The sequence below is a fragment of the Microbacterium sp. CCNWLW134 genome (genome assembly GCF_037083565.1).
GTDB lineage: Bacteria > Actinomycetota > Actinomycetes > Actinomycetales > Microbacteriaceae > Microbacterium.
In genome coordinates this window covers 1-57,671 of record NZ_JBAOJU010000001.1, presented here as the reverse complement: position 1 = coordinate 57,671, position 57,671 = coordinate 1, and the positions used below count along the sequence as shown (strand labels likewise).

Below are 57,671 nucleotides of genomic sequence, written 5' to 3'. Positions count from 1 at the left end.
CGGGATGATCTCACCCTTCGGGTTGTTCACCAGGCCTCGCATACCGGCGATGTTCCGGATCTGCAGCCAGTTACCACGCGCGCCCGACGAGACCATCCGGTTGATGGTGTTGTCCTCGGGGAAGTTGTCGCGCATCGCCTTCTGGACCTCGTCGGTCGCTTCGGTCCAGATCTTGATGAGCTCCTGACGACGCTCGGCGTCGGTGGTGAGACCCTTCTCGAACTGCGACTGGACCTTCGCGGCCTGCTTCTCGTAGCGACCCACGATCTCCGCCTTGTTCGGCGGGGTGAGGATGTCGCTGAGCGCAACGGTCACACCCGAACGCGTGGCCCAGTAGAAGCCGGCGTCCTTGATGCGGTCGAGCGTCGCGGCGACCTCCACCTTGGGGTACTCCTCGGCGAGCTTGTTGACGATCTGCGAGAGCTTGCCCTTGTCGGCCTGCTCGCGCACGAACGGGTAGCCCTTGGGCAGCGCGTCGTTGAAGATCGCCTGGCCGAGCGAGGTGTCGACGAGGCCGTGGCGCTCGTAGCCCTCGGGAGCTTCGCCCTCGAGGAAGGCGAGCCCGGGGATGCGGATGCGAACCTTCGCCTGCAGGTCGAGGGTGCCCTCGTCCTTGGCCAGGATCGCCTCGGAGACCGAGCCGAACACGCGACCCTCGCCCGCGGCGCCCTCCTTCACCGTGGTGAGGTGGTGGAGGCCGATGATCATGTCCTGCGAGGGCAGGGTCACCGGGCGGCCGTCCGACGGCTTCAGGATGTTGTTCGAGGCGAGCATCAGGATGCGGGCCTCGGCCTGGGCCTCGACCGACAGCGGCAGGTGCACGGCCATCTGGTCACCGTCGAAGTCGGCGTTGAACGCCGCACACACGAGCGGGTGGAGCTGGATGGCCTTGCCCTCGACGAGCTGCGGCTCGAACGCCTGGATGCCCAGACGGTGCAGGGTGGGCGCGCGGTTCAGCAGCACCGGACGCTCGCGGATGATCTCCTCGAGCACATCCCAGACCTCGGGACGGGTGCGCTCGACGGCGCGCTTGGCGGCCTTGATGTTCTGCGAGTGACCGAGGTCGATCAGGCGCTTGATCACGAAGGGCTTGAACAGCTCGAGAGCCATCTGCTTGGGCAGACCGCACTGGTGCAGCTTCAGCTGCGGACCCACGACGATGACCGAACGGCCCGAGTAGTCCACACGCTTTCCGAGCAGGTTCTGGCGGAACCGGCCCTGCTTTCCCTTGAGCATGTCGCTCAGGGACTTGAGGGCGCGGTTGCCGGTGCCCGTGACGGGGCGACCACGACGGCCGTTGTCGAACAGCGCGTCGACGGCCTCCTGCAGCATCCGCTTCTCGTTGTTGACGATGATCTCGGGGGCACCGAGGTCGATCAGGCGACGGAGGCGGTTGTTGCGGTTGATCACGCGACGGTAGAGGTCGTTCAGGTCGGAGGTCGCGAAGCGGCCACCGTCGAGCTGCACCATCGGGCGCAGCTCCGGCGGGATGACCGGGACGACGTCGAGCACCATCGAGGCGGGGCTCATGCCGGTCTGGAGGAAGGAGTTGACCACCTTCAGGCGCTTGATCGCGCGGATCTTGCGCTGGCCCTTGCCCTCGGCGATCTGCAGGTGCAGGCTCTCCGCCTCAGCGGCAAGGTCGAACGCCTCCAGGCGGCGCTTGATCGACTCGGCGCCCATGTGGGCCTCGAAGTACTGACCGAAGCGGTCCTGCAGCTCCTGGAAGATCTCGTCCTCGCCCTTGAGCGAGCCGACCTCGAGGGTGCGGAAGTCCTCCCACACGCGCTCGAGCTTGGCGATGGCGTCATCGGCCTGCTTACGGGCCTGCGCCATGTCCTTCTCGGCGGCGTCCTTGACCTTCTTCTTCTGGTCGGCCTTGGCGCCCTCCGCCTCCAGGGCGGCGAGCTCCTCCTCCAGCTTGGAAAGGCGCGCGGCGATCTTGGCGTCCCGGCGGTCGCCGAGCGTCTTGATCTCCAGGCGGATGTTGTTCTCCTGCGTGGCGAGGTCGCGGTGGCGCGCCTCCTCGTCGACGGAGATCACCATGTAGGCGGCGAAGTAGATGACCTTCTCGAGGTCCTTCGGCGCCATGTCGAGCAGGTACCCCAGGCGCGAGGGCACGCCCTTGAAGTACCAGATGTGGGTGACCGGGGCGGCCAGCTCGATGTGACCCATCCGCTCGCGGCGGACGGAGGACTTGGTGACCTCCACGCCGCAGCGCTCGCAGACGATGCCCTTGAAGCGGACGCGCTTGTACTTGCCGCAGGCGCACTCCCAGTCGCGGCTGGGCCCGAAGATCTGCTCTCCGAAGAGGCCGTCCTTCTCGGGCTTGAGCGTGCGGTAGTTGATGGTCTCGGGCTTCTTGACCTCGCCGAACGACCAGCGGCGGATGTCGTCGGCCGTGGCGAGGCCGATGCGAAGCTCGTCAAACGTTGTTGCGTCGAGCACTAGTTCTCCTGTTGTCAAAAGTGGGTTGCGGTCGGCGTCGACGGATCAGATCTCGTCGATCGACGACGACTCGAAGCGGCTCGAGATGTTGATGCCGAGCTCCTCAGCGGCGCGGTACGCCTCGTCGGTGCTGTCGCGGAGGCTGACCACGGTGCCGTCGGCCGAGAGGACCTCGACGTTCAGGCACAGCGACTGCATCTCCTTCATGAGCACCTTGAACGACTCGGGGATGCCGGGCTCCTGCAGGTTCTCGCCCTTGACGATCGACTCGTACGCCTTGACGCGGCCGGGGATGTCGTCGGACTTGATCGTGAGGAGCTCCTGGAGCGCGTACGCCGCGCCGTAGGCCTCGAGTGCCCACACCTCCATCTCACCGAACCGCTGACCGCCGAACTGCGCCTTACCACCCAGCGGCTGCTGCGTGATCATCGAGTAGGGGCCGGTGGAACGGGCGTGGATCTTGTCGTCCACGAGGTGGTGCAGCTTCAGGATGTACATGTACCCGACGGAGATCGGTGCCGGGAACGGCTCACCCGACCGGCCGTCGAACAGCTGAGTCTTGCCCGACGAGTCGATCAGGCGCACACCGTCTCGGGTGAGCGTCGTCGAGTCGAGCAGACCCGCGATCTCCTCCTCGGCGGCACCGTCGAACACGGGGGTCGCGACCTTGGTGCCGGGGGCGGCCTCGCGAGCCTCCTCGGGCAGGCGCACAGCCCACTCGGGGGTGCCCTCGACCTTCCAGCCCTGCTTGGCGATCCACCCGAGGTGGGTCTCCAGCACCTGGCCGAAGTTCATGCGACCGGGGATTCCGAGGGGGTTCAGGACGACGTCGACCGGCGTTCCGTCGGCGAGGAACGGCATGTCCTCGACCGGCAGGATCTTGGCGATGACGCCCTTGTTGCCGTGGCGGCCGGCGAGCTTGTCGCCCTCGGTGATCTTGCGCTTCTGGGCGATGTAGACCACGACGCGGCGGTTGACGCCCGAGCCCAGCTCGTCGTCGCCGTCCTCGGCGTTGAACTCCTTGACGGCGATGATCGTGCCCTGCTCGCCGTGAGGAACCTTCAGCGAGGTGTCGCGCACCTCGCGGCTCTTCTCGTTGAAGATGGCACGCAGCAGCCGCTCCTCGGCGCTCAGCTCGGTCTCACCCTTGGGCGTGACCTTGCCGACGAGGATGTCGCCGGGGCGGACCTCGGCACCGATGCGGATGATGCCGCGCTCGTCGAGGTCCTTCAGCAGGTCGGGGCTGACGTTGGGGAGATCACGGGTGATCTCCTCCTTGCCGAGCTTGGTGTCGCGGGCGTCGACCTCGTACTCCTCGATGTGGATCGAGGAGAGGGTGTCGTCCTTCACCAGCTCCTGGCTGAGGATGATGGCGTCTTCGAAGTTGTGACCCTCCCAGGTCATGAACGCCACGAGCAGGTTCTTGCCGAGCGCGAGCTCGCCGTTCTCGGTCGCCGGGCCGTCGGCGATGACCTCGCCGGCCTCGATGCGGTCGCCCGCCGAGACGATCACGCGCTGGTTGTAGCTCGTGCCCTGGTTGGACCGGTCGAACTTGCGCAGGAAGTAGTCCTGCGTGCCGCCCTCGTCGAGCTGGACGGTGACGACGTCGGCCGACACCTCCATGACCACACCGCTCTTCTCGGCGGTGACGACGTCACCGGCGTCGACGGCGGCGTAGCCCTCCATACCGGTTCCGACCACGGGCGACTCGCTGCGCAGCAGCGGCACAGCCTGACGCTGCATGTTCGCACCCATGAGCGCGCGGTTGGCGTCGTCGTGCTCGAGGAAGGGGATGAGGGATGTCGCGACCGACACCATCTGGCGCGGCGAGACGTCCATGTAGCCGATCTCGTCGGCGGGGATGAGGTCGACCTCGCCGCCGATCTTCCGCGCGAGGACCCGGTCCTCCTGGAAGTGGCCGTCCGCCTTCAGGGGGGCGTTGGCCTGGGCGATGATGTAGTCGCTCTCCTCGCTGGCCGTGAGGTAGTCGATCTGGTCGGTGACCTTGCCGTCGACGACCTTGCGGTACGGGGTCTCGATGAAACCGAACGAGTTGATGCGGGCGAACGAGGCCAGCGACCCGATCAGACCGATGTTCGGGCCTTCCGGGGTCTCGATCGGGCACATGCGGCCGTAGTGCGAGGGGTGGACGTCACGGACCTCGACGCCGGCGCGCTCGCGCGACAGACCGCCGGGGCCCAGCGCCGAGAGGCGGCGCTTGTGGGTCAGACCCGCGAGCGGGTTGTTCTGGTCCATGAACTGCGACAGCTGAGAGGTGCCGAAGAACTCCTTGATCGCGGCCACCACGGGGCGGACATTGATCAGGGTCTGCGGGGTGATCGCCTCGATGTCCTGCGTGGTCATGCGCTCGCGGACGACGCGCTCCATGCGGGAGAGTCCCGTGCGGACCTGGTTCTGGATGAGCTCGCCCACCGCGCGGATGCGACGGTTGCCGAAGTTGTCGATGTCGTCGACGTCGAGACGGATCTCGACGTTCTTGCCACCGCGCACACCCTCGAAGGTCTCATCGCCGCGGTGCACGCGCACGAGGTACTTGATGGTGGCGACGATGTCGTCGACGGTCAGCACCGAGTCCGACAGCGGAGCATCCAGCCCCAGCTTCTGGTTGATCTTGTAGCGACCGACCTTCGCCAGGTCGTACCGCTTGGGGTTGAAGTAGAAGTTGTCCAGCAGCGCGCGGGCGGCCTCGGCGGCGACCTGCTCGCCCGGACGGAGCTTGCGGTAGATGTCGCGGAGCGCGTCCTCCTTGGACAGGATCGTGTCCTTGGAGAGGGTCTCCTCGATGGAGTCGAAGCCGCCGAACTCGTTCAGGATGTCTTCGCTCGACAGGCCGAGGGCCTTGAGGAACACCGTGACCGACTGCTTGCGCTTGCGGTCGATGCGGACGCCCACCTGGTCGCGCTTGTCGATCTCGAACTCCAGCCACGCACCGCGGCTGGGGATGATGCGCGCCGACACGATGTCCTTGTCGGAGGTCTTGTCGGGGGTCTTGTCGAAGTAGACGCCGGGCGAGCGCACGAGCTGCGAGACCACGACACGCTCGGTGCCGTTGATGATGAACGTGCCCTTGTCGGTCTGGAGCGGGAAGTCGCCCATGAAGACCGTCTGGGTCTTGATCTCACCGGTCTGGTGGTTCATGAACTCGGCCTCGACGTAGAGAGGGGCCGCGTAGGTCTTGCCGCGCTCCTTGCACTCTTCGATCGAGTACTTCTCGGGCTCGAGGTAGGGGTTGGTGAACGAGAGCTGCATGGTCTCGCTCAGGTCCTCGATCGGCGAGATCTCCTCGAAGATCTCCTCCAGTCCGCTCATCTCGGGCACATCGGTGCGACCGGCGGCCTTGGCCTCGGCCACCCGGGCTCGCCACTGCTCGTTGCCGACGAGCCAGTCGAAGGACTCGGTCTGCAGCGCGAGAAGGTCGGGAACCGTCAGCGTGTCGGAGATCTTCGCGAACGAGAGCCGCGATGCGCCGCGGCCGTTCTTCGGGGTGGTGGTGGGATTGGATGCGTTGGGCGCAGCAGCCAAGGGATAACCTCCGTGAGCCCGGATCGGGCTTCGTTTCCTTGTCGTCAGGTGGAGTGCTCAGTCCTCCCCGAAGCCTGCACGTCGCTCACCGCGGTGAAGCGGGGGCGTGCAGTCACAGCCGACCACCATATGAGGGCAGGGGGAAACCAAGAGCGCAACTACCAAGCATAGTCCGGATGACGCGCCGTGTCCAGCGCGATCCTTGACGAGTTGATGTTCCTCGGGTATAACCCCGCGAAAACCCCCGGCATTCCCCGACATCTGGCGGAGAACCCCTGGTGGGACGATGATGTCTGCATGACGGGGGGCGACGCCGCCACCGCCGGGCTCGTCGAGTCCGCGACCGTGACGGGGCACGAGCGGGTGATCCGCACGCCCGACCAGCGCCTGCGGATCTTCGTCAGCTCCACCCTCCGCGAACTCGCCGACGAGCGCGTCGCGGTGCGCAGCGCCATCGAGGCCCTGCGTCTGGCGCCGGTGATGTTCGAACTCGGCGCCCGGCCGCATCCGCCCCGCGCGCTCTACCGCTCGTACCTCGCGCAGAGCGACGTGTTCGTGGGGATCTACGGTGACAGCTACGGGTGGGTGGCGCCGGAGGAGGAGGTCTCGGGTCTGGAGGACGAGTACAACCTCGCTCCCCGCGAGATGCCGAAACTCATCTACATCCGCGCCTCCGAGCACCGCGACCCGCGCCTGGTCGCCCTCATCGACCGCATCCGCGAAGACGACACCGCGGCCTACCTCTCCTTCACGTCGATCGACGAGCTCCGCGACCACGTCCGCGACGACCTGGCCACCCTCCTCGCCGAGCGCTTCGATGCCTCTCGTCCCCTCGCCGATCGAGAGATCTCCGATGTCGTCCCCGCCGCGGCGCCGAAGGTGCCCGTCCCCTACACCTCGACGATCGGACGGGAGGAGGATGTCGCGGCGGTCCGCGACCTCCTCACCGGGTCCGCCCACGTGGTCAGCCTCATCGGCCCCGGCGGAGTCGGCAAGAGCCGGCTGGCGATCGAGGTCGCCCGCGCGAGCGAGGACCTCTTCCCCGACGGGGTGTACTTCGTCCTCCTGGAGGGCGTGCTCGAACCGGGACTCGTCGTGCCCACGATCGCCTACTCCCTCGGCGTGCGCGACAACGGCGAGGCCCCGCTGGAAGAACGCATCGCCCGAGCACTGTCCGGCCGTCGCGTGCTCGTCGCCCTCGACAACTTCGAGCAGGTGATCGAGGCCGCTCCGCTGCTGGTGCGCCTCTCGCACGCCTCGCCTATGGCGACCTTCCTCGTCACCAGTCGCATCGTGCTCCACATCCGCGGAGAGCAGGTCTACGACGTCTCGGGGCTGCCCGTGCCCGACTCGTGGACGCGCGCCACGAGGGAGCGGGTGCGCGACACCCCCGCGTGCCGCCTGTTCGCCGACCGCGCGAGCGCGGTGAGTCCCGACTTCACCCTCTCCGACGCCAATGCGCAGGATGTCGCCGACATCTGCCGTCGCCTGGAAGGCCTGCCGCTGGGCATCGAGCTGGCGGCGGCGAAGGTGCGGGTCCTCGGCACCCGCGGGATCGCCGAGCGTCTGGAGCAGAGCCTGCCGCTCCTGACCGCGGCGGTGCGCGACCTCCCCGACCGGCACCGCACGATGCGGGCCACCATCGAGTGGAGCGTGAGCCTCCTGCCGGCCTCGCAGCGCGCCATGCTCGAGGATCTCGGCGTCTTCGCCACCCGGTTCACGTTCGACGCGGTGGAGGCGATCGGACGGAGCCGATCCTGGGGCGCAGGGGCGATGGAGGATCTCGCGGCGCTCGTCGACTCCTCGCTGGTCAAACCCGTCGACGTCGACGGGCGTCCGGTGTTCTCGCTGCTGGCCCTGGTGCGCGAGTACGCGGTGGGGCGACTGAAGGAGCGGGGCGACGCCGCCGCGGTGCGGACCGCACATGCCGACCACTACCGCGAGCTCGTCGCGCGCATCGCCCCCCGGCTGGGCGGACCGGGGCAGGCGGACGCGGTCGCGGAACTGGGCCTGGATCTGCCGAACCTCCGCGCGGCGGTGCGTCACCTCATCCACACCGACCGGCTCGACGACGCCGGAGACTTCGCATGGTCGCTCCTCATCTACTGGTGGGTGGCCGGCTTCTTCGCCGAGGTGCGGGTGTGGATGCTGGAGCTTCTCGGCAAGGACCAGCCGATCACCCAGCACACGCGCGCGGTGGCGTGGTTCTTCGCCCTGTGGGGCGAGATGTGGCAGCGTCCGAGCGAAGAGGCGGTGGCCGGTCTCGGGGAGTGCATCCGGCTGTTCGAGGAGAGTGGCGACGAGGATGCCGCGGCGATGGCGCTCGCCGCGCGGGCGACGGCGCGGCTCCAGCTCGAGCTGCCCGACCTCGACACCGCCGACCGTGAGCTCACGACCGCGGTCGAGCGGCTCCACGACCTCGGCAACACCTGGGCCGAAGCCATCACCGAGGTCGCCCGCGGACGACTTGCGTGGCTCCGCGGGCTCACCGACGACGCGCTCGGACACTTCGACCGCGCCACCGCGGCGGCCGCCGCCGGCGGCGACCTCTTCACAACGTCGGTCGCCGGCAATCACCTCGCGCGACTGCAGCTCGTCCGCGGCGAGATCGACACCGCCGAAGCGCAGTGCGTGCGGACACTCCTGGTGTCGCTGCGCCTGCACTTCGAAGAGGGGATCGCCTACGGACTCGAGGGGCTGTGCGCCGTCGCCGCGGCCCGTGGGGACGGTGAGCGGGCGGGCGCGCTGTCGGCGGTGGCCGCCGTCATCCGCCACCGCATCGGCGTGTTCGATGCCGAGGCCTTCACCGTCCACACCCCTCAGCTGGACGCCATGCGCGCCGCCGAGCCCGATGCGGTCGCCGCCGGGGAACGTCGCGGCGCAGAACTCACTCTTGCCGAGGCGCTGGCGCTGGCCCTTCCGGCCGACGCACGGGCCGAGGCATCGTCGCTGGTCGCCCGCTGGTGACGACGAACGAGGGGGCAGCCCCCGGCTGCCCCCTCGTGCGCTCCGGCGTCGCTACCGTCGCGCGCCCCTCGCCCGCGCACGTGCGAACCACAGCAGGGTCGTCCCCACGACCACTGCCGCCAGCGCCGGAAGCGCGTCGATCGCACGTTCCCCGGTCGCGGCGAGGACGGGTGTGGATGTCTCGGCCCGCCCCGCGGAGGCGGTCACCGCGACCGGCGCCACCGCTGGCGGTGTCCTCCCGGCGGACTCCTCGGGCGATCCGGTCGGCGTGAAGCCGCCCTCGTTCGCGGGGGTGGCGCCTCCCTCCGCGGGCGTCGTCGGTGCCGGCGCAGGTTCGGGTGTCGGTACGGGCTCGGGCGTCTGTCCGGGCTCGGGCTCATCGGCGGTGACGATGATGGTCAGCACGCTCGTGACGGCCCCCGTGCCGTCGGCGATGTGCAGGAGGAACTGCCGCGTTCCGACGAAGTCCGGCGCCGGCCAGTAGCGCAGCTGCGCGACATCGACCGCCCAGTCCTCCCCCGGGATCGCACCGCCGAGGGGAGTGGCCCCCTGCACCGTCAGCACATCACCGTCGACATCGACGTCATTGACCAGCACGGCGGCGGCGGGAAGGACGAGCAGGGTGTTCCGCGCGGTGGTCGCGGTGTCATCGCCCGCGACCGGCAGGGTGTTCGTCGGCTCGGCCGGCGGCGGTCCCACGCTGATCAGCACGGTCGCCGGCGCCGCGCTGCGGATCGTCGCGTCGGCGCGGTCGAAGGCGTAGTAGGTGAACGACGCCGCCCCCGAGAAGCCGGGCTCGGGCACGAAGGTGAAGGTGCACAGCTGCCCGTTGGTGTTGGTGAAGAATCCCCCCGAGATGTTCTGGATGTCACCCGCCCCGATCGGGTTCTGCTCGGCATCGAGGTCGTTGCCGCACAGCGTGAGGTCGATCGCCGTCTCGAACGGCGTCGTGAACACGTCGTCCACGGCGACAGGCGGGGTGTTGACCGCCGCCGTGCCGTTCTCCTCCGGCGCGGCCGACGCGGCGGCCGGGGCAGCGGCGAGCGCGAGCCCCGCAGCGACGAGAGCTCCCGTCAGGCGGGCGACTCGGCGGACGGGGGGACGGACTGGTGTCCTCATGCGGGATCCTCTTCGCGATGTCGGGGAGCCGGAGCGACCCGGCCGACACCGAGGTTCTCGCGATCGACGGCGGACGCGGATGAGGGGCGCCTGCTCATCCCGGTCCGGCGTCATTACTCAGCGCGACGCCGACTACTCACGCAACGAGCCTGCGGAGCTCTACAATCGCGCTCAGCGTTCATCTCTCGCCGGATGATCAGGAGGCACGATGACGGATGTGCCGTGGGAACGGGTGCTCGCGCCGTGGCCCCTCACCGGGCGCGCCGCGATCACCGACCGGGCGGCCACCGCGCTGCGCGGCGACGTGCGCACCCTCGTCCTCTCTGGGGAGTCGGGAGTAGGGAAGAGTCGTGCGGTCGCGACCGTCGGAAGCCGTCTCGCCGCAGAGGGGTGGCTCGTTCTGCACGCCTCGGCCACGGCGATCATGTCTTCGGTGCCGCTCGGCGCGCTCCTTCCGCTCTTCTCCACCGACCGGACGCAGCTGATGGAGGCCGCCTCCGACCCCGGCACGCTCTTCCATCGGTCGGTGAGCGCCCTCGAGGCCCTCGGCTCGGCCCCCGCACTCCTGGTCCTCGACGACATCGGACTCCTGGACCCGTTGTCGACCACCCTCGTGGCCCAGCTCGTGACGACCGATCTGCTCCGCGTGGCGACCACCATCCGGACCGGGGATGCCCTGCCCGACCCCTTCCTCTCGGGCTGGTCGGCGGACCGATCGCTGCGCATCGAGCTGGATCCGCTGGATGTCGACGCCGTGCAAGAGGCTCTTGTCGCGGTCCTCGACGGAGCAGTGGCCCACCGCACCGCGAGCGAGTTCCACCGCGCCACGGGCGGGAACCCGCTGTACCTGCGCGAGCTCACCGTCGGCGCTCTGGACGCCGGACGGCTCTTGCGCGAGGCGGGCGTCTGGCATCTCACCGGTGAGCCCGTGGGAACGCCGGCGCTGCGGGATCTGATCCTGGCGCGGATGGCGCAACTGGATCCCGCGGAGCGCGACGTCGTCGAACGCCTGGCGGTCTGCGGGGAACTGCCGGTCGGCCAGCTCCGGCAGCCCGGCGCGCGGGCAGCGCTCGCGAGGCTGGAGTCCGCCGGGATCGTCGCGGTCGGCGAACAGCTGACGGGACGACTCGCCCACCCGCAGTACACCGGCATCATCGCCGCGTCGCTGTCGACGCTGCGCACGGCCGACCTGTTGCTCGAGCAGGCCGACATCCTCGACGAGTCCGCACCGACCGACGCGGCCGCGGCCCTGCGATCGGTCACCTGGCGTCTCGCCGCCGGTGGTGAGGCCGACCCCGACATCCTGACCGGTGCGGCGCTCCTGGCCCGTGAGGCCGGGGATCATCGCACCGTCGAACGGCTGGCGACCGCGGCGCTCGTCGGCGCCGGACCCCGGGCCGACCTCCACCTGCTGCGCGGGGAGGCGATGCTGCGACGCGGGAGAGCGACGGAGGCGCTGGAGGAGCTCCGGGCAGGTCAGGCCCTCTCACCCGGGGGCGAGCTGGCGACATCCCTCACCGCCGCCGTCGCTCTGGCGCACATCAGCGTGCACGAGGGTTTGGGTGACGCCCTGGAGGTCCTGCGCGACGCCGACGGCGCCGGCGCCGCGCCCGCGCTGGCGCTCCTGCGCGCCCTGGTCGAGCTGTACACCAACGACCCCGCCTCGGCGGCGACCACGGTCGAGCAGGTCGCGTCGATGTTCGGCGACTCCCCCGCCGAGAGTGCGGTCGTGGCCGCCGCGCGGGCCCTGCCTCTGGCGGCCCTCGGCCGCATCGACGAGGCGGTCCTCGCGGCTGAGACCGCACTGGCCTTCGCCCGGGCGACCGACGGCAAGGCTGTTCCCGGCCACACCGTCGCCAATCAGCTCCTGACGCTCGCCACGGTTCAGCTGCACGGCGGCCTCATCGACCGGGCGCGAGAGACGGCGACAGAGGCGCTCGTCGAGGCCATCGGCGCCGACGACGAGATCGTCACACGATCGATCGAGTTCCTGCTCGCCCGCATCGCCGTCGAAGCGGGCCACCTCGAGACGGCCGAGCGCTGGTACCGCGACACGATGAGCGGAGCGATGACGGTCGGTCCGATCAGCCTGTACATCCCCGGTCTCGCAGGACTGGCGATCTCCCGGGCGCTGCAGGGCGATGCCGCGGGGGCAGCCCGCGAGCTGGGCACCATTCCCGACGGGGTCGACACCGGACCGGGTGGGATCGTCGCACGCGCGTGGATCGCCGCGACGACCGGACGGCTCGATGAGGCTCGGCCGCTGCTCCTGGAGGCCAGCCGCGAAGCGGCCTCGACCGGTCACCACTATCTCGCCGGCATCTACCTCCACCACCTTGCGAGACTCGGCGCGCCCGACGACGCCGCCGGCCCTCTGGAGGCACTCGCCGTGTCATCCGGGAGCCCCCTGGCCGCACTGCAGGCGCGGCATGCGCGCGCGGAGGCGGCGGCGGACGGCGACGCGCTCGCTGGGGTCGGCGGGGAGTGGTCGGCGCGCGGCGCGCATCTCTTCGCCGCCGAGGCGTTCGCGTCGGCCGCGCGCGCCGCGCGCACGCGCGGGGCGGCGCGGCTGGCCGTGTCTCTGCAGGCCCGCAGCGACGAGGCGGCCGCGCGATGCGAAGCACCGGCGACCCCGCTGGTGAGGTTCACGCAGGAGCTCACCCCACTGACACGCCGCGAGCGCGAGATCGCCGCGCTCGCGTCATCCGGAGCAAGCTCGAAGGAGATCGCCGCGAAGCTCTTCCTCTCCACCCGCACCGTCGACAACCACCTGCAGTCGGTCTACGGCAAGCTCGGGATCAGCGGCCGGCACGAGCTCGTCCGGCGCTCCTGACCTCAGACGACGACCGCCGAGACGACCTGATCGCGACACCCTTCGAGGTGGGCGCGGACGACGCCGACCAGATCATCGGCGGCCCCGAGGTCGTGAAGCGTCGTGGCGAGGTGCTCGACCACCGCATCGTAGGCGTCATCGGTGATGTCCAGGCCCGCGTGCGCATGCTCCAGACCCCGGCCGGAGAACAGCTCCGGCCCGCCGAGCGCAGCGGCGAGGAACGCGCGCTGGTGGCCCTTGAGGCGACCGAGGTCGACGTTCTCGAACCACCGGGCGAGGTCGGGATCTGCCTTCACACGGTCGTAGAAGACCGTGACGGCGGCTTTGACGGCCGCCGAGCCCCCCAGCTCGTCGTACACGCTCATCTCGCCCTCCCTCACCCGGTGGTCGGATTCCCCCAGTAAGCCGAGATTACGACCGACGCTGCGCGAGCACCTAGGCAATCACTACTCACTTCCGCTGCGTCCTCCTACTCGGTCGGTCGCGAGTGGCGGAAGCGGATGCGGCTGCCCGGCCGGGCCTGGGCGAGAGCGTCGCGGGCGGCATCCGCCACGACCGCGATCACAGGGTAGCCGCCGGTGACCGGGGCATCGGGTCCGAGGATCGTCGGTCGGCCGGAGGGCGGCACCTGCAGGGCGCCGGGCACCATCCCCTCGCTCGGGAGTTCGCCGCTGCGCACGCGGGCGAGAGACGGACCGTCGAGGCGGATGCCGACGCGGTCGGCGGCGCCCGAGACGGTCCACGTCGCCTCGAAAAGGGTCGCGCGGGCACCGTCGGTGAACCAGTCCGCGCGCGGCCCCGGCGCGAGGTCGATCTCGAGGTCGTCGCCGTCGGGCGCGCCCCATGGCGCGTCGGGGGCGGGCGGGACGGGGGCGTTCGGGTCGGCGCCGACGCTCAGCACGCAGCCCGCGGCGAGGGGGGCGGGCCCGAGACCCGAGAGGATGTCGGTGGCCCGCGACCCGCGGACCACCGGCCCGTCGACGCCGCCGCGGAGGGCGAGGAGTGCCCGCGCGCCCCGCTCGATCCACCCGACCTCGAGCTCGGCGCCGGCGGGCCAGCGGTGCGCCACGTACGGGTCGATGTCGCGCCCCGCGAGCCGGAGCGGACCGCCGCCGCCGGTGACGGCGAACACCAGGTCGGCGAGGGCGACGGCGCGGAACCCGCCGAGGGTGATCTCGATCGCCGCCGCATCGCCGGGGTTGCCGACGAGACGGTTCGCGGCGCCGAGCGCGCGGCGGTCCATCGCCCCCGAGCGGGAGATGCCGAGGGCCGCCGAGCCGGGACGGCCGAGGTCCTGGACCGTGGCGAGCAGCCCCGGCTCCTCGACGCGGAACCCCCGCCCTGCCCCCGCCCCCGCTCCCGCTCCCGCCGCGAGGGTGCGCTCCTCCCCCGCGAGGGTGTGGTCCTCACCGGCGAGGGTGCGCACGTTCCCGGCGAGGGTGCGCTCGCCCCCCGCGACCGGGCGGAACCGCACCCGCATGCCCGGGACGAGGAGCGCCGGATTCTCGCGCGCAGGGTCGAACAGCGGCGCGTCCGTCGTGCCGAGGAGTCGCCACCCTCCGGGGGTCTCGCGCGGGTAGGCCCCCGAGAACACCCCCGCGACCCCCACCGCCCCGGCCGGGACCCGGGTCCGCGGGGTGTCGAGCCGCGGCACGTCGAAGGGCCACTCATCGCTGACGAGGTACCCGAATCCGGGCGCGAAGCCGGTGAACGCGACGGTCCAGGTCGCGGCCGCGTGGCGCTCCGCGAGCTCCGATGCCGACACTCCGAGGAGCGCCGCGGTCGCGTCGAGGTCGGGGCCGTCGTAGCGGATGTCGACCACGACCTCCGGAGCCGCCGGCGCGTCCGCCGTCGGGGCCGCGGCCGTGGCATCCGTCACCCACGCCCGCGCGCGCGACAGGCTCAGCACCGCGGGGTCGACGGTGATGAGCACGGTGCGCGCCGCGGGGACGATGTCGACGACCCCCGGCGGCACCGCGGCGACGAGGTGGGCGTGAAGCGACAGCACCTCGTCGAGTCCCGCGACCTCGACGAGGATCGCGCGGTCACCCATCGGCAGCATGTTCACCACGGCGCCCGCACGGCGACGCCGGCGTCATCCAGCGCGCGTCGCACCGCCTCTCCCATCGCCACCGCGGCCGGTGAATCGCCGTGCAGGCAGAGCGACGCCGCCGCGACGGTCAGCACCGACCCGTCGGCGGCGACGACCTCGCCCGATCGCGCCAGCCGGACCGCCCGCTCCGCAGCCGCCGCCGCGTCATCCAGCACCGCACCCGCTCGCCCCCGGGGCACGAGACCCCCGCCGGGCAGATATCCGCGGTCGAGGAACGCCTCGACGACGAAGGGCAGGCCGGCCGACTCGGCCGCCCAGGCGATCTCCCCCGGCATCCCGAGGATCGGCACGGCGCGTCCCTGCGACGCGGCGAGCTCGGCGACCGCCTCGGCCACCGCCCGCGCCGCCCCCGCGTCGGCGGAGACCGCGTGATAGAGGGCCCCGTGAGGCTTGACGTACCGGATGTCGGCCCCCGCCGTCGCCAGCGACCGGAGCTGCACCGCGACCTCGGCCCGCAGATCTGCGGGAGCGAGCGCCATCGGCACCCGGCCGAAGTTCACCGGGTCGGGATAGGACGGATGCGCCCCGACGGCCACGCCGTGAACAGCCGCGCGCGCCACCGCCTCGCGCATCGACCTCTCATCGCCCGCGTGTCCGCCGCAGGCGATGCTGGCGCTGGAGATGACGGCGAACATCGCGTCGTCGTCGGCCGTCGGCATCCCGTCGACCGTCTCACCCAGGTCGGCATTGAGGTCGATCACGCCCATGTCTTCACGCTACGCCGCGCGGCAACGTTACGGATGCGTAAAGGCTCCCGGCGCCGGATGCGCCGAGACCCGCGCCGGGGCAGGATGGGGGGATGCCTCGATCTTTCGAGCGGCCCGCGGCAGGGACGCCGCTGCTGCAGGTCCGCGACATGGCCGTGGAGTTCCGCACCGTCGACGGGACGGTCCACGCCGTCGAAGGCGTCGACCTCGATCTCGCCGCCGGTGAGACCCTCGCGATCGTCGGCGAGTCGGGGTCGGGGAAGTCGACCACGGCGATGGCGGTGATCGGTCTCCTCCCGGGCAACGGGCGGGTGACGCAGGGCAGCATCCTCTTCGAGGGCGAGAACCTCGTCGGAGCCCCCGAGTCGGTGATGCGCCAGGTGCGCGGCCGTTCGATCGGCCTCGTGCCGCAGGACCCGATGTCGAACCTCAACCCGGTCGCGAAGATCGGCACCCAGGTGGCCGAGACCCTCCTCGCGCACGGCCTGGCGACGCGCAAGGACGTCGACCGCAGGGTCGTCGAGACCCTCGAGGCGGCGGGTCTTCCCGACGCCGCCGCCCGCGCCAAGCAGTACCCGCACGAGTTCTCGGGCGGTATGCGCCAGCGCGCGCTCATCGCGATCGGCCTGGCGTGCAACCCCAAGCTCCTCATCGCCGACGAGCCCACGAGCGCGCTCGACGTGACGGTGCAGAAGACGATCCTCGATCAGCTCGACCGGATGACCAGCGACACGGGCACCTCGGTGATGCTCATCACGCACGACCTCGGCCTCGCCGCCGAGCGCGCCTCGCGCGTGGTCGTCATGCACCGCGGGCGCATCGTCGAGCAGGGGCCTGCGCGACAGATCCTCGAAGACCCGCAGCAGCCGTACACCCAGGCGCTGGTGAAGGCCGCCCCGTCGGTGGCGGCGGTGCGACTGCGTCCCGAGGCCTTCCGCCGGGCCGAGAAGACGGATGCCGCCGAGTCGGCTGCGCCCGCGGCATCCGTGTCCGTCGTCGAGAGCGCGTCGGCTGCGCCGGCCGGCGCGGGTGCCGAGGCGGCCCCGGATCACATCGTCGAGGTCGAGGGGCTGACCAAGGTCTTCCCGGTGCGGGGACAGAAGGACGACTTCGTCGCCGTGAAGGACGTCTCGTTCGCGATCCCGCGCGGGCAGACCGTCGCGATCGTCGGTGAGTCGGGGTCGGGGAAGACCACGACAGCCCGGATGATGCTGAAGGTCGTCGAACCGACGAGCGGCACCATCTCGTTCGACGGGGTCGACGTGTCGACCCTCAAGGGGCGGGCGCTGAAGGATTTCCGCCAGAAGGTGCAGCCGATCTTTCAGGACCCCTACTCGTCGCTGAACCCGATGTTCACCATCGAGCGACTGATCGAGGAGCCGCTGGAGTTCTACCGGCGCGGGTCGTCGGCCGAGCGCACCAAGCGGGTGCGGCAGCTGCTGGATGACGTGGCGCTGCCGGCCTCGATGATGCGCCGGTACCCGTCGGAGCTGTCGGGAGGCCAGCGTCAGCGCGTCGCGATCGCCCGGGCTCTCGCCCTGTCTCCCGAGCTGATCGTCTGCGACGAGCCGGTCTCGGCGCTCGACGTGCTCGTGCAGGATCAGGTGCTGCGGCTCCTGCGAGACCTGCAGCGCGAGTACGGGCTGAGCTACCTCTTCATCTCCCACGACCTCGCGGTGGTGCGGCTGATCAGCGACTACGTCTGCGTGATGAAGGACGGGCACCTCGTCGAGGCCGCGTCGGGCGAGGAGATCTTCACCAACCCGCGCGACCCCTACACGCGGCGTCTGCTCGCCTCGATTCCGGGCAACGAGCTCGACATCGCGGTCTGACCCCGCGCCGCGGCATCCGCTCCTCCACTGCCCTGCAGCTCCCCCGTCGCCTTCCGCCCCTCCGCGCGCGCGACCGGGGCCGAACGTGACGGGGGAGGCGCACGACCTTCGCGGTGATGGGTACTCCCCCGTCACGATCCGCCCCTCACCCGCGCGCGGAGGGGCCGAACGTGACGGGGGAGGCGCGGGGGTGTTCGCTCCCCCGTCACGATCCGCCCCTCACCCGCGCGCGGAGGGGCCGAACGTGACGGGGGAGGTGATGCGGGCGTGAGGGCGCGGCGCTAGCGGGCGCGGGTGCGGGGATCCATCGCTTCGCGCAGCGCCTCGCCGAGCAGGGTGAACCCCAGCGCGGTGATCGTGATGCAGGCACCGGGAAGGAACGCCAGCCACGGCGCGATCGCGAGCTCGAGCTGCGCGTAGGTGAGCATGCGCCCCCACTCCGCGGTCTGCGGAAGCCCCCCGCCGAGACCGAGGAACGACAGCGCGGCCGCCTCGATCACCGCGGTCGCCAGCGACAGCGTGCCCTGCACGATGACCGGACCGATGGCGTTGGGCAGCACGTGGCTCATCGTGATCTTGCCGCGGCCGAGGCCGAGCGTCTGGGCCGACAGCACGTAGTCGGCCGACCGCTGCTGGAGCATCGACGCCCGCAGAAGCCGCGCGAACACCGGCACCTGCGCGGCGCCGATCGCGATCATCACCGACAGCTGGGTCTGCCCGAGGATCGCCGCGATCGACACCGCCAGCAGCAGTGACGGCACCGAGAGCAGGATGTCGACGAAGCGCATCACGACGACGTCGACCCAGCCGCCGAACGCGCCGGCGATGAGGCCGAGCAGCATGCCGCCGAGAAGACCGAAAGCGGTCGAGACCACGCCGATCGTGAGCGACGCCTGCGCGCCCCAGATGAGCTTGGACAGCACATCGCCGCCGAAGCGGTCGAGTCCGAGCGGGAACTGCGGGAGCTCCCCCGGACCCGGGATGTAGGTCGGTGTGATGTACCGCTGGCCCGGCAGGTCGGTCGGGCCGTAGGGCGCGAGCACGGGCGCGAGGGCGGCGACGAGGATGAACAGGGCGATGATGACCGCCCCCACCCATGCCGAGGGGTTCCGACGCAGCCGCCGGAACACGTCGCGCCAGAAGCCGCCGCGCACCTGCGCGCCCAGCAGCTCCCGATCATCGATCGCGGTGTCGTCGACCGGCCCGCCGCTGGGGGCGGGGGGAAGCATCGCCGAGGTCATTGGACCCTCACTCTCGGGTCGATGAAGCTGTACGAGACATCCACGATCAGGTTGATCAGGGCGTACGCGATCGCGATGAAGATGATGAAGCCCTGCAGCACCGGGAAGTCACGGGTGAAGATGGCGCGGGCGAGGAACGATCCGATGCCGGGGAAGGCGAACACCGTCTCGGTGAGCACCGCCCCCGAGATGAGCAGTCCCGTCTGCAGACCCACCGTCGTGACGACCGGGAGCAGCGCGTTGCGCAGGATGAACCGCCCGCGGATCGTGCCCCGCGGCACGCCCTTGGCCATGCCGGTGCGGACGTAGTCGGCGTTCTGCACCTCGAGCACCGAGGCGCGGGTGATCCGCACGATGATCGCCAGGGGGATCGTCGCGAGCGCCACCGCGGGCAGGATCAGGTGAAGGATCGCGTCCCACGCGGCATCCCATTCGCCGGTGATGATCCCGTCGAGGATGTAGAAATTCGTGTAATGGGTCGCATCGATGCGCGGATCCTGCCGACCCTCCGACGGCAGCCAGCCCAGCTGCACCGCGAACACCCACTTCAGCAGGAACGCGAGGAAGAACACCGGGATCGTGATGCCGAGGAGGCTCGCGGCCACGGTGAGGTGGTCGGTGGCCTTGCCGTGCCGCCGGGCGGCCCAGTATCCGAGGGGGATGCCGACGCCGACGGCGATGAGCAGCGCGGCGCTGGAGAGCTCGAGGGTCGCCGGGAAACGGCGCCAGAACTCTTCGGTGACGGCCCGCCCGGTCTGGATGGACGTGCCGAAGTCGCCCTGCAGCAGGCGCCCGAGCCAGATGATGTACTGCTCGAACAGCGGCCGGTCGAACCCGTAGAGCCGGTTGATCTCGGCGACCGCCTCGGGGGTCGCCCGCTCACCGAGGAGCGCGACGGCGGGCCCGCCCGGCAGGGCGCGGACCCAGAGGAACAGCAGGATGGACAACCCGAACAGCGTCGGGATGAGCAAGAGGATCCTCTTGCCGATGGTGCGTATCACGGATGGCAGCCTTCGAGGACGAGCGCCCCGGCTCCGGCAAGGGGGCCGGGGGCGCGGTCGTGCGGAGGAGAAGACGAGCGGATGTCGCGGCGCGGCGTTCGAGGCCGCGCCGCGACATCCGGATCGTCGTTACTCGGAGAGCTCGACCAGGTTGTAGACCTCGTCCTGCACGGGGCTCGCCGGGTACGAGGTGACGCGCTCGTCGAAGACGAGGGTCGGCACCGGGTGGGCGAGCGGAATCCCGGGGAGGAACTCCATGATCTGCGCGTTCGCGTCGGCGTAGGCCGACTCCTGCTCCTCGGCCGTGGCGAGGCCACGACCGGTGGTCAACGCGCTGAAGATCTCGGCGTTGTCGAAGCCCCACTCGTTCGACGGTGCGCCGAAGAAGGTCCCCACGAAGTTGTCGGGGTCGTTGTAGTCACCGGTCCAGCCGAGCAGGTGGATGCCGTGCTCGCTGCCGCCCTGGATGAGGTCGAGGTACTCGCCCCACTCGTTCGAGACGGGGTTGAGCACGATGCCGACGGCCTCGAGCTGAGACTGCAGGTTGGTGAAGATCTGCTCGGGGTTGGGCATGTAGGGCCGCGAGATGTTGACCGGGTAGTTGAACGTGATGGTGAGGGGGTTCGACTCGTCGAAGCCCGCCTCGGCCAGCAGCGCCTGGGCCTGCTCGGGGTCGTACTCGTAGGTGGCGACGTCGGGGTTCCAGCCGATCACGCTGTCGGGCATGAACTGCGTGGCGACCTCGGTGCCCTCGGGGAGCACCTGCGAGATCAGCTGCTCCTTGTCGATCGCGTGGGCGATCGCCTGGCGGACGCGCTCGTCGGCGAGCTCGGGGACGGCCTGGTTCATGCCGAGGTAGAGCACGTTGAACGGGTCGCGGTTGATCAGGGTGAAGCCCGCCTCCTCCAGCGCGCCGAGGTCGGCGGGGGCGACGAGGTCGTAGCCGTCGATGCTGCCGGATTCCAGCGCCTGGCGCCGCGCGGTGGTGTCGCCGATCACCTGGAAGATGATCTCCTCGACGACGCCCTGCTCGCCCCAGTAGTCCTCGTAGGCGGTGAGGGTGGTGGTGCTGCCCGGGTCCCACGACTCGAACTGGAACGGACCGGTGCCGGTCGGGTGCCCCGTGGCGTACTCGCTGAGTGTCGGGGCCTCGGAAGTGCCGCCGACGTCGTCGGCGCCGTACTCCTCCAGCGCGGTCGGGCTCTGCATCGCGAAGGCGGGGAGCGACAGCGCAGGGATGAACCCGGCGAAGGGCTCGGTCAGCGTGACGGTGACCTCGGTGTCGCCGTTCGGCTCGCACCCGCCGTAGATCGAGGTGCCCGTGTCGGCGTAGCCGCGCATGAGCTTGCCCCAGTAGTACGACAGGCTCTCGCTCTGGGCGATGCCGGTGAAGTTGTTCTGGCGGTCGAAGTTGAAGCACACCGCTTCGGCGTTGAAGGGGGTGCCGTCGTGGAAGGTCACGCCCTCCACGAGGGTGAAGGTGTAGCTCAGTCCGTCCTCGGACTGCTCCCAGCTGCTGGCCAGGAGCGGCGCGGGGTCGGCCGTCCCGGGCTCGACGCCCACGAGGCCTTCGAAGATCTGCCGCGAGACGCGGAACGATTCGCCGTCGCTGGCGAACGCCGGATCCAGGCTCGACACGTCACCGGAGGCGCCGAAGATGAACGTCGAGTCGACGTCGCTCGGCTCCTCGCTTCCGCCGCCCTCCTCGCGCTGGCTCGCGCAGGCCGTCAGGATCAGCGATCCGACGGCGATGGCGGCAGCGCCGGCGAGCAGGCGCTTTCTCGTTGAGTGAAGCATCGTGTACTGCACCTTCCTTTTTGAGGGTCCCTTTCGGGTCGCGAGCACAGCGATGTGTGTGACAGCACCGGCCCACGGAGTGTGATCCCTCGACCGTACCCGCGCGCCGTCGCACGGATGGTCACGGTGAGGTTGCGATTCTGTTTCGGCGGCTGGGGGGAAGAAGGAGGGATGCCGCGGACTAGCGTTGAGCCATGGCGCGCGCTCGGGTGGAACAGGTGCGACCCTCGGCGCGGCTCGGCGACGGGACGCTCGCGATGATCGCGCCGTCGGAGTACGACACCGGCTGGGAGCTCATCGTCGACGGCACTCCGCAGTCGCACGTCGACCTCGACGACCCCACGCACCTGCACTTCGAGTACGTGTCGCGGATGGCGGCGGTGATCGACCGCCTGAAGCTCCCGGGTCAGCCCCTCACCGCCGTGCACCTGGGCGCCGGCGCGCTGACGGTGCCGCGGTACATCGAGGCGACCCGGCCGGGGTCGCGCCAGCAGGTCATCGAGCTCGAACAGCCCCTGGTCGACCTCGTGCGCGAGCATCTGCCCCTTCCGCGCGGGGCGGCGATCCGGGTGCGGATCGGCGACGCCCGACAGGGCCTGGCCCGGCTTCCGCGCGCCCTGGTCGGCGCCGTCGACGTGCTCGTCTCCGACGTCTACGCCGGCGCGCAGACCCCGGCGCACCTGACGACGGTGGAGTTCTACCGTGAGGCCGCCGCACTCCTCGCCCCCGACGGAGTGCTGCTGGTCAACGTCGCCGACGGCGCAGGGCTCGCCTTCGCCCGCCGACAGGTCGCGACGGTGCGCGAGGTGCTCCCCCACGTCATCGTGCTGGCCGAGGTGCAGACACTGAAGGGTCGTCGGTTCGGCAACCTCGTCGTCGCCGCCTCACCCACGTCCCTGCCGACCCAGTGGCTGCCGCGGCTGATGGCCGCAGGCCCTCACCCGGCGAAGGTGGCCGAGGGCGAGGAGGTCGTCGAGTTCGCGCGCGGCGCGCGCATCGCGACCGACGGCGACGCGACGCCGTCACCCAAGCCCGCGGCATCCGTCTTCGAACGGTGAATCGCGATCCTGATGCCGCCCTGCGGCGTGCCACGCCGGCGCCGGCGCCGCGGTCGCGCAGACTGGGGGAGCGTGGGCGCGGGACCCTCGAGCGTGGAAGGAGTCGATCATGAGCTACATCCTGGGATACGACCCCGACACCCTGCGGGAGCAGGTCGACCCTGTCCGCTGCGAGGGGCGCCTGGACGAGATCGGCGAGCAGCGGAGCCTGCCGGCTCTGCTCGAACGGGTGTGGCTGCTGAAGGTGCTCGATCGACTCGATGACGCGCTGGTGCTCTCGGAGCAGTCGGTGCGGGTGGCCCGGATGGCGGGGACGCGGAAAGACCTGCTGCGCGCCCGCATTCTCCACGCCACCGTGCTGCAGGTGCGCGGACAGCTCGCCGCCGCCGAGCAGGAACTCACCGCGTGCGCCGAAGAGGCCGATGGTCAGGGCTGGTCGGGCATCGCGGCCTTCGCGTACCAACATCGCGGCAAGACCCGCTACGACGGCGAGGACTACGACGCCGCGCGCACCGACTTCAAGCGCGCCCTGTTCCTCCGGCAGGAGTCGGGGGCCCCGGACGATCAGCTCGAATCGACGCTGTTGGCGATCGATGCGTCCGAGCGGCGGCGCATGCGGTCGTCGGTCGCAAGCTGAGTGTCGTAGATACGTTCTACTGTTTCGGGCATGTCAGAACCTGAACGTGTGCGCGTCTGGGCGAACGCCCTGATCGACCAGCATCTCGGCCCCTCCTGGACCTTCGGCTTCGACAACGCCAAGCGGCGTGCCGGCCTCTGCGACTTCCGGCGCAAACGCATCAGCGTCTCGCGCTACCTGTCGGCGCGGTACGACGACGACACCAATCACCAGACGCTGCTGCACGAGGTGGCCCACGCCCTCGCCGGGCCGGCGGCCGGACACGGCGCCGAGTGGAAGCGCATCGCGCGAAGTCTGGGCTACGTCGGGGGAACGACCCACGACGGCGAGACGGCCGTCGAGCTCGCGCCGTGGGTGGGGGTGTGCCCCGCCGGGCACACCGCGTACCGGCATCGGCGCCCGCCGCGGGCGACGTCGTGCGTCGCGTGCGCGCCGCATTTCGACCGCCGTCATCTGTTCACCTGGACGCGGCGAGAGATCTCGGCGGCGACCCGGCTGGCGGCGATGACACCGCGAGGGGATGCCGCCCCGGTCGAGTCAGATCCCGACGATGCGGGCCCCGCGCACGATCGGCACCGCTTCTGAGGCATCGACCTCGGCGGCTCGGACGACGTCTGGCCGCAGGTCTTTCTCGATGAGTTCCTGCCCCGAGCCGCTCGCGGTGAGGAGGTGACGCACGGCGCCGCGGAGGCCGCGGAACGCTTCGCCCGCCGTGGCGGCCTCGGGCGAGGAGTGGTCGATCCCCCGGGTGGTGAGGGCGTCGATGACGGCGCCCGCACCGAGGAGATCCTCGACGGCGAAGCGCAGCGGCGCCCCACCGTGACCGAGCTCACCGGCGGGGATGATCGAGATCGAGGTGCGGCGGCCACGGCGCTCCTGCTCATCGGCGATCGCCTGAGCGACGGCGGAGGCGTTGCGAAGTCCCGCGAGGAGGACGACCGGGCCGGAGGGTTCGTCCTCGACCGCGTGGGGGCCGGTCTGGTCGGGGCCTGCGACGGCGGCTGCGGCCGCGGCGACCCGAGCGCCGTTGAGTGACACGGCGAAGGCCGCGTCATCCAGCATCATCTCCTCGCCTCGCTCGACCACGTCGATCACGGTGCTGGAGAAGCGGAGCACGTCGACGACGACCACGATGTCGGCGGGCGCGAGGCGCGCGAGGGCGTCGAGCCCCCAGTCCAGACGCACCTGATACCGGGACTGATCGAAGGGCGAGGCCATTCCGTCAGCCTAAACGGGCGAGGCGGGCGACGCGGAATGACAGAGTGGGCACATGCGGATCATGCTCAAGCTCGTCATCGACTGCGATGCGGATGCCGCCTGGCGGGCGCTGCACTCCCCGCGCGCGGTTGCGGAACTGTACGGCCCGCTGGTGCAGCTGGCACCCCTCGAACCCGACGCGCTCCCGACCGCCTGGGAGCCGGGAGCGGAGGTCGGGGTCGAGATGAGCCTCGGCGGGCGGGTGTCGCTCGGCCGCCAGATCATCCACGCGAGCGACCGGACGATGAAGGGCCCGGACGGGCCGATCCGCATCTTCCGCGACAGCGGCATCCCGATCTCCGGGCCGCTCGCGGCCCTCGACGTCTGGGACCACCAGATGGCGGTGTCGCCGGCGCCCGGCGACCCGACGAAGACCCTGTGGCGCGACCGCCTCGTCATCGGCGGGGCGGCCGCGCCGGTGCTCTGGCCGGGCCTCTGGGCGGCGTGGCAGTGGCGCGCGGCACGCATCCGCGCACTCGCCCCGACGTGGGCGCACGAGCCGGCACCGGAGGATCCGGCGGCGGGCGCCTGACCGCCCGCCCCGCTCGATTCGTCGCAGCCGCCGCACCCACCCCGGCCGCGGGTGGTGCGGCGCGCGCGGCACGTCACTCGGCGAGCGCCTCGACCGGCGCGACCCGCGTCGCAAGGCGCGTGGGCACCACCGCGGCCACGAGGGTGAGCACCGCGGTCGCCGCGACCACGATGAGCACCGGAACGAGCGGCACCGCCGGCCACACGAAGGCCGGCCCCGGCGGAAGGCTCGGGTCGCCGGGCACAGAGCCGAGCAGCGACTGCGCGCCGGCCCACCCGTAGGCGACGCCGAGGACGAGACCGGTCGCGAGGGCGGCGATGGTGAGGTGCGCGGCTTCGAGCAGCACGACCCGGCGCACCTGGGGCGCCGTCAGGCCGAGGGCGCGGAGGAGTCCGAGCTCGCGACGGCGCTGCACGACGCCCAGGGTGAGGAGGTTGACCAGACCCACGGCGGCGATCACCGCCGAGATCGCGACGAGCACCATCATCACCGCGGCGAAGGTGTCGAGCACCGCTGCCATCTCGCTCGGCAGCTCACCGCCCGCCGACGCGGTGAGCACGGCCTTGGTCGACTCGATGGCCACGGCGAACATCGTCACGAGCGTCACCCCCATCACCACCCCGATCGCCATACGGCTCGAGCGCTCGGGGTAGCGGAGCGCGTTCTCGGCGGCCAGCCGCGCCGTGGCCGACCCGCCGAACAGCCGACCGATCAGCCGCAGGACCGGCGGCATGAGAAGGCTCGCCCCCAGCGCGATGCCGGTGAAGGAGAAGATGCCGCCGATGAACGCGACCGCGACCCCCAGCGGAGTGACGAGCCCGAGCGCGATGCCGGCCGCGAGGAGCGCACCGCCGACCGCGAACAGCGCGACGGCGGTGAGGTTGCGCCCGGTGCGACGGACGACCTCCTCACGCGTGACCTCGACGGCGCCCCCGAGGGCCTGCATCGGGGTGACGGTCAGCACCCGCCGCGATCCGGCCCACGCCGCGACCCAGGTGGTGAGCGCGACGATCGTCGCGGGCACGAGCAGTTCTCCGGTGACGACACCGTACGAGACGCCGTCGAGCCCGAGCAGCTCGGTGCCGACGACCACGCCGAGCGCGGCGACGCCGGTACCGGCGACGAGGCCGCCGAGAGCGCCGATGACGCCGACGACGAGTCCCTGCCGGGCGACCTCCTGACGCTGCGCGCGCGCCGAGGCGCCGATGAGGCGCATGAGCGCGATCTGTCGGGTGCGCCCGGCGATCACCGTGGCGAAGGTGTTCGCGGTGACGATCCCGGCCACGTAGACCGCGACGCCGACGAGGATGACGGTGAGGAAGCTCAGCACGAACGCCAGCGTCCCGCTGTCTCCGAGGTAGGGGTCGGCGCGGAGGATCGCAGCGAGGAACCCCGTGACCGAGACGAGGAGAACACCGAAGGCGCTCGAGATGCCGGCGACGAGGATGCTCGCGCCCATGCCGCGTTCGCGCAGGAACGCCCATCGCGGGGCGGCGGTCCGCGACATCCGGTCTGTTCTGTCGTCCGCCAGGGCGACCGCGCTCATGCCGTCACCTGCGCGGATGCGGGGCCCGACAGCTCGCCGGCGAGGAGGAAGGCCGAGATCTCCTCGGCGCTCTGTCGCGGCTTGTCGGCGGCGATGCGGCCGTCGCCGAGCACGATCACGCGGTCGGCGTGGCTGGCTGCCACAGGGTCGTGGGTGACCATCGCGATGGACTGGCCGTGCTCCCGGCTGGCATCGGCGAGGAGGCGCAGCACCTCGCGGCCGCTGCGGGAATCGAGGTTGCCGGTCGGCTCGTCGGCGAACACCACGTCGGGGGCGGTGGCGAGGGCGCGGGCGATCGCGACGCGCTGCTGCTGGCCGCCCGAGAGCTGGTGCGGACGGTGGCCGAGCCGAGAGGCAAGCCCGAGCGATGCGACGAGCCGGTCGATGCGCGCGCGCTCAAGCGCAGAGGGACGCCTTCCGTCGAGGTCGAAGGGCAGGAGGATGTTGCCCAGGGCGTCGAGGGTGGGCACGAGGTTGAACGCCTGGAAGACGAACCCGACGCGCCGGCGCCGCAGGATGGTGAGCTCGAGGTCGGTCAGGCCGGTGATCTCGGTGTCGCCGAGCCACGCACGGCCCGACGTCGGGGCGTCGAGTCCTGCCATGACGTGCATGAGCGTGGACTTGCCCGAGCCGGACGGCCCCATGATCGCGGTGAACTCGCCGCGGCGGATGCCGATGGTCACGCCGTCGAGCGCGCGTACCGCGCTGTCGCCCGTGCCGTAGGTCTTGGTCAGCTGCTGCACCCGGGCAGCCAGTCCCAGGTCTGTGGAGGAGATGTGCATGCCTTCGACGCTAGGAATCAGCGGGGTGCGGGCGCGTCGGCCCCGCGGCCGATCCGTGTACATCGGAAGGATGACGCGGGGCGGCCCTGCTGGTCGGGCGCGGGGCGTTTCGACGCGCTGCGCTCAGGCGAGGCCGTGTTCGAAGGCGAAGACCACCAGCTGCACGCGATCGCGGAGCGCGAGCTTGGTCAGGATGCGACTGATGTGCGTCTTGACCGTGGCCTCCGAGAGGTACTCCCGGGCGGCGATCTCGGCGTTGGAGAGCCCGCGCGCGGCGAGCGCGAAGATCTCGCGTTCGCGCTCGGTCAGCTCGCCGAACGCGGCCGGTACTGCCCGCGGCGCGGCATCGGCGAAACGGGCGAACAGATCACGGGTCGCCGAGGCGGCGATCACCGCCGACCCCGCATGCACGGTGCGGATCGCGGCCAGCAGGAACTCGGGGTCGGCGTCTTTCAGCAGGAATCCGCTCGCGCCCCCGCGGATCGCCCGCGCCGCAGCTTCGTCGAGGTCGAACGTGGTCAGCATCACCACCCGCGGCGGATCGGGATCACGCAGCAGTTCGGCGGTGGCGGCGAGGCCGTCCATCACCGGCATCCGGATGTCCATCAGCACCACGTCGGGCCGCGCCGACCGCACGACCGCGAGCGCCTCGCGTCCGTCGGCGGCTTCGCCGACGACCTCGAGGTCGGGCTGAGAGTCGACAACCATGCGAATCCCCGCCCGGAAGAGCGCCTGATCGTCGACCAGCACGACGCGGATCACGGCCTTGTCCCCTTCGCGCGACCCGCGGTCGTGCGCGGCCGAGGGGTGCGCGGCCGGGAGCGGGTCATGCCGGAACCTCCACCGGGATCCAGGCCCGTACGGTGAACGCGCCAGTCTCCTCTGCCGCGGAGAACTCTCCGCCCGCGAGCTGGGTGCGCTCGCGCATGCCGATCACCCCGTGCCCCGTGCGGGTCGGGACCGATGACCCGGCCGCGACGGGGTTGCTCACGGTGAGGTCGACACGCTTCGCGCCCCACGACAGCTGCACGTCGACCGGGCCGCCCGCCTCCCCGTGCCGGAGCGCGTTCGTCAGCGCCTCCTGCAGGATGCGGTACACGGCGATCTGCACCGATGCCGGCGGCTCGCCCGGCGGGGCGGGGTCGATGTCGACGCGCAGGTCGACACCCGCGGCGCGCACCTGCGCCCACAGCTCCTCGAGGTCGGCCAGGCTCGGCTGCGGGCCGTCGCCCTGGCTGTGGCGCAGCTGCGTCAGCAGCAGCCGCACGTCGGCGAGCGCGGCGCGAGCCGTCGACGAGATCGTCTGCAGGGCGGCGGTCGCCGCCTGCGGATCGGCCGCGGCGGCGTACCGCGCCCCATCGGCCTGAGCGACGACCACCGCCAGCGAATGGGCGACGACGTCGTGCATGTCGCGCGCGATCCGCGCGCGCTCGAACTCCGACCGCGCCTCCTCCTCGGCGCGCTCCTGGGCGAGGCGGTTCTCGCGCGCGCGCCGCGCGGTGCGTACGAGGGCTCCGCAGGTCCAGGCGAGCATCAGCGCGAAGGTCGCTCCTCCGAGCACGATCACCGCGATGGGCAGCACCGACAGGTCGAGGGGCGCCGAGGAGAGCGGCCCGAGGTACAGATAGAGGGTGATCACGATGGCGCCCGTCACCGCCGACGCGAGCCCGGCCCAGAACACGCGGATGCTGCCGTAGGCCGCCGTGGCGTAGAGCACGCCGAAGATCGCGACGTCGACCAGGCTCGGCCCGCGCAGCAGGCTCATCTGCAGAACAGCGCCCGCCCACGCCAGTGCCAGCGCCACCCCCGGCGAGAACCGGCGGAACCCCAGCGCCACGCTGAACAGCAGCACGTAACCGACGACCCCGAGCACGGTCAGCGTCCCGGTGGGTGGCCCGAGCACCCCGACACCCGCGTTCAGCTCGAAGACGACGGCGACGAAGAAGAAGCCGGCCGCCAGCGCGATGTCGGTCGCGGTCTGGAGGGGACGAAGCGGTCGGAACACCGTTTCACGCTAGAGGAGTGGATGCCGCGTGGCATCCGCCCTCCGATGTATCTCCGCGACGCGGACACCGCCCCTTGTGGGCGCGCGGCCGAGGCTTTACTGTCCGGACACAGGCCGAAACCGGCGGGAAACGTCCGGGAAGAAGGATCAGTCCACGGGGTGAGTACTCACCGGACGGTCCCGACACCGGTCCCCGTCGGCGTCAGCACGAAGAAGTACTGGACGACACGGATGGAGATGCGTAGATGACGACGGTGCGCGCAGCGATCACACAGACCACCTGGACCGGCGACAAGGAGTCGATGCTCGACAAGCACGAGGGCTTCGCTCGGGATGCCGCCGCACAGGGCGCACAGGTGGTGTGCTTCCAGGAGCTGTTCTACGGGCCCTACTTCGGGATCACGCAGGACAAGAAGTACTACCGCTTCGCCGAGGCCGCCGACGGCCCGATCGTGCAGCGCTTCGCCGCGCTCGCCAAGGAGCTGGGCACCGTGATGGTCCTGCCCATCTACGAGGAGGCCGAGACCGGGGTGTACTACAACACCGCGGTTCTGGTCGATGCCGACGGCACCATCCTCGGGAAGTACCGCAAGCACCACCTCCCCCACCTCGACCGGTTCTGGGAGAAGTTCTATTTCCGTCCGGGAAACCTCGGCTACCCCGTCTTCGACAGCGCTGTCGGCCGGATCGGCATGTACATCTGCTACGACCGGCACTTCCCGGAGGGGTGGCGCGAACTCGGCCTGAACGACGCGCACATGGTGTTCAACCCCAACGCCACCAAGCCCGGCCTGTCGAACCGGCTCTGGGAGGTGGAGGGGCCCGCGGCCGCGGTCGCCAACGGCTACTTCGTGCTGCAGCCCAACCGGGTGGGCCGCGAGGACAACGAGTACGGCGACCTCGCGGTGGACTTCTACGGCACCAGCCAGGTGATCGACCCGCGGGGGAACTTCGTCGGCGAGCGCGGTTCGGGCACCGAGGAGGAGATCCTCGTGCGCGACCTCGACATGGAGATGGTGCGGGAGATGCGCGACGACTGGCAGTTCTACCGCGATCGTCGCCCCGACTCCTACACGAAGATCGCCCGCCCCTGACATCCATACCCATCGACATGAGCACGCGGACGAGCGGAGCGGCGCAGGCAGCGCCGACGCTGGCATCGGGTCTGGCGGGAGCGCCAGCCGAAGGCCGACGCGGGGGCATGCGTCGGCGCTGCCTGCGCCGCGCAGCAACAACCAAGGAGATCACTTCATGACCACCACACTCATCACCGGAGGCACCGTCGTCTCCGCGACCGGCCGCGGCGACGCCGACGTGCTCATCGACGGCGAGACCATCGTCGCGGTGCTGGCACCCGGTTCGCAGCTGCTCGGCACCGACCTGGCGGCATCCGTGGACACCGTCATCGACGCGACCGGCAAGTACGTGATCCCGGGCGGCATCGACGCCCACACCCACATGGAGCTGCCGTTCGGGGGCACCGCCGCCTCGGACACCTTCGAGACCGGCACGCGTGCCGCAGCATGGGGCGGGACGACGAGCATCATCGACTTCGCCGTGCAGCGCTACGGCGAGCGCGTCGAAGACGGACTCGCCGCGTGGCACGAGAAGGCCGCCGGCAACTGCGCGATCGATTACGGGTTCCACCAGATCATCGGCGGGGTCGACGACGACTCGCTCCGGGCGATGGACTCCCTCATCGACGAGGGGGTGACGAGCTTCAAGCTCTTCATGGCCTACCCCGGGGTGTTCTACTCCGACGACGCCCAGATCCTGCGGGCGATGCAGAAGTCGGCCGACACGGGCCTGCTGACGATGATGCACGCCGAGAACGGCCCCGCCATCGACGTGCTGGCCGCCCAGCTCGCCGAGGTCGGCAAGAAGGCGCCGTATTACCACGGCATCGCCCGCGCATGGCAGATGGAGGAGGAGGCCACCCACCGCGCGATCATGCTGGCGAACCTCACCGGCGCCCCGCTGTACGTGGTGCACGTCAGCGCCAAGCAGGCCGTCGACCAGCTGGCCTGGGCCCGCGATCAGGGCTGGAACGTCTTCGGCGAGACCTGCCCCCAGTACCTCTACCTCTCGCTCGAGGAGCAGCTGGGCGCCTTCAGCGAGGAGTGGGGTCAGTTCGAGGGCGCGAAGTGGGTGTGCTCCACGCCGCTGCGCAGCCGCAGCGAGGGCCATCAGCACCACATGTGGCAAGCCCTGCGCACGAACGACATCCAGATGGTCTCCACCGACCACTGCCCGTTCTGCATGAAGGGGCAGAAGGAGCTGGGGAAGGATGACTTCCGCGCGATCCCCAACGGGATCGGCTCGGTCGAGCACCGCATGGACCTGATGTACCAGGGCGTCGTCACCGGGAAGATCACGCTCGAGCGCTGGGTGGAACTGACCTCCACGACGCCGGCGCGGATGTTCGGCCTGTACGGCAAGAAGGGGGTGATCCAGCCCGGCGCCGACGGCGACGTCGTGGTCTACGACCCCCACGGGCACACCACCATCTCTGCGGCCAGCCACCACATGAACATGGATCACTCGGCGTGGGAGGGCTTCGAGATCGACGGGCACGTCGACACCGTCATCTCCCGGGGCAAGGTCATCGTCGACGGCGGCACCTACCACGGCGGCAAGGGCGACGGGCAGTACCTGCGCCGTGGCCTCAGCCAGTACCTGGTGTGACGGCCATGGATTTCGGTGTCGTCCTGCAAACCAATCCGCCCGCGGCCCGCACGGTGCAGCTGGCCAAGCTCGCCGAGGCGCACGGGTTCAGTCACGTGTGGACCTTCGACTCGCACCTGCTGTGGCAGGAGCCGTACGTCATCCACTCGGCGATCCTCGCCGAGACCAAGCGCGTGATCGTCGGGCCGTTCGTGACGAACCCCGCCACCCGCGACTGGACGGTCACCGCCTCGGTGTTCGCGACCCTCAACGAGATGTACGGCAACCGCACCATCTGCGGCATCGGCCGGGGTGACTCGGCCGTGCGGGTGACGAACGGCAAGCCCACGACGCTGAAGGAGCTGCGGGAGTCGATCCACGTCATCCGCGAGCTCGGCAACTCGCGCCCGGTGGAGTACAACGGTGCGACCCTGCAGTTCCCCTGGAGCCGCGGGTCGGAGCTCGATGTGTGGGTCGCCGCCTACGGTCCGCTCGCCCTGAAGCTCACCGGCGAGGTCGGCGACGGCTTCATCCTGCAGCTGGCCGACGTCGACATCGCCGCGTGGATGATCACGACCGTGCGGGACGCCGCGGAGGCAGCCGGACGCGATCCCGACAGCATCGCGTTCTGCGTGGCCGCTCCGATGTACATCGGCACCGACCGCGCGCACATGCGCGAGCAGTGCCGGTGGTTCGGGGGCATGGTCGGCAACCACGTCGCCGACATCGTGGCCAAGTACGGTCAGCACGGGGCCGTTCCCGACGCCCTCACCGACTACATCGCGGGGCGCACCGGGTACGACTACAACACCCACGGCAAGGCCGACAACGACCACGTCGACTTCGTGCCCGACGAGATCGTCGAGCGGTTCTGCATCCTCGGCACCGCCGAGGAGCACATCGCCAAACTCGAGCAGCTCCGGGCCCTCGGAGTCACCCAGTTCGCGGGGTACCTGCAGCACGACAACAAGGAGGAGACCCTCCGCGTCTACGGCGAGACCGTGATCCCGGCTCTGCAGGCGCACGTGGCGGCCAAGAAGTGAGGTCGGGATGACGAGAACGGATGTCGCGCCCGACGTCGTCACCGCCGCCAGCCGGTCCACATCTGTCCGGGCCGCACGCCCCGGCGGGCCACGCGGTGGCCGCCGGGGCGCGGCGTGGCTGTGGGGCGTCGTCGGGGTCGCCGCGGTCATCCTGCTGTGGGAGGCGTACAAGCTCCTGGCGCCCGAGAACGGGGTGCTCGTCGGCGACGTGCGCGTCCTCCCGCGCACCACCGACCTCGCGATGCCCCACGTCTGGGACATGGTGATCCGTCTCGCAGAACCCGTCACCCGGCAGGACGGCTCTCCGCCGCTCTGGGCGGCGGTGGCCCTCGCCGCCCTCACCACGCTGGGGATCGCAGCGGCCGGATGGCTCGTGGGCCTCGTGGTCGGCATGGCGCTCGCCCTGGTGATGCAGCGCTGGCAGCTGGCGGAGTGGGGACTTCTCCCCTGGATCATCCTCAGCCAGACCGTTCCGCTGATCGCCTTCGCGCCGATCGTCCGCAGCTGGGGATCGCGGATCGAGATCGCAGGCGCCCAGTGGCAGGACTGGATGTCGGTGGCCGTCATCGCCTCGTACCTCGCGTTCTTCCCCATCGCCGTCGGCGCCCTCCGCGGGCTGCAGTCCCCCGAACGCCTCCATGCCGAGCTCTTCCACACCTACTCCGCCGGATACTGGCAGACCCTCTGGCGCCTGCGGCTCCCCGCCGCGGTGCCCTACCTCCTGCCGGCCCTGCGCCTCGGGGCGGCGAACGCCGTGGTCGGCGCGGTCGTCGCCGAGGTGTCCACGGGCCTCCAGGGCGGGATCGGCCGGCTCCTCATCCAGTTCGCCGGCCAGGCCTCGGGCGACCCCGCCAAGGCCTGGGGCCCGATCTTCGGCGCTGTGGCCCTCGGGCTCATCGCCGCCGGGTCGATCGCGGTCCTCGGCGTCATCCTGAAGAACTATCGACGAGGCGAGGTCACCGCATGAGCGCCCCCACCCCCACCGCCCCACCGGTCACCACGACAGCAGCGGTCTCGGTCACCGACGTGACCAAGACCTTCGCCTCGGCGTCGGGTGAGGTGCACGCCCTCACCGCCGTCGACCTCACCGTCGCCCCCGGCGAGTTCGTCTCGCTGATCGGCCCGTCCGGCTGCGGCAAGTCGACGCTCCTGCGTCTCATCGCCGACCTCGACACCGCGTCATCGGGGCGCATCGAGGTCTTCGGCAAAGACCCCTCCCGCGCCCGCCGCGACCAGGACTACGGCATCGCCTTCCAGCAGGCGGGCCTCCTCCCCTGGCGCACCGTGGCGGCGAACATCGCTCTGCCCCTCGAGATCCACGGCGTCGGCGCCGCCGATCGGCGAGCGCGCGTGGCCGAGCTCACCGAGATGGTCGGCCTCACCGACTTCGCCGACCGGTACCCGGACCAGCTGTCAGGAGGGATGCAGCAGCGTGTCGCGATCGCGCGCGCCCTCGCCGAACAGCCGCGGCTGCTGCTGATGGATGAGCCGTTCGGCGCCTTGGACGAGATGACGCGCGAGCGCATGCAGACCGAGCTCGCGCGCATCGCGACCGAGACCGGCGCGGCCGTGGTCTTCGTCACCCACTCCATCCCCGAGGCGGTCTTCCTCTCGGATCGGGTGGTCGTGATGTCGCCGCGCCCGGGACGGATCACCTCGGTGGTGGATGTGAGCTTCGGGGCCACCCGTCGCGATGAGGCCCTGCGCGAGGCATCCGTCTTCTTCGACAGCGTCACCGCGGTGCGCGCGGCCCTCCACGGCGAGACCGACGGCGAGCGCGCCGCGACCCGGGAGATGCGATGACAGCCGCGACCGCCGAGCGCCTCCGGATCATCGCCCCGATCGTCGTCGGGCTGGTCTTCCTCGGCGTGTGGCAGCTGCTCGTCGGGGTCGTCGGCGTCTCGGACTACCTGCTTCCCAGTCCCGCGGCCATCGCGGAGGAGTTCATCGCCTTCGCCCCCGCGATCGCCGACGCGACCTTCGTCACCGGCACGAACGCGCTGCTCGGACTCGTCGTCGGCACCGTCCTCGCCGTGGTGCTGGCGGCCCTCGCTGCACGGTGGCAGGCCGTCGACGGGATGTCGGCGCCGGTCGTCGCCGCGCTCGCCGTCGTGCCGATCGTGGCGCTGGCCCCGGTCCTGAACTCGATGTTCGGTGCCGACAGCCAGTTCGGGCGGCAGGCGATCGCGGCCCTGGCGTCGTTCGTTCCCGTCTTCGTCAACACCCTCCGCGGCCTTCGTCAGACCCGACCTGTGCACCGCGACCTCATGCGCAGCTACGCCGCCAGCTCATCGCAGGCCTTCCGCGTGGTGACGCTCCCGACGGCCGCGCCGTTCCTTCTCACCGGCATCCGGATCGCCAGCTCGCTCGCGGTCATCTCCGCCCTGGTGGCCGAGTACTTCGGCGGGCCCCGCGGAGGCCTGGGGAGCTTCATCTCCACCTCGGCGGCCACGAGCGCCTATGCGCGCGCGTGGGCCTACGTCGCCGCAGCCATCGCGCTGGGGCTCGTGTTCTTCCTGGCCACCGCGGCGCTCGAACGTCTGGTCCTGCGCCGCCTCTCTCCCGGGGGTGCGCGATGACGCCCGCCCCCGACAGCGTCCCCGCACCCGGCGGGGCCGGCACCGCACCATCCCATCGCACGACGTGATCCCGGAGGGGATTCGAAGGGAACCACCATGAGACACAGCACACGCCGCGGGCTCGCGGCCGGAGCTGCCGCGCTGACCGCGGCGCTCGTCCTCACCGCCTGCTCGGGCGGCGGCTCTGATTCGGGTTCGGGTGACGCCTCGGGCGACGGCTCCGACGGCGAGCTGACCCCGGTGACGCTCCAGCTGCAGTGGCTGCCGCAGGCGCAGTTCGCCGGCTATTTCGCCGCCGCCGATCAGGGCTTCTTCGAAGAGGAGGGCCTGGAGGTGGAGATCATCCCGTCCGGCGGCGACATCGTGCCGCAGGACGCCCTCGCCGCCGGCGACGTCGACTTCGCCATCGCCTGGGTGCCGAAGGTGCTCGGCTCGATCGAGGCGGGGGCCAACCTCACGAACATCGCCCAGATCTTCCAGCGCTCGGGCACCCTCCAGGTCTCGTGGGCCGATGCGGGCATCGAGTCGGTCGCCGACTTCGAGGGCAAACGGATCGGCTCGTGGGGGTTCGGCAACGAGTGGGAGATCTTCGCGGCGATGGCCGCCGAGGGGCTGGACTCCACGACCGTGGAGATCATCACGCAGGACTTCAACATGAACGCCTTCCTGCAGGGCGACATCGACGCGGCGCAGGCGATGACCTACAACGAGTACGCCCAGCTGCTCGAGACCGTCGACCCCGACACCGGTGAGCTGTACCAGCCCGAGGACTTCTCGGTCATCAGCTACCAGGACACGGTCGGAGCCATGCTGCAGGACGCCATCTGGGCCGACACCGAGCGTCTGGAGTCCGACGAGGCGTACGCCGAGACGGCCGTGGCGTTCCTGAAGGCGGTCATCAAGGGGTGGGCGTACGCGCGCGACAACCCCGAGGAGGCCGCCGACATCACCCTGGCGTCGGGGTCGGGGTGGGGCCCGAGCCACGAGCTGTGGATGATGAACGAGACCAACAAGCTCATCTGGCCCGCGGCCGACGGCATCGGCATCATCGACGAGGCCGCATGGGCTCAGACCGTCGAGGGGGCCCTCGCCGCGGTCAACGAGACCGGGGCGCGCCTCATCACCGAAGAGCCACCGGCGACGGCATACGACAACCAGTACATCCAGCAGGCGCTCGACGAGCTGGAGGCCGACGGCGTCGACGTGTTCGGCGAGTCGTTCGAACCCATCGAGGTTGAACTGCAGGAGGGCGGCAACTAGGCCCCGCCGCACCATCCTTCGCCCGCGAGGCTGCATGTGCACGTCGAACCGAGAGCGCCGCGATCGGTCTTGACGCCGCAGTGCAGTCTCGCGGGACCTTGGGCCCGGAGCCGCGTCGCACGCGACGCGATCATGGAGGTGACCGGCGGGGCGAGGGAGAAGTGAGGTCAGCTCGTGGCATCCGACAGTCGTGTCACCGTCGTGAACTCCGGCGCGTGGGGCTTCTTCTTCTTCCTGGCGTACATCGGCGCGGCCATCTACTTCGTCTCGGTGTCGGACGGATCGTTCTGGGGGTTCATCCTCGGACTCCTCCAGGCGATCGTGTGGCCGGCGTACGTGCTCTACCACGCGCTCATGCTCCTCGGCGCCTGAGACGGAGCCGGCTCGGCGCGACCCTCTCCCCAACACGCCCGCGATCAGCGAGACTGCATATGCGCGCCGAGACGACGTTCGCCGCAGTGGGTCTCGTCGCCGCAGGGCGGTCTCGCGGGTGGGACCGCGCTCATCGATGAGGAGACAGCATGACCACCGACATCCAGACCGATCTCGACGTCCGAGCCAAGGAGCTCGATCGCGCGCATGTCTTCCACTCGTGGTCAGCGCAGGCCGGGCTCGACCTTCCCGTCATCGCCGGCGGGTCGGGGACGACGGTCTGGGATCACGCCGGCAATCGGATGCTGGACTTCTCGAGCCAGCTCGTCAACGTCAACATCGGTCACCAGCATCCCGCGGTGGTCGCCGCCATCCAGGAGCAGGCCGGGCGCCTGGCGACCATCGGTCCCGCGACGGCCAACCTGCAGCGCGGCGAGGCCGCCGCCCGCATCGTCGCCCGCGCCCCCGAGGGGATGAACCGGGTCTTCTTCACCAACGGCGGAGCGGATGCGATCGAGAACGCCATCCGGATGGCGCGGCTCCACGCCGCCGCCAAGGGCGAGGTGGGACGTGAGAAGGTGCTGTCGACCTACCGCTCGTACCACGGCAACACGGGGGCGGCGATCGTCGCGACCGGCGACTGGCGTCGCATCCCGAACGAGTACGCCCGCGGGCACGTGCACTTCTTCGGCCCGTATCTCTACCGCTCGGAGTTCTGGGCGACGACGCCCGAAGAGGAGAGCGCACGGGCGCTCCATCACCTCGAACGCGTCATCCAGGCCGAAGGGCCGGCGAGCATCGCCGCCCTGCTGCTGGAATCGGTGCCCGGCACCGCCGGGGTGCTGCTGCCGCCGCCCGGCTACCTCGCCGGGGTGCGCGAACTCGCCGACCGCTACGGCATCCTCCTCATCCTCGATGAGGTGATGGCGGGCTTCGGACGCACCGGCCGCTGGTTCGCGTTCGACGGCTACGACGTGGTGCCCGACCTCATCACCTTCGCCAAGGGTGTCAACTCCGGCTACGTGCCGGTCGGCGGGGTGATCATCTCCGACGAGATCGCCGCCACGTTCGACGAGCGGGTCTTCCCCGGCGGACTCACCTACAGCGGACACCCGCTCGCCGCGGCATCCATCATCGCGGCCCTGGATGCGATGGAGTCGGAGGGCATCGTCGACAACGCCCGCCGCATGGGCGCCGAAGCGATCGGCCCCGGGCTCCTCGCCCTCGCCGAGAAGCACGAGGTCATCGGCGAGGTGCGCGGCGAAGGCGTGTTCTGGGCGATGGAGCTGGTCGCCGACCGCGAGACCCGCGAGCCGCTGCCGGCCTCGGGCATCGGCGCGCTGAAGAAAGACCTGATGGCGCGGGGCCTGCTGCCGTTCACCGCCGACAACCGCATCCACGTCGTGCCGCCCTGCGTGGTCACCGCCGACGAGGTCGCCGAAGCGCTGGAGATCTACGACGCCGCGCTCGCGACCGTGCGCCTCTGACGACACACTCGAACCACGTGTCCCTCACGAGGGGACCCACCGAAAGGATGAGATGACCGACACCACGACTCTGGAGCAGACGACGCCGTCCGCGACCGCGATCCTCGATCACTGGGTGGGAGGCGCCCCCTGGGCGGGAGCGGGCGACCGCACCGGCCCGGTGTACAACCCCGCGCTCGGCGCGGTGCAGAAGGAGGTGCGCTTCGCCACCGCCGACGACGTCGACCACGTGGTCCAGGTCGCCTCGGCCGCCGCGGCGGAGTGGAAGAACGCCAGCATCGCCAAACGCCAGCAGGTGATGTTCGCCTTCCGCGAGCTGGTGAATCAGCGCAAGGACGAGCTCGCCGCGATCCTCACGTCCGAGCACGGCAAGGTGATCTCCGACGCGCAGGGTGAGATCGCGCGCGGCCTGGAGGTCGTGGAGTTCGCCTGCGGACTCGGGCACCTCACCAAGGGGGCGTACTCCGAGAACGTCTCGACCGGCATCGACGTGTACACCCTGCGTCAGCCCCTCGGCGTCGTCGGGATCATCAGCCCGTTCAACTTCCCCGCGATGGTGCCGATGTGGTTCTTCGCGATCGCTCTCGCGGCAGGAAACGCCGTGGTGCTCAAGCCCAGCGAGAAGGACCCGACGGCGGCGAACTGGATGGCCGAGCGCCTCACCGAGGCGGGCCTGCCCGACGGCGTGCTCAACGTCGTCCACGGCGACAAGGTGGCCGTCGACGCGCTGCTCGAGCACCCCGAGGTGCGTGCGATCTCCTTCGTCGGGTCCACCCCGATCGCCCGTTACGTCTATGAGACCGGAACCCGCCACGGCAAGCGCGTGCAGGCTCTCGGCGGAGCGAAGAACCACATGCTGGTCCTTCCCGACGCCGACCTCGACCTCGCCGCCGATGCGGCGGTGAACGCCGGCTTCGGCTCGGCGGGCGAGCGGTGCATGGCGATCTCGGTCGTTCTCGCCGTCGACGCCGTCGCCGACGCGCTGGTGGAGAAGATCTCGGAGCGGATGGCGACGCTGCGGACCGGCGACGGCACGCGGGGCTGCGACATGGGTCCGGTGATCACCGCGGCGCACCGCGACAAGGTCTCGTCGTACGTCGACGTCGCCGCCGGAGACGGCGCGGACGTCGTGGTCGACGGGCGCGGCATCGAGGTCGACGGCGACCCCAACGGCTTCTGGGTCGGGCCGACCCTCATCGACCGGGTGCCCACCTCCTCGGCGGCGTACCGCGACGAGATCTTCGGACCGGTGCTCTCGGTCGTGCGCGTGGACGGCTACGAGGAGGGGCTCGAGCTGATCAACTCCGGCGCGTTCGGCAACGGCACCGCGATCTTCACGAATGACGGTGGCGCGGCCCGGCGGTTCCAGCACGAGGTGCAGGTGGGGATGATCGGCGTGAACGTGCCGATCCCCGTGCCGGTCGCCTACCACTCCTTCGGCGGGTGGAAGGCGTCGCTGTTCGGCGACGCCAAGGCCTACGGCCCGCACGGGTTCGACTTCTTCACGCAGGAGAAGGCCGTGACGAGCCGGTGGCTCGACCCGTCGCACGGGGGCATCAACCTGGGCTTCCCCCAGCACTCCTGACGCGAGGTCGCTCTCGACCGCGAGAGTGCATCTGCGCGCCGAGCATCCGGGTTTCACCCGCGTCCTCGGCGCCCCGTTGCACTCTCGCGGATGAGGGAGGGGAGAGGGGGTGGCGCGGGGTCAGCGCGGGCGCGGGGCGAACACCGTCAGCGCGGCGGGGATCACGGTGAAGTGCAGCGTGAACTCCTCGCCGAGCGGCTCTTCGAGCTCGCCGTCGTGCACCCAGACCTCGGGGCGACCCGGGCCCGGTCGCACGGTCATCGCGAAGCCGGTCTCCAGGAGGCGCTCGACGTCGCGCTTCTCGGGCATCACTCTCACCGCACGGAGCACGGCCGCCGTCCGCTTGCCGAAGGCGAGCGAGGCGATCGCGCGGAGGCGCGTGCCCCGGGCGTGATGGATGCGGATGTCGAGGACGGGATCCTCGAGGTTCTCGCGCTGCATCGTCGCGACACGCTTCGGATCGTTCGTGCCCACGCCGACGAAGACCGACCAGACGCGCGCGCGCCGGCCGTCGCGGATGACGTCGAGCGGCTCGGCGGTGCGCATCGTGCGCCACGCGGCGACGATGCCGCCGAGCCACTTCCCGAGCCGGCGGCGCCGGGTGTCGCGCTCCTCGATCAGCTCGGGATAGGCGCCCACCGACGCGGCGTTGAGGGCGAGCACCGGCTCCCCCTCGCCTTCGCGGACCTCCATGGCGCTCACCTCGACGGTGTCGCGCGCGAGGTACGCCTCGACCGCGGTCTCGACGTCCTCGAGGCCCGCCGACCGGGCGAAGTGGTTGAAGGTGCCTCCCGGCATCACCAGCAGAGGGACGCCGTGCTGCCGCGCCAGGCCCGCCATGCGCGAGACCGATCCGTCGCCGCCGTAGATGCCGAGCGCCGTGGGCGCATCGCCTCCCGCGAACGCCGCGTCGACGACATCCGCCAGATCTTCACCTTCGCCCAGCTCGTGCACGCGCGCCGCGGGAAGGCGCTCGGAGAACAGCTCGGCGGGGTCGGTGCGGATCACCGCTGTCCCCGACCGGCTGTTGCGGAGGATGAGCAGGCCCGAACCGGCGGTCGTCATCCGTCGACCGTACCCCGCGGCACCCGGATCGGCCGGTTCTCGTAGAAGGTCTGCAGCACGACGGTGGTGCGGGTGTTCACCTGGGCGGCGGCACGGATGTCGCGGATCAGCGTCTCGAGGTGACGCGGGCTCTCGACGCGGACGAAGAGGATGTAGCTGGCGTCGCCGGCGATGGAGTGGCACGCCTCGATCTCGGCGAGGTGCTCCAGGCGCTCGGGGGCGTCGTCGGGCTGACCGGGATCGAGCGGAGTGATCTCCACGAACGCCGAGAGGGGCTTGCCGACCGCTTCGGCGTCGACCTGCGCCCGATACCCGGTGATGACCCCGCGCGCTTCCAGGCGCCGCAGGCGGGTCTGCACAGCCGACACCGAGAGGCCGACCGCGGCGGACAGCTCCGCCAGTGTCGCGCGGGCGTTCGTGCTCACGACCGAGACGATCCCCGCGTCGATGTCGTCGTCGAGGCGGGGGCCCGGGCCGTTCGCGTCGCCTCCGGTCATGGCCCGAGCGTAGCAGTGCGCTTCCCAACGACAGGAATTCCTCCTGCCGGAATGACACGGGGCAGGAATGTTTCCTATACTGAGGCGCATGAGCACCGTCATCCCTGCGCCCGCGGCGTCGCTGTCCGCGTCCGGAGTCGAGACCTCGGCCGAGTGGCTGGCCCTGAAAGCGGCAGCCGTCGAGATCCAAGGCCTCCAGGTGAAGGACGGTTCGATCCCCGATCCGCAGGTGCACGCGCGGGCCCGCGAGCTCGTGACCACCGTCGCCGAGGCCATCGCCGCCCTCGCACCGCGCTTCCCTCACGACGAGGCCTACCTCGCCGCATCCGTCGTCGACCTTCGCCGCTGGGCCGACGGCGGCTTCGCCGAGCCCGACTTCCTCGACTCGCTCGTGGCCTTCCAGCCGCAGGAGCACCGCGTCGACGGCCTGCGCCACCTCGTCGTCTTCCCGATGTACACCCAGAACGGCTCGCCGAGCCGGCACCTCGAGGCCGTGCTCGTCGAGGTGATCTGGCCGGAGTTCATCGCTCAGCTCGAGACCGAGTACACCAACCGCCTCTTCCTGTCGCTGCGGCTGCTGGATTTCACCCCCGGTTACGACACCAACAGCGCCGTGCTCTTCCCCGAGACGGTGGCGATGCGCGAGATCCCGACCTTCACCTGGGGCGCGATCTTCCAGGACCGCGAGGCCGCCCGCTATCGCCGGGTCACCCGGGCCGCCGCCGAGATCACGAAACTCGAGCTGCCCGCCGATGCCGCGCGCATGCTCGACGACCAGCGGCTGACCGAGAAGACCTTCGTCATGTGGGACCTCATCCACGACCGCACCCACATGCGCGGCGACCTGCCGTTCGACCCGTTCATGATCAAGCAGCGCATGCCGTACTTCCTTTACTCGCTGGAAGAACTGCGGTGCGACCTCACCGCGTTCCGGGAGTGCGTCAGCCTCACCGCACGGCTGCGGGCGCGGGTCGAGGCCGGCGAGACGCTCGACGCCACCGACGCCGAGATGCTCGAGCACGCGGTGCTGGTGCAGTACGCGGTGATCTTCGACCGCATCTTCCGCTTCGCCATCACCGGCTCGCGGGTGCGCAACTACGACGGACTCGGCGGCCAGCTGCTGTTCGCGTGGCTCCACCAGCGCGGCGTGCTGCACTGGACCGACACCTCGCTCGCCTTCGACTGGGACGGCGTGCCGGCCGCGGTCGTCGCCCTCGGCGACGCGATCGACGAGCTGTACTGGCGCTCGATCGATCGGCCGAAGACGGCGCACTGGCTCGCCGCCTACGACCTGGTGCGCCAGACCCTCACCCCGCACCCCGCGTCGCGCTGGGCGCGGGGCCTACCCGACGACATCCTCGCGGGCGCGCCGAAGGGCTACACCGATGCGGTTCTGGACGACGAGTTCCCGCTGTCGATGTTCTTCGAGGCGCTGGAGAAGAAGATGCGTCCGGTGATCGAGTCGACCGCCGGCATCCGGGGCACGGATGACTGACACCGTCGCCGGCCGGGTCGTGCTGCTCGCCGGCGGCACGAGCACGGTCGGCCGGGTGGCGGCCGAGGCCCTCGTCGCCGCAGGGGCGCACGTGGTGGTGGCCGGCCGCGACCCCGACAAGCTCGCCACCCTCGCGTCCGTCGTCCCCGGCGTGTCGACCGAGACGGTCGACCTCAGCGACGAGGCGCAGGTTCGCGAACTCGCACAGAGGGTGCACGCCCTGCACGGCCGCGTCGACGGCATCCTCCATCTCGTCGGCGGGTGGCGCGGCGGCGGCGGGCTGGCCGGGCAGAGCGACCACGACTACCGCGTGCTCGAGACCTCGCTCACCGCGCTCCGCCACACCACGCGCGCGTTCTTCGACGACCTGGTGGCCTCCCCCGTCGGGAGGCTGGCGATGATCTCCTCGACGGCGGTCGCGCGGCCCCTCGCCGGCGGTGCGAACTACGCCGCGGTGAAAGCGGCGAGCGAGGCATGGAGCCGTGCTGTCGCGCAGGGCCTGGCGAAGGCGGCGAGGGATGCCGGTGAGCCGGCGTCGAGCGCCGCCGTGGTCTTCCGCGTGAAGAGCCTCGAAGGTCTCGAGGAGCGCGTCGCCGCCGCGTTCGTCTCGCTGTTCGCCGCCGAGGCGTCGTCGGTGAACGACGAGGTCGTCACGCTCGACGCCTGATCGGTGCGCCTAGGCTTGATCGACGTGACGACCATCCACGACACCGCCGTGCGCGGCTTCGCCTCGGACAACTACTCCGGCATCCACCCCGACGTGCTCGCGGCCATCGCCGCCGCCAACGAGGGCCACCAGATCTCCTACGGCGAGGATGTCTACACCGAACGTCTCCAGCAGGTGTTCACCGCCCACTTCGGTGAGGGCGTCGAGGCGTTCCCGGTGTTCAACGGCACCGGGGCCAACGTGGTGGGACTGCAGTCGATGCTGCCCCGCTGGGGCGCGGTGATCGCGGCATCCAGCGCCCACATCAACGTCGACGAGGGCGGTGCGCCCGAACGGGTCGCGGGGATCAAGCTCCTCACCGTCCCCACTGACGACGGCAAGCTCACGCCGGAACTCATCGACCGCGAGGCGTGGGGATGGGGCGACGAGCATCGGGCCCAGCCCCTCGTCGTCTCGATCACGCAGTCCACCGAGCTCGGCACCCTGTACACGCCGGAGGAGATCCGGGCGATCGCCGACCACATCCACCCGCTCGGGATGCGGCTGCACCTCGACGGCGCACGCATCGCCAACGCCGCCGCCGCGCTCGATCTGCCGGTGCGGGCCTTCACGCGCGAGGTGGGCGTCGACGTGGTGAGCTTCGGGGGCACCAAGAACGGAGCGATGCTCGGCGAGGCGATCGTCGTGCTCGACCCGGAGGCCTCGGCGGGGCTGACCTATCTGCGCAAGCTCAACATGCAGCTGGCCAGCAAGATGCGCTTCGTCTCGGCGCAGCTCGTGGCCCTCCTGGAGGGCGATCTGTGGCTGCGCAACGCCCGTCACGCCAACGCCATGGCCCAGCGCCTGCGCGGCGGAGTCGAGGCGGGCCTGGCCGACGGCTCGATCGCCGGAGTGGAGTTCACCCAGCCCACCCAGGCCAACGGTGTCTTCGCGATCCTCCCCGAGGGGGTCGCCGACCGGCTGCGACAGAAGTTCCGCTTCTACGACTGGGACGCCGCCCGCCGCGAAGTGCGGTGGATGTGCTCGTTCGACACCACCGAGGCAGACGTCGACGCCTTCGTCGCGGAGCTGTCGCGCCTGACGCGCGAGGTCTGATCAGCCGCGCGCGAGCGCGACGACGACCACGACGGCGAGACTGAGTGCCCCCGCGCCCACCGCGCACAGCGCCAGCGCGAGCAGAAGGCCGGCCCCCGGCATCCGCCCTCGATCGCCCTCGCGGCGCAGGATGCCGTTGACGGCGCGGTACCGACGCTCGGCGGAGACCCAGATCGCGCCCGAGGCGACGAGTCCCGCCACGCCCAGCAGCACCCACCAGGCGCTGCCGAAGACGACGGGGATCAACCGCATCGCCACGATCGAGCCGATGCCGAACGCCAGGGCCGTGCGTCGCCAGGCCAGCTCGGTGCGTTCGGGCTGGAGGCCGGGGTCGAACAGCGTGCTCATGCCAGCAGGATCGACAGCAGCACCAGGGCCCCGGCGACCGTGACGGCGGCGGCGATCACGGGCCCGAGAAGCGAGGAAGGCAGCGGCTCGGCCTCGCGGAGCGCCCTCTCGGTGCGGATCCAGCTCAGCCAGGCGAGGCCGGGGACGGCAACCCCGACGATGACCAGCACCAGGCTCGCCCCCAGTCGAAGACCCGGGTGGAGCTGAAGTCCCAGGAGTTCGAGGGCGACCCCGCCGGCGATGAGGGCGAGCGCGGTGCGGATCCACGCGAGGAAGGTGCGCTCGTTGGCGAGGGTGAAGCGTGCGTCGGGCTCGGCGCCGTGACGGAACACGGCGGCCGGGAAGCGGCGGCGGCCACGGGGATCACGCGGGGTCGACACGGTCCCACCCTAGGTCCGCCGCCGTCGACGCGGTGTTCAGCGGGCCTCCTTGCGGCGCGCGTAGGCCGCGGCGCTCCGGCTCGACAGCGCGAGCAGGATGAGGATGTCGATGCCGAGGGAGACGTAGGTGGTGGTGATCTCGATCTCCTGGCCCTCCGACCACCACCGCGCGAACGCGACGGAGATGGTGAGGGCGGCCAAGACCATGATCAGCACCCGGGCCCAGTTCGCACCGAGGAAGACCAGGAGCGCGAGCGTCGCCTCGAGCGCGAGGAACACTCCGCCGAACGCGGCGAAGAGAAGGAAGGTGCTCTGCTCCACGCGCCGCGGCACGTCGTCGCCGCCGATGATCGCCGCGACTTCTCCGACCCACTCCGGCCACACCCCCGACGAGGCGATGATCCATGCCGCGCCGGCGAGGACGCCGAGGACGATCAGCAGGGTGCCCGCGACGATCGTGGGCGGCCGCTTCATGTTCGGGTCGTGACCGGGAGCCTGGAGCAGGCGCTCGGCCGGTTCGAAGGCCATTCGCTTCTTGGGATGCCCCTCGTGCCTCACGCGCTCACCTCACCTCTGGCCGGCGCCGAGGGAACCGGCACGTTGCGGACGTCGACGACCGGGAGGTTGCCGTCGGTGCGGATGCTGTCGCCGCCGCCGTTTCGCGAGTGGTAGCCGGTGGAGAAGTCGGCGATGACGCTCACCGTGACCTGCGGCGCCCCCTCGCGCAGCGACCGGACGATGTGGTCGCGCTCGATGTCGGTGTCGGCGTCGATGCGGTGGGTGATCTGCAGCGTGAACAGCGACAGCCCGACCGCGGTGTCGAAGGTTCCGGCGGCGAGCCAGTCGACGCGGTAGCCACCGGGAAGCAGCCAGTCGTCGGGGCAGCGCCAGAAGCGCACGTGGTGGCGCTTGGCGGGATTGCCGTCGACCTCCTGCTGGAAGGCGAAGTCCTGCTGACGCCCGAAGAGGAACAGGGGGCTGACCGGCGCCTCCCCGTAGCTGCGGCGGGTCAGGGTCGAGGTGACGATGCGCCACGAGGAGGCGAGGGTGACGGGGTCGGCCTCGGTCCAGCGCGCCGCGCGCAGGGCGGCCTTGATCTGCTCGGCCTCGCCGACGAAGGCGAGGTTGACCGGGTCGCCCAACAGGCCGTCGCTCGTGCGGGTGCGGCCGATGAAGTAGTCGGGCACGTAGATCGTGGTGAGGATGCGGTGAAGGCGCGGCAGCACGAGGTAGGCGAGCAGCACCCAGAACGCGATCGCCACGAGGATGCCCCACCAGCCGACGCGGAACGACTCGGTGAGGCTGAGGTAGGCGAGCCAGATGGCGGCGAGACCGGCGAAGACGAAGAAGAACCAGTCGACCGCGACGCCCCGTGACACGCGGCGTCGCCGCGCACGCTCCGACCTCGGCGCCATCTCGATCAGCCCCAGAGCGGCCGCGACGGCTCGAAGGCGAAGGCGTCGGCAACGGTGTCGGGCGAGACATCCTCCAGACGCGAGGGCGTCCACCGCGGCGAGCGGTCTTTGTCGACGAGCTGCGCGCGGATGCCCTCGACGAGGTCGGGCTGGGTCGCGGCGAACCACAGCACCAGGCCGTACTCCTGCGCGAGCGCAGCCCGGAGGTCGGGAAGCGCTCGGGCGCGACGCACCGCCTCGAGCGTCACCGCGAGCGCAGTGGGCGAGAGCCCGCCGAGCGTATCGGCGGTCGCCGCCGCCTCGGGCTCGGGTCGGGCGCGAAGACGCTCGACGATCTCGACCACGGTGTCTGCGGCGAAGGCGTCATCGATCCATGGGCGCGCGGCAGCGAGCGACGGAGCCCCCGCGGTGTCGTCGAACAGCAGCACGATCTCGGTGGGGCTGGCCGGGTCGGCGCGGTTCTGGAGGGCCTCCCGAAGGGGCTCGAGGTTGTCGACGACCACGAGGTGATCGGCGAAGCCGGCGTAGAGGGCGTCGGCGGCGTCCATCGGGCGGCCGGTGAGCGCGAGGTATTCGCCCACGCGACCCGGCGCGCGGGCGAGAAGCCAGGAACCTCCGACATCCGGGGTGAACCCGATCCGGGTCTCGGGCATCGCCAGCTGTGAGCGCTCGGTGACCACGCGCACGGCAGCGTGCCCCGCGAGTCCGATACCGCCGCCCATCGTGGCGCCGTCGGCGAGAACGACGATCGGCTTGGGGTAGTCCGCGATCCGGGCGTTCAGCGCGTACTCGGCGCGGAAGAAGACGCCCGCGGCATCCGGATCGCCGCCGAGGATCTGCTCGCGCAGGCCCCGCACATCTCCCCCGGCGCAGAATCCCCGCTCGCCGGCGCCGTCGAGCACGACGAGATCCACCCCGGGATGACGCTCCCAGGCGTCCAACGCCGCGTGCAGGTCGTGGATCATGCCGAGGTCGAGCGCGTTGATGGCGCGCGGGCGGTCGAGTGTGAGGTGTCCGAGGCCGTCGGCGATGCGGGTGAGCACGTGAGAACGGTCGGTGTCGGTCACACTGCCACGTTACCGGCCGCCGGCCTTTTCGCTCGGGAAGGGGTGATCGGCCAAGATGGGGAGAACGGCTTTCCACGACGAGGGGACTTCGGCATGCCCGATGGACACGTGCTGGACTTCTCCGGGGTGACCAAGAGGTTCAGTGCCGTCGCGGCGGTCGACGGGTTCACCGCGCGGGTCGAGCCCGGAGTCGTCACCGGGTTCCTCGGCCCGAACGGGGCAGGCAAGACCACGACGCTGCGGATGCTGCTGGGCCTCGTCCGCCCCGACGCCGGCGCCGCGCTGATCGGCGGCGAGCGCTACGCGCAGCTGCGTCACCCGCTGCAGACCGTCGGCGCCGTGCTCGAAGCCTCCAGCTATCACCCGGGGCGCAGCGCCGCGAACCATCTGAAGGTATACGCCCAGGCGGCCTCGCTGCCCGAGTCGCGGGTGGACGAGGTGCTGGGCCTGGTGGGACTGGCGGATGTCGCGGGCCGGCGCATCGGCGGATTCTCCCTCGGCATGCGTCAGCGCCTGGGGCTCGCCTACGCTCTGCTCGGCGACCCGGGGGTGCTGGTCCTCGACGAACCGTCCAACGGCCTCGACCCCGAGGGCATCAAGTGGATGCGCGGGTTCCTCCGCCAGCTCGCGGCCGAGGGACGGACCGTGTTCGTCTCGTCGCACCTGCTCGCCGAGGTGGCCCAGACCGTCGACGCGCTGCTGATCATCTCCCGCGGACGCCTGGTCTTCCAGGGCGAGATCGCCGACCTCGCCGACCCGGCAGAGTTCGCCACCGTCGTCGACGCCCCCGATCGCGCGGCCCTCGTCGCCGCGATGGCGGCTGCCGGCATCGCGGGTGAGGTGCTGCGCACCGGCCTCACCGTCCGGGGGCACTCCACCGAGGAGATCGGCCGGGTCGCCGCCGAGGCGGGGGTCGCGCTGTCGTCGCTGCAGCGCAAGGGTCCGGCGTTCGAGGAGGTCTTCCTCGAGCTCGTCAACGGTGTGCGGACCCATCCGAGCGCCTCGGGGCTCCCCGCACCCCGACCCGCGCCTGAGCCGGCGGCCCAACCTGAGCCGGCACCCGAGCCAGAGTCGGCAGTTCCGCAGCCCGAGCCGGACGCACAGCCGCAACCCGGCAGCGCCATCGCGTCCGTCACCGCGCCCGACGACGCACCCGCCCCCGCGCCCGACGAAACGCCGGCTCCCGCACCCGCCGCCGACCGCTCGTTCTCGGTCGCGAGCACCGGGGTGATCGATGTGATCGGCCCCGAGGACGACGGCCCGGGCGGCGACCCGACGACCGAGACGGGAGAAGCGCGATGAGCCTGATCGCCGCCAGCCGCTCCGAGAGCACGAAACTGTTCACCACGTCGATCTGGTGGGTGCTCGCGATCGCGCTCGTCGGGTACATCGGGTTCAACGCCGCCGCACTCGCGTTCGTCTTCTCGGCCGCATCGACCGGTTCGCTCGGCGGCGAGGGAGCCCCGGCGGTGCCGCCCGAGGGGATTCCGGCGCTGCTGTACAGCACCGCCACGGCGGTCGGCTACGTCTTCCCGCTTCTCATCGGCACGCTCATGGTGACGAGCGAGTTCCGCCACAAGACGCTCACCTCGACGTTCCTCGCCACTCCGCGTCGCGGACTCGTGCTCGGGGCGAAGCTCGTCGTGGGCCTGGTCGTCGGTCTTCTCTTCGGCGTGCTGGGCGTGATCGCCGCAGTGGGGCCGTCGGCGGCGTTCCTCGCCGGCTACGGCCTGGACACCGACCTCACCTCGGGCGACACCTGGGCGCTTCTGGGCCGCATGCTCATCGCCTTCGTCCTGTGGGTGTGGATCGGCATCGGGGTAGGCGCCCTGATCCGCAACCAGGTCGGCGCGATCGTCGGCGTCCTGGTCTTCACGCTGTTCCTCGAGCCGATCGCCCGCCTGGCGGCATCCTTCGTCGAGGGTCTGGGAGACGTGCTCGGTTTCCTCCCCGGCGCCGCCAGCGACGCCCTCGTCGGAGAGAGCATCCTGACCGCGGCCACGGGTGCCGGTGGGTCGGAACCTCTCGCGTGGTGGGCGGGCGGCCTCGTGCTCGTCGCGTACGCGGCCGTCCTCGTCGTGCTCGGCCACGTGGTCAGCTGGCGCCGCGACGTCACCTGAGTCGCGGACCCGACGCCGTCAGCGCGCGGAAGCCGGTGACGGAGCAGGGGCCGGTGACGGCGACGGACGACGGCGCGGCTTCTGCTTGGGCGCGACGGTCTCGATCGGCCCCGTGGCGGCGATGATGTCGACCACGTCGGTGGGGGTCGCATCGGTGTCGAGGCGCAGCGCCTGCGCGAGCGCGACGCCGTGGCGGGTGGTGAGGATCACCCGTGCGTACTCGGGGTGCCCGTCGAGGTCGATGACGACGCCCGGGCGGCGGCGCCGTACGATGACGAAGTCGGCGCCGTCCGCGATCTTGAAGGTCCCCATCGCGACCATGCCGGGCACGAACGTGCCGGGGCTCGCGGCGCCGCGGAGCCAGGTCCACGGGTCGTCGGTCAACTGCACCTTGGTGATCGCCGACCGCTCGATGAGCACATTCCCCTTGTGGAATGACAGCGCGCGCTCGGTGACCGACAGCGCGACTTCGAGCCGCGTCGAGTCGAGCAGCAGGGTCACCATGCGACTAGTCTGCCAGCGCCCGGCGGGCGCTCGAGAACGCTTTTGCTCACAGAGCGGCAACGATCCTCGCGCCCCGCTGTCGGGCGACGGTGCCAGACTGGGAGCGTGACCCTGCTCGATCCGGTCCGCGCCTCCCGACTCTCCGCCCGCGACGTCCTCGCGCGAGCGGAGTCCGGCGCGCGGCTGGAGGTCGACGAGGCCGAGATCCTGCTGCAGGCCGAGGGCGCCGATTTCGAGCGGATGCTGGAACTCGCCGCATCCGTCCGCACGGCGGGTCTCGACGCCGCCGGACGCGGTCGCATCCTGACGTACTCGCGGAAGGTGTTCGTTCCGCTGACGACGCTCTGCCGCGATCGATGCCACTACTGCGTGTTCGTGGACACCCCGTCCCAGCTGAAGAAGAAGCACAAGCCGGCCTTCATGTCGCCCGAACAGGTGCTCGCCGTCGTGCGGCAGGGCCAGGCGATGGGGTGCAAGGAGGCGCTCCTCACCCTCGGCGACCGCCCCGAAGACCGCTGGCCCGAGGCACGGGAGTGGCTCGACGACCACGGATTCGCCTCCACCCTCGACTACGTCGGCCACATCGCGCGGCTCATCACCGCCGAGACCGGCATGCTCGCCCATCTGAACCCCGGCGTCATGTCGCTGGCCGAGCTCGAGACGCTCCGCCCCACGGCCCCGTCGATGGGGATGATGCTGGAGACGACCTCGCGACGACTGTTCGCCGAGCCCGGCCAGGTGCACTTCGGTTCGCCCGACAAGGATCCGGCGGTCCGCCTGGCGGTGATCCAGGACGCCGGGCGCGCGCGCGTGCCGTTCACGACCGGAATCCTCGTGGGGATCGGCGAGACGATCCGCGACCGGGCCGAATCGCTGGTGGCGATCCGCGCGGCAGACGAGGCCCACCGGGTCGACGGCATCGGCCACGTGCAGGAGGTGATCGTCCAGAACTTCCGCGCGAAGCCGCGCACCGCGATGCAGGGCGCCCCCGATGCCACGATGCGCGAGTACGTCGCCGCGGTCGCCACGGCGCGCCTGGTGCTCGGACCGCACGCGCGAGTGCAGGTGCCCCCGAACCTCTCCGACGCGCGTGAGCTCGAACTTCTCGTCCGCGCCGGCGCGGACGACTGGGGCGGGGTGTCGCCGCTGACCGCCGACCACGTCAACCCCGAGCGGCCGTGGCCCCAGCTCGACGAGCTCGCCGAGCGCACCGCCGAGCTCGGCTTCACCCTCACCGAGCGCCTCACCGCGCAGCCCGACTACGTCACCGACGCGGCGGCGTGGATCGATCCCGGTCTCCACGAGGCGGTCGCCCGCCTCGCCGACCCCGCGACGGGCCTGGCGAAGCCCGACACGTCGCCCGTCGCGGCATCCGATCGCCCACGCCGCTCCGAACTGCGCCTCTCGGTCGTGAACGTCACCGCCGGCGTCGACCCCCTGCTCGAGCGGGCCGCGACCGACCCGCTCACCGTCGACGACGCCGAGTGGGAGCGCCTGCTGACGGCGACGGGATCCGACCTCGACCAGCTGACGGCGACCGCCGACGACGTGCGCCGGTACACCGTGGGCGAGGCGGTGAGCCTCGTGGTCAACCGCAACCTCACGTCGACGGGGTTCCGCGCGGCGGGCCCCATCGACGCCGACACCTTCGACCTCGGCGACGTCGCCGCGATCGCCGCGGACGCGGTCGCGCTCGGCGCCACCGAGCTGTGCATCCAGGGGCGGCTGACCGAGGGGGAGGACCCGGAGGCGTACCTTGAGATCGTGCGGACCGCCCGGGCGGCGGCCCCGACGCTGCACCTTCACGCCTACCGTCCGCAGGACGTCTGGGACCTCGCCGACCGCGGCGGCCTGGGGCTCACCGGCGCGCTCGCGGCGCTCCGGGAGGCGGGCGTCGACACGGTGCCGGGGACGGGCGTGAAGGTGCTGAGCGAGCGTGTCCGGGCCGCCGTCGCGCCCGGTGACCTCGAGATCGACCGGTGGGAGGAGGGCATCACCGCCGCCCATCGCGCCGGTTTCCGGTCCACCTCCGTTCTCTTCTACGGCCACATCGAGACCGCGGCCGAGCGGATCGCGCACCTCCGGCGTCTTCGCGCACTTCAGACGGCCGGCGGTGGCGGGTTCACCGAGTTCGTCCCGATCCCCCTCCCCGGCCCTGCCGGCGGGGTGCCGCTGGTCGCCGGGCGTGCCGCGATCGACGAGCACCGGGCGATGGTCGCGGTGTCGCGACTGCTGCTGTCGGGGAGCATCCCGCACATCCAGATCCCCTGGACCCGGGTCGGCCGCGCCGATGCCGCGGTGCTCCTCGGCGCCGGCGGCGACGACCTCGGCGGAACGCTCCTGGACGGGCGGGTGAAGCCCGAGGCCGGGATCGAGTACGGCCAGCAACTGCCGACGGCGGATGCCGCGGCGATCGCCGCACGCCTGTTCCGCCCGTTCCGGCTGCGCACGACCGACTACCGCACGGTGTCGCATCCCTCCTCCGGCATCGGGGCGGCCGAGTGAATCACGCTCCCCCTCCACCTCTCCCGCTGCCGCGGACCGCCGAGGTCGTGATCGTCGGCGCCGGCTTCGCCGGTATCGGCATGGCCATGGCCCTTCGCCGCGCCGGGCATGACGATCTCGTCATCCTCGAGCGGGCCGACGCCGTCGGGGGGACCTGGCGCGACAACACCTATCCCGGCGTCGCATGCGACGTGCCCAGTCATCTGTACGGGTTCGCCGCACACCCGAACCCCGACTGGTCGGGCGTCTTCGCGCGCGGAGACGAGATCCGCCGCTACCTCGACGACGTCACCGATCGCGAGGGCCTGCGCAGCCTGATGCGCTTTCGCACCCCGATGCTCGGCGCCGAGTGGGACGACGTCGCCGCGCGGTGGCGCGTGCGCACACCTTCGGGCGAGATCACCGCCGAGGCGCTCGTCCTCGCATGCGGCCGTCTGACCGAGCCGCTCATCCCCGAGATACCGGGACTCGAGACCTTCCCCGGCCCCCTGTTCCACTCCGCGCGGTGGGACCATGCCACCGACCTCACCGGCCTCCGCGTCGCGGTCGTCGGCACCGGCGCGAGCGCGGTCCAGCTCGTTCCCGAGCTCGCCCGCACCGCGTCGCACGTCACGCTCTTCCAGCGGACGCCGGCGTGGATCGTGCCACGCGAGGCACGCGAGTACACCGACGCCGAGCGCGCCCGCTTCGCCGCGCACCCCGATGAGCTCGCACGTCTCCGCGACGACCTGTACCGCGAAGGCGAGGAGCGCTTCGCTTCGCGGTCGGGCGATGCCGCGGCATCCGAATCGGCCCGGGCGATCGCGCTGGCGCACCTGGGCCGGCAGGTCGCCGATCCCGCGCTCCGCCGCGCCCTCACCCCCGCCTACGCCTTCGGCTGCAAACGCGTGCTGCTCTCGGACGACTTCTATCCCGCCGTCGCCTCCGACAAGGTCACGCTCGAGCCCTCTGCGCTCGCGGCGGCCGACGGCACGACCCTCCTCGCCGCGAGCGGACGGCGGGTCGACGTCGACGCCGTCGTGCTCGCCACCGGGTTCGCCTCGGCCCGCCAGCCGTACGCCGAACTCGTCCGCGGCGAGGCGGGCACCACCCTCGCCGAGCACTGGTCCGAAGGCATGAGCGCCTTCGCCTCGACCGTGGTGAGCGGCTTTCCCAACCTCTTCGTGCTGAACGGCCCCAACGCGTCACTCGGTCACAACTCCGCGGTGCTGATGATCGAGGAGCAGGCGGCCTACGCCGTCTCTGCGCTCGAGCGCCGCGGTCTCACGGCCGACGGTGTGCTGCGAGTGGATCCAGCCGCCGAGCACGCGTACATCAGGGAGATCGCCGCCGCGGCGGCATCCACCCCCTGGCTCTCGGGCGGCTGTCGCAACTGGTACGTGGACGACCGGTCGGGGCGGCTGACGCTGCTCTGGCCGGGGACCGTCGACGCCTTCCGGCGGCGGTTGTCGCAGACCGATGGAACGGAATTCACCGGGACCCCGGTGGGAGCACGAGGAAAGGAATCCACATGACGGTACCGCTGAGGTTCGGATACAAGGCGTCGGCGGAGCAGTTCGGTCCGGCAGAGCTGACCGACTTCGCCGTACTCGCCGAGGAGATGGGGTTCGACTCGGTGTTCTTGTCCGACCACTTCCAGCCGTGGATGCACGAAGGCGGGCACGCCCCGGCGGCCATTCCGGTTCTCGGCGCGATCGGCGCCCGCACGTCGACCATCATCATGGGCACCTCGGTGCTGACCCCCACCTTCCGCTACCACCCGGCGGTGATTGCGCAGGCTTTCGCGACCCTCGGGGTGATGTTCCCGGGCCGCGTGATCCTCGGCGTCGGAACCGGCGAGGCTCTCAACGAGGTGACTCTGGGCCTCGAGTGGCCCGACCCGCCCGAGCGGTTCCAGCGCCTGAAGGAATCGATCCAGCTCATCGACAAGCTCTGGGACGCCGAGCGGGTGACCTTCGAGGGCACGTATTACTCGCTCGACGGCGCGACGGTCTACGACCGGCCCGATCAGAAGGTGCCGATCTACATCGGCGCGTCGGGCCCGGCCGCGACGCGGCTCGCGGGCCGGATCGCCGACGGCTACATCACCACGAGCGGGAAGGACCCCTCGCTGTACACCGACACCCTGCTGCCGGCGCTGCACGAGGGGCTGGCGAAGGCGGGGCGCCCGGGCGACGCGATCGACACCCTCATGGAGGTGAAGGTCTCGTACCACCCCGACCACGCCACGGCGCTGGAGAAGACGCGCTTCTGGGCGCCGCTCGCCCTCTCGCCCGAGGAGAAGCGCGACATCCACGACCCGATCGAGATGCAGCGCCGAGCCGCCGAGCTGCCGATCGAGCGTGCCGCGTCGCGGTTCATCGTCTCGACCGACCCCGAGGAGCACGTCGAGCGGATCGCCCGCTACGTCGACCTCGGGTTCCGCCACCTCGTCTTCCACGACCCCGGTCACGACCAGGCCGCGTTCCTCCGGACGTACGGCGAGGAGATCCTGCCCCGACTGCGGGCACGCTTCGCCGATGCCTGAAGCCTCCGCGTGGGTGGTCGTCGTCCCGGTGAAGGCGACCACCCGGGGGAAGTCGCGGCTCGCCGTCGACGGGTTCGATCGTGTCGCGCTCGCGCGGGCGATCGCTCTGGACACCGTCGCGGCCGCCGCATCCTGTCCCCTCGTCTCGCAGGTGATCGTCGTGACCGACGAGGCGACGCTGCCGCTCCACGCGGCCGATATCCCCGGTCTGCGGTTCGTGCCCGAAGGAGAGGCGCGGGGACTGAACGCCGCGATCGCCGTCGGCATGGAAGCGGCGGGAGAGCGGATGCCGCGGGCCGCCCTCCTCGGTGACGTGCCGGCGCTGCGGGGCGAGGATCTCGCGGTCGCGCTCCGCGGAGCGGCGGGCGTCGAACGCGGCGTCGTCGCCGACGCCGAGGGCACCGGGTCGACGCTCGTGACGGCGCGGGCAGGCGTGCCGTGGAGATCGGCGTTCGGTGAGGGGTCGTTCGCCGCGCATCGCGCGATGGGATGCGTGCCGCTGGAGGTGCCGAGCGGGTCGACGCTCCGACGCGATGTCGACACGGCGGACCAGCTGCGCGACGCGGCCGCGATCGGGCTCGGGCCGCGGACGGCGGCGATGCTCGGGTGAGCGGCTACGACGCGGGGTTCCTGGGCGTCGGGGTTCCGCTGCCCGAGTCTTCGCGGGGCGGGCGACTGCTCGACTATCCGCGGTTCAGCGTGCTGCTCGATGCGGAGCGGCGGCTCGCCTCGGTCACCGGCGTGAACATCGACGGGGCGAGATTGCTCGATCTGCCGAGGACCGGGGACTGGCGGTTCGACCCGCGGGTGCCCGCGGCGGAGCAGACCGGCCCCGAGGTCTACGCCCGCAACGACCTCGACCGAGGACACCTGGTGCGGCGGCGCGATCCGGGCTGGGGGACGCCCGCTGAGGCACGGGATGCCACGGAGGCGACGTTCTTCTACACGAACGCCGCGCCACAGGCGGCCGACTTCAATCAGTCCAGGGAGCTGTGGCTGGGCCTGGAAGATCATGTGCTGGCCTTCGCCGAGGCATCCGATCAGCGGATCAGCGTGTTCACGGCGCCCATCTTCGGCGACGCGGATCCCCCGTATCGGGGTACCCGCGTGCCCCTGCGGTTCTACAAGATCGCCGCGTGGCTCGGTCGTGCCGGGCTCGAGGCGGCGGGATTCGTGCTGGACCAGTCGGAGCTGGTCGACACCCGCGAGGGTGTGGTCGCCGTGGATCGTCTGGGAGCGTTCCGGACGTTCCAGGTGCCGATCAGCGATGTCGCCGCGGCGACGGGTCTGGAGTTCGGTCCGTTGATCGGAGCGGATGTGCTCGGAACGGCGGGTGCGCGGGCGGAAGGGTGGCGCGAGCTCACCGGGGTCTCGGATATCCGTTGGAGGCGGGGGTAGTCGGCGAGATCTTCGTTCTTATATTCTACCCTTCTCGTACACGAGAGATTCCAATGTCGTAACCCTCTGCGATGATTCTGATAGGTCATCGAGACGGGGATTGCAGTGGACGCGGACGAGAAGCGGCGGCGGGCGGAGGAGAGGCGCGCCGGGGTGTTCGCGGATGAGCTGGCGAAGCTG

49 protein-coding genes (1 of these 49 running past the window's edge) are annotated in these 57,671 nt (G+C 71.0%); 27 read left to right on the top strand and 22 right to left on the bottom strand.

What is annotated here, in order from left to right; genetic code table 11:
• Both rpoC and rpoB read right to left on the bottom strand, forming a co-directional pair.
• Positions 1-2,448: the 5' portion of a DNA-directed RNA polymerase subunit beta' gene (gene rpoC / locus V6S02_RS00245; RefSeq protein ID WP_124291727.1), read on the bottom strand. 1,422 nt of this gene lie to the left of the window's left edge; the window shows 2,448 of its 3,870 coding nt (coding positions 1-2,448); it begins with the start codon at positions 2,446-2,448; its stop codon lies beyond the left edge, outside the window.
• 45 nt (positions 2,449-2,493) lie between these two features.
• Positions 2,494-5,991 (bottom strand): DNA-directed RNA polymerase subunit beta, encoded by a 3,498-nt coding sequence (rpoB, locus tag V6S02_RS00240; RefSeq protein ID WP_124291728.1) that lies wholly within the window; start codon positions 5,989-5,991, stop codon positions 2,494-2,496.
• Between the two features lie 297 nt (positions 5,992-6,288).
• Between rpoB and V6S02_RS00235 the strand changes: the two genes are divergently transcribed.
• Positions 6,289-8,958 (top strand): DUF4062 domain-containing protein, encoded by a 2,670-nt coding sequence (locus tag V6S02_RS00235; protein WP_336399399.1) that lies wholly within the window; start codon positions 6,289-6,291, stop codon positions 8,956-8,958.
• A 51-nt stretch (positions 8,959-9,009) separates the two neighbouring features.
• On the opposite strand, the gene V6S02_RS00230 is transcribed toward V6S02_RS00235, so the two are convergent.
• Positions 9,010-10,077, bottom strand: coding sequence for an Ig-like domain-containing protein (locus V6S02_RS00230; protein ID WP_336399398.1), 1,068 nt, complete (start codon positions 10,075-10,077; stop codon positions 9,010-9,012).
• A 208-nt stretch (positions 10,078-10,285) separates the two neighbouring features.
• On the opposite strand from V6S02_RS00230, the gene V6S02_RS00225 reads away from it, so the two are divergent.
• Positions 10,286-12,910: a LuxR C-terminal-related transcriptional regulator gene (locus V6S02_RS00225; RefSeq protein WP_336399397.1), complete on the top strand. Its 2,625-nt coding sequence runs from the start codon at positions 10,286-10,288 to the stop codon at positions 12,908-12,910.
• Between the two features lie 2 nt (positions 12,911-12,912).
• On the opposite strand, the gene V6S02_RS00220 is transcribed toward V6S02_RS00225, so the two are convergent.
• The 3 genes from V6S02_RS00220 to pxpA form a co-directional block, all read right to left on the bottom strand.
• Positions 12,913-13,275, bottom strand: a complete 363-nt coding sequence (locus tag V6S02_RS00220; RefSeq protein ID WP_336399396.1) for a group I truncated hemoglobin — start codon at positions 13,273-13,275, stop codon at positions 12,913-12,915.
• A 104-nt stretch (positions 13,276-13,379) separates the two neighbouring features.
• Entirely contained in the window at positions 13,380-14,963 is a 1,584-nt protein-coding gene (locus V6S02_RS00215; protein ID WP_336399395.1) for an urea amidolyase family protein, read from the bottom strand.
• Positions 14,964-14,974: 11 nt separating this feature from the next.
• Positions 14,975-15,730 (bottom strand): 5-oxoprolinase subunit PxpA, encoded by a 756-nt coding sequence (gene pxpA / locus V6S02_RS00210; protein ID WP_124291730.1) that lies wholly within the window; start codon positions 15,728-15,730, stop codon positions 14,975-14,977.
• Between the two features lie 92 nt (positions 15,731-15,822).
• Here pxpA and V6S02_RS00205 point away from each other — a divergent pair, with 92 nt between their 5' ends.
• Positions 15,823-17,562 carry an ABC transporter ATP-binding protein gene (locus tag V6S02_RS00205; protein ID WP_336399394.1) on the top strand — a complete coding sequence of 580 codons (1,740 nt, stop codon included), beginning with the start codon at positions 15,823-15,825 and terminating at the stop codon, positions 17,560-17,562.
• 281 nt (positions 17,563-17,843) lie between these two features.
• Here the strand turns inward: V6S02_RS00205 and V6S02_RS00200 are convergent, their stop codons facing one another.
• The 3 genes from V6S02_RS00200 to V6S02_RS00190 all read right to left on the bottom strand — a co-directional run bounded on the left by V6S02_RS00200 (position 17,844) and on the right by V6S02_RS00190 (position 21,601).
• Complete coding sequence (locus V6S02_RS00200; protein ID WP_179558497.1) at positions 17,844-18,803, bottom strand: ABC transporter permease; 960 nt, start codon at positions 18,801-18,803, stop codon at positions 17,844-17,846.
• Positions 18,800-19,804, bottom strand: a complete 1,005-nt coding sequence (locus V6S02_RS00195; protein ID WP_336399393.1) for an ABC transporter permease — start codon at positions 19,802-19,804, stop codon at positions 18,800-18,802. Before V6S02_RS00195 ends, V6S02_RS00200 begins: the two co-directional genes overlap by 4 nt.
• 129 nt (positions 19,805-19,933) lie before the next feature.
• Positions 19,934-21,601: an ABC transporter substrate-binding protein gene (locus V6S02_RS00190; RefSeq protein WP_336399392.1), complete on the bottom strand. Its 1,668-nt coding sequence runs from the start codon at positions 21,599-21,601 to the stop codon at positions 19,934-19,936.
• 194 nt (positions 21,602-21,795) lie between these two features.
• Between V6S02_RS00190 and V6S02_RS00185 the strand changes: the two genes are divergently transcribed.
• From V6S02_RS00185 to V6S02_RS00175, 3 genes are all read left to right on the top strand, one after another.
• On the top strand, positions 21,796-22,659 hold the full coding sequence (locus tag V6S02_RS00185) for a spermidine synthase (RefSeq protein ID WP_336399391.1): 864 nt from the start codon (positions 21,796-21,798) through the stop codon (positions 22,657-22,659).
• 109 nt (positions 22,660-22,768) lie between these two features.
• A complete protein-coding gene (locus V6S02_RS00180; RefSeq protein ID WP_124291736.1) occupies positions 22,769-23,296 on the top strand; it encodes a hypothetical protein in 528 nt (175 codons plus the stop codon).
• A 30-nt stretch (positions 23,297-23,326) separates the two neighbouring features.
• Complete coding sequence (locus V6S02_RS00175; protein ID WP_336399390.1) at positions 23,327-23,881, top strand: SprT-like domain-containing protein; 555 nt, start codon at positions 23,327-23,329, stop codon at positions 23,879-23,881.
• Here V6S02_RS00175 and V6S02_RS00170 read toward each other — a convergent pair.
• Positions 23,834-24,514 carry a 2-phosphosulfolactate phosphatase gene (locus V6S02_RS00170; protein WP_336399389.1) on the bottom strand — a complete coding sequence of 227 codons (681 nt, stop codon included), beginning with the start codon at positions 24,512-24,514 and terminating at the stop codon, positions 23,834-23,836. The two genes, V6S02_RS00175 and V6S02_RS00170, sit on opposite strands and share 48 nt — an antisense overlap.
• A 52-nt stretch (positions 24,515-24,566) precedes the next feature.
• On the opposite strand from V6S02_RS00170, the gene V6S02_RS00165 reads away from it, so the two are divergent.
• The gene (locus tag V6S02_RS00165; RefSeq protein ID WP_124291739.1) at positions 24,567-25,085 is read left to right on the top strand and encodes a hypothetical protein; all 519 of its coding nucleotides are present in this window, start codon (positions 24,567-24,569) and stop codon (positions 25,083-25,085) included.
• A gap of 73 nt (positions 25,086-25,158) precedes the next feature.
• On the opposite strand, the gene V6S02_RS00160 is transcribed toward V6S02_RS00165, so the two are convergent.
• The 4 genes from V6S02_RS00160 to V6S02_RS00145 all read right to left on the bottom strand — a co-directional run bounded on the left by V6S02_RS00160 (position 25,159) and on the right by V6S02_RS00145 (position 29,418).
• On the bottom strand, positions 25,159-26,631 hold the full coding sequence (locus V6S02_RS00160; protein WP_336399388.1) for an ABC transporter permease: 1,473 nt from the start codon (positions 26,629-26,631) through the stop codon (positions 25,159-25,161).
• Positions 26,628-27,413: an ABC transporter ATP-binding protein gene (locus V6S02_RS00155; RefSeq protein ID WP_336399387.1), complete on the bottom strand. Its 786-nt coding sequence runs from the start codon at positions 27,411-27,413 to the stop codon at positions 26,628-26,630. The genes V6S02_RS00160 and V6S02_RS00155 overlap by 4 nt, the downstream gene beginning before the upstream one ends.
• A gap of 123 nt (positions 27,414-27,536) precedes the next feature.
• Positions 27,537-28,175, bottom strand: a complete 639-nt coding sequence (locus V6S02_RS00150; RefSeq protein ID WP_336399386.1) for a response regulator transcription factor — start codon at positions 28,173-28,175, stop codon at positions 27,537-27,539.
• Between the two features lie 64 nt (positions 28,176-28,239).
• Positions 28,240-29,418: a histidine kinase gene (locus V6S02_RS00145; RefSeq protein WP_336399385.1), complete on the bottom strand. Its 1,179-nt coding sequence runs from the start codon at positions 29,416-29,418 to the stop codon at positions 28,240-28,242.
• A gap of 245 nt (positions 29,419-29,663) precedes the next feature.
• Between V6S02_RS00145 and V6S02_RS00140 the strand changes: the two genes are divergently transcribed.
• The 10 genes from V6S02_RS00140 to V6S02_RS00095 all read left to right on the top strand — a co-directional run bounded on the left by V6S02_RS00140 (position 29,664) and on the right by V6S02_RS00095 (position 40,408).
• Positions 29,664-30,512: a nitrilase-related carbon-nitrogen hydrolase gene (locus tag V6S02_RS00140; RefSeq protein WP_336399384.1), complete on the top strand. Its 849-nt coding sequence runs from the start codon at positions 29,664-29,666 to the stop codon at positions 30,510-30,512.
• 157 nt (positions 30,513-30,669) lie between these two features.
• Complete coding sequence (gene hydA / locus V6S02_RS00135) at positions 30,670-32,103, top strand: dihydropyrimidinase (protein ID WP_124291744.1); 1,434 nt, start codon at positions 30,670-30,672, stop codon at positions 32,101-32,103.
• Positions 32,104-32,108: 5 nt separating this feature from the next.
• On the top strand, positions 32,109-33,125 hold the full coding sequence (locus V6S02_RS00130) for a TIGR03842 family LLM class F420-dependent oxidoreductase (RefSeq protein WP_336400751.1): 1,017 nt from the start codon (positions 32,109-32,111) through the stop codon (positions 33,123-33,125).
• A gap of 7 nt (positions 33,126-33,132) precedes the next feature.
• The gene (locus tag V6S02_RS00125) at positions 33,133-34,092 is read left to right on the top strand and encodes an ABC transporter permease (RefSeq protein WP_124291745.1); all 960 of its coding nucleotides are present in this window, start codon (positions 33,133-33,135) and stop codon (positions 34,090-34,092) included.
• Positions 34,089-34,928, top strand: coding sequence for an ABC transporter ATP-binding protein (locus tag V6S02_RS00120; RefSeq protein ID WP_336399383.1), 840 nt, complete (start codon positions 34,089-34,091; stop codon positions 34,926-34,928). Before V6S02_RS00125 ends, V6S02_RS00120 begins: the two co-directional genes overlap by 4 nt.
• A complete protein-coding gene (locus tag V6S02_RS00115; RefSeq protein WP_336399382.1) occupies positions 34,925-35,704 on the top strand; it encodes an ABC transporter permease in 780 nt (259 codons plus the stop codon). The genes V6S02_RS00120 and V6S02_RS00115 overlap by 4 nt, the downstream gene beginning before the upstream one ends.
• 96 nt (positions 35,705-35,800) lie before the next feature.
• Complete coding sequence (locus tag V6S02_RS00110; RefSeq protein ID WP_124291748.1) at positions 35,801-36,964, top strand: ABC transporter substrate-binding protein; 1,164 nt, start codon at positions 35,801-35,803, stop codon at positions 36,962-36,964.
• 174 nt (positions 36,965-37,138) lie between these two features.
• Positions 37,139-37,336: a hypothetical protein gene (locus V6S02_RS00105; protein ID WP_141936747.1), complete on the top strand. Its 198-nt coding sequence runs from the start codon at positions 37,139-37,141 to the stop codon at positions 37,334-37,336.
• A 149-nt stretch (positions 37,337-37,485) separates the two neighbouring features.
• Positions 37,486-38,823 (top strand): aspartate aminotransferase family protein, encoded by a 1,338-nt coding sequence (locus V6S02_RS00100; RefSeq protein ID WP_141936744.1) that lies wholly within the window; start codon positions 37,486-37,488, stop codon positions 38,821-38,823.
• Positions 38,824-38,875: 52 nt separating this feature from the next.
• Complete coding sequence (locus V6S02_RS00095; RefSeq protein ID WP_124291751.1) at positions 38,876-40,408, top strand: CoA-acylating methylmalonate-semialdehyde dehydrogenase; 1,533 nt, start codon at positions 38,876-38,878, stop codon at positions 40,406-40,408.
• A 120-nt stretch (positions 40,409-40,528) separates the two neighbouring features.
• Here V6S02_RS00095 and V6S02_RS00090 read toward each other — a convergent pair whose 3' ends face one another.
• Together V6S02_RS00090 and V6S02_RS00085 are read right to left on the bottom strand one after the other, a co-directional pair.
• Entirely contained in the window at positions 40,529-41,473 is a 945-nt protein-coding gene (locus V6S02_RS00090) for a diacylglycerol/lipid kinase family protein (protein ID WP_336399381.1), read from the bottom strand.
• Entirely contained in the window at positions 41,470-41,970 is a 501-nt protein-coding gene (locus tag V6S02_RS00085) for an Lrp/AsnC family transcriptional regulator (RefSeq protein ID WP_336399380.1), read from the bottom strand. Before V6S02_RS00085 ends, V6S02_RS00090 begins: the two co-directional genes overlap by 4 nt.
• Before the next feature lie 88 nt (positions 41,971-42,058).
• Here V6S02_RS00085 and V6S02_RS00080 point away from each other — a divergent pair, with 88 nt between their 5' ends.
• Genes V6S02_RS00080 through V6S02_RS00070 form a run of 3 tightly spaced genes read left to right on the top strand, consistent with a single transcriptional unit; the run spans position 42,059 to position 45,227 of the window.
• Complete coding sequence (locus V6S02_RS00080) at positions 42,059-43,465, top strand: DUF6421 family protein (RefSeq protein ID WP_336399379.1); 1,407 nt, start codon at positions 42,059-42,061, stop codon at positions 43,463-43,465.
• Positions 43,458-44,132: an SDR family oxidoreductase gene (locus tag V6S02_RS00075; protein ID WP_336399378.1), complete on the top strand. Its 675-nt coding sequence runs from the start codon at positions 43,458-43,460 to the stop codon at positions 44,130-44,132. The genes V6S02_RS00080 and V6S02_RS00075 overlap by 8 nt, the downstream gene beginning before the upstream one ends.
• A 24-nt stretch (positions 44,133-44,156) precedes the next feature.
• Positions 44,157-45,227, top strand: a complete 1,071-nt coding sequence (locus V6S02_RS00070) for a threonine aldolase family protein (protein WP_336399377.1) — start codon at positions 44,157-44,159, stop codon at positions 45,225-45,227.
• Here V6S02_RS00070 and V6S02_RS00065 read toward each other — a convergent pair whose 3' ends face one another.
• From V6S02_RS00065 to V6S02_RS00045, 5 genes are read right to left on the bottom strand one after another with little or no spacing between them, the layout of a single operon-like run.
• Positions 45,228-45,575 (bottom strand): DUF202 domain-containing protein, encoded by a 348-nt coding sequence (locus tag V6S02_RS00065; protein WP_336399376.1) that lies wholly within the window; start codon positions 45,573-45,575, stop codon positions 45,228-45,230.
• Positions 45,572-45,955: a YidH family protein gene (locus V6S02_RS00060; protein WP_124291756.1), complete on the bottom strand. Its 384-nt coding sequence runs from the start codon at positions 45,953-45,955 to the stop codon at positions 45,572-45,574. The genes V6S02_RS00065 and V6S02_RS00060 overlap by 4 nt, the downstream gene beginning before the upstream one ends.
• Before the next feature lie 36 nt (positions 45,956-45,991).
• Positions 45,992-46,483: a hypothetical protein gene (locus V6S02_RS00055; RefSeq protein ID WP_336399375.1), complete on the bottom strand. Its 492-nt coding sequence runs from the start codon at positions 46,481-46,483 to the stop codon at positions 45,992-45,994.
• A gap of 26 nt (positions 46,484-46,509) precedes the next feature.
• Complete coding sequence (locus tag V6S02_RS00050) at positions 46,510-47,334, bottom strand: LssY C-terminal domain-containing protein (protein ID WP_336399374.1); 825 nt, start codon at positions 47,332-47,334, stop codon at positions 46,510-46,512.
• A gap of 41 nt (positions 47,335-47,375) precedes the next feature.
• Positions 47,376-48,437, bottom strand: a complete 1,062-nt coding sequence (locus V6S02_RS00045; protein ID WP_336399373.1) for an enoyl-CoA hydratase/isomerase family protein — start codon at positions 48,435-48,437, stop codon at positions 47,376-47,378.
• Positions 48,438-48,530: 93 nt separating this feature from the next.
• Here V6S02_RS00045 and V6S02_RS00040 point away from each other — a divergent pair, with 93 nt between their 5' ends.
• Both V6S02_RS00040 and V6S02_RS00035 read left to right on the top strand, forming a co-directional pair.
• On the top strand, positions 48,531-49,739 hold the full coding sequence (locus tag V6S02_RS00040; RefSeq protein ID WP_336399372.1) for an ABC transporter ATP-binding protein: 1,209 nt from the start codon (positions 48,531-48,533) through the stop codon (positions 49,737-49,739).
• Positions 49,736-50,557: an ABC transporter permease gene (locus V6S02_RS00035; protein ID WP_336399371.1), complete on the top strand. Its 822-nt coding sequence runs from the start codon at positions 49,736-49,738 to the stop codon at positions 50,555-50,557. The genes V6S02_RS00040 and V6S02_RS00035 overlap by 4 nt, the downstream gene beginning before the upstream one ends.
• Positions 50,558-50,575: 18 nt before the next feature.
• Here the strand turns inward: V6S02_RS00035 and V6S02_RS00030 are convergent, their stop codons facing one another.
• Complete coding sequence (locus V6S02_RS00030; protein ID WP_124291762.1) at positions 50,576-51,061, bottom strand: hypothetical protein; 486 nt, start codon at positions 51,059-51,061, stop codon at positions 50,576-50,578.
• Positions 51,062-51,166: 105 nt separating this feature from the next.
• On the opposite strand from V6S02_RS00030, the gene cofG reads away from it, so the two are divergent.
• Genes cofG through V6S02_RS00005 form a run of 5 tightly spaced genes read left to right on the top strand, consistent with a single transcriptional unit; the run spans position 51,167 to position 57,491 of the window.
• Entirely contained in the window at positions 51,167-53,566 is a 2,400-nt protein-coding gene (cofG, locus tag V6S02_RS00025; protein WP_336399370.1) for a 7,8-didemethyl-8-hydroxy-5-deazariboflavin synthase CofG, read from the top strand.
• Complete coding sequence (locus V6S02_RS00020; protein ID WP_336399369.1) at positions 53,563-55,080, top strand: flavin-containing monooxygenase; 1,518 nt, start codon at positions 53,563-53,565, stop codon at positions 55,078-55,080. Before cofG ends, V6S02_RS00020 begins: the two co-directional genes overlap by 4 nt.
• The gene (gene fgd, locus V6S02_RS00015; RefSeq protein WP_336399368.1) at positions 55,077-56,093 is read left to right on the top strand and encodes a glucose-6-phosphate dehydrogenase (coenzyme-F420); all 1,017 of its coding nucleotides are present in this window, start codon (positions 55,077-55,079) and stop codon (positions 56,091-56,093) included. Before V6S02_RS00020 ends, fgd begins: the two co-directional genes overlap by 4 nt.
• Positions 56,086-56,703, top strand: a complete 618-nt coding sequence (gene cofC / locus V6S02_RS00010; protein ID WP_336399367.1) for a 2-phospho-L-lactate guanylyltransferase — start codon at positions 56,086-56,088, stop codon at positions 56,701-56,703. Before fgd ends, cofC begins: the two co-directional genes overlap by 8 nt.
• Entirely contained in the window at positions 56,700-57,491 is a 792-nt protein-coding gene (locus V6S02_RS00005) for a DNA/RNA non-specific endonuclease (RefSeq protein WP_336399366.1), read from the top strand. The genes cofC and V6S02_RS00005 overlap by 4 nt, the downstream gene beginning before the upstream one ends.
• Positions 57,492-57,671: the final 180 nt, after the last annotated feature.

Coding starts and splice junctions, on each gene's coding strand:
- V6S02_RS00235 (WP_336399399.1), top strand. CDS start 6,289: ATGACGGGGGGCGACGCCGCCACCGCCGGGCTCGTCGAGTCCGCGACC.
- V6S02_RS00230 (WP_336399398.1), bottom strand. CDS start 10,077: ATGAGGACACCAGTCCGTCCCCCCGTCCGCCGAGTCGCCCGCCTGACG.
- V6S02_RS00225 (WP_336399397.1), top strand. CDS start 10,286: ATGACGGATGTGCCGTGGGAACGGGTGCTCGCGCCGTGGCCCCTCACC.
- V6S02_RS00220 (WP_336399396.1), bottom strand. CDS start 13,275: ATGAGCGTGTACGACGAGCTGGGGGGCTCGGCGGCCGTCAAAGCCGCC.
- V6S02_RS00215 (WP_336399395.1), bottom strand. CDS start 14,963: ATGGGTGACCGCGCGATCCTCGTCGAGGTCGCGGGACTCGACGAGGTG.
- pxpA (WP_124291730.1), bottom strand. CDS start 15,730: ATGGGCGTGATCGACCTCAATGCCGACCTGGGTGAGACGGTCGACGGG.
- V6S02_RS00205 (WP_336399394.1), top strand. CDS start 15,823: ATGCCTCGATCTTTCGAGCGGCCCGCGGCAGGGACGCCGCTGCTGCAG.
- V6S02_RS00200 (WP_179558497.1), bottom strand. CDS start 18,803: ATGACCTCGGCGATGCTTCCCCCCGCCCCCAGCGGCGGGCCGGTCGAC.
- V6S02_RS00190 (WP_336399392.1), bottom strand. CDS start 21,601: ATGCTTCACTCAACGAGAAAGCGCCTGCTCGCCGGCGCTGCCGCCATC.
- V6S02_RS00185 (WP_336399391.1), top strand. CDS start 21,796: ATGGCGCGCGCTCGGGTGGAACAGGTGCGACCCTCGGCGCGGCTCGGC.
- V6S02_RS00180 (WP_124291736.1), top strand. CDS start 22,769: ATGAGCTACATCCTGGGATACGACCCCGACACCCTGCGGGAGCAGGTC.
- V6S02_RS00175 (WP_336399390.1), top strand. CDS start 23,327: ATGTCAGAACCTGAACGTGTGCGCGTCTGGGCGAACGCCCTGATCGAC.
- V6S02_RS00170 (WP_336399389.1), bottom strand. CDS start 24,514: ATGGCCTCGCCCTTCGATCAGTCCCGGTATCAGGTGCGTCTGGACTGG.
- V6S02_RS00165 (WP_124291739.1), top strand. CDS start 24,567: ATGCGGATCATGCTCAAGCTCGTCATCGACTGCGATGCGGATGCCGCC.
- V6S02_RS00160 (WP_336399388.1), bottom strand. CDS start 26,631: ATGAGCGCGGTCGCCCTGGCGGACGACAGAACAGACCGGATGTCGCGG.
- V6S02_RS00155 (WP_336399387.1), bottom strand. CDS start 27,413: ATGCACATCTCCTCCACAGACCTGGGACTGGCTGCCCGGGTGCAGCAG.
- V6S02_RS00140 (WP_336399384.1), top strand. CDS start 29,664: ATGACGACGGTGCGCGCAGCGATCACACAGACCACCTGGACCGGCGAC.
- hydA (WP_124291744.1), top strand. CDS start 30,670: ATGACCACCACACTCATCACCGGAGGCACCGTCGTCTCCGCGACCGGC.
- V6S02_RS00130 (WP_336400751.1), top strand. CDS start 32,109: ATGGATTTCGGTGTCGTCCTGCAAACCAATCCGCCCGCGGCCCGCACG.
- V6S02_RS00125 (WP_124291745.1), top strand. CDS start 33,133: ATGACGAGAACGGATGTCGCGCCCGACGTCGTCACCGCCGCCAGCCGG.
- V6S02_RS00120 (WP_336399383.1), top strand. CDS start 34,089: ATGAGCGCCCCCACCCCCACCGCCCCACCGGTCACCACGACAGCAGCG.
- V6S02_RS00115 (WP_336399382.1), top strand. CDS start 34,925: ATGACAGCCGCGACCGCCGAGCGCCTCCGGATCATCGCCCCGATCGTC.
- V6S02_RS00110 (WP_124291748.1), top strand. CDS start 35,801: ATGAGACACAGCACACGCCGCGGGCTCGCGGCCGGAGCTGCCGCGCTG.
- V6S02_RS00100 (WP_141936744.1), top strand. CDS start 37,486: ATGACCACCGACATCCAGACCGATCTCGACGTCCGAGCCAAGGAGCTC.
- V6S02_RS00095 (WP_124291751.1), top strand. CDS start 38,876: ATGACCGACACCACGACTCTGGAGCAGACGACGCCGTCCGCGACCGCG.
- V6S02_RS00090 (WP_336399381.1), bottom strand. CDS start 41,473: ATGACGACCGCCGGTTCGGGCCTGCTCATCCTCCGCAACAGCCGGTCG.
- V6S02_RS00085 (WP_336399380.1), bottom strand. CDS start 41,970: ATGACCGGAGGCGACGCGAACGGCCCGGGCCCCCGCCTCGACGACGAC.
- V6S02_RS00080 (WP_336399379.1), top strand. CDS start 42,059: ATGAGCACCGTCATCCCTGCGCCCGCGGCGTCGCTGTCCGCGTCCGGA.
- V6S02_RS00075 (WP_336399378.1), top strand. CDS start 43,458: ATGACTGACACCGTCGCCGGCCGGGTCGTGCTGCTCGCCGGCGGCACG.
- V6S02_RS00065 (WP_336399376.1), bottom strand. CDS start 45,575: ATGAGCACGCTGTTCGACCCCGGCCTCCAGCCCGAACGCACCGAGCTG.
- V6S02_RS00055 (WP_336399375.1), bottom strand. CDS start 46,483: ATGGCCTTCGAACCGGCCGAGCGCCTGCTCCAGGCTCCCGGTCACGAC.
- V6S02_RS00040 (WP_336399372.1), top strand. CDS start 48,531: ATGCCCGATGGACACGTGCTGGACTTCTCCGGGGTGACCAAGAGGTTC.
- V6S02_RS00035 (WP_336399371.1), top strand. CDS start 49,736: ATGAGCCTGATCGCCGCCAGCCGCTCCGAGAGCACGAAACTGTTCACC.
- V6S02_RS00030 (WP_124291762.1), bottom strand. CDS start 51,061: ATGGTGACCCTGCTGCTCGACTCGACGCGGCTCGAAGTCGCGCTGTCG.
- fgd (WP_336399368.1), top strand. CDS start 55,077: ATGACGGTACCGCTGAGGTTCGGATACAAGGCGTCGGCGGAGCAGTTC.
- cofC (WP_336399367.1), top strand. CDS start 56,086: ATGCCTGAAGCCTCCGCGTGGGTGGTCGTCGTCCCGGTGAAGGCGACC.